Origin of the sequence: Streptomyces niger, from assembly GCF_000718305.1 — a bacterium.
Taxonomy (GTDB): domain Bacteria; phylum Actinomycetota; class Actinomycetes; order Streptomycetales; family Streptomycetaceae; genus Streptomyces; species Streptomyces niger.
The window spans coordinates 56,783-112,420 of record NZ_JOFQ01000010.1 but is presented as its reverse complement, the minus strand read 5'-3'; the positions used below and the strand labels follow the sequence as shown (position 1 = coordinate 112,420).

The 55,638-nt window shown below is 73.0% G+C and carries 52 protein-coding genes and 1 tRNA gene (1 of these 53 running past the window's edge); 23 read left to right on the top strand and 30 right to left on the bottom strand.

The annotated features are described in order from the left end of the window. Positions 1 to 108 precede the first annotated feature (108 nt). Positions 109 to 182: transfer RNA gene (locus tag IF20_RS20720), tRNA-Met, on the bottom strand. A 78-nt stretch (positions 183 to 260) separates the two neighbouring features. Continuing rightward, positions 261 to 1,352, bottom strand: a complete 1,092-nt coding sequence (locus IF20_RS20715) for an Lrp/AsnC family transcriptional regulator (protein ID WP_052866820.1) — start codon at positions 1,350 to 1,352, stop codon at positions 261 to 263. Between the two features lie 55 nt (positions 1,353 to 1,407). Here IF20_RS20715 and IF20_RS20710 point away from each other — a divergent pair, with 55 nt between their 5' ends. Further along, positions 1,408 to 2,673, top strand: a complete 1,266-nt coding sequence (locus IF20_RS20710) for an MFS transporter (RefSeq protein ID WP_234426753.1) — start codon at positions 1,408 to 1,410, stop codon at positions 2,671 to 2,673. Positions 2,674 to 2,675: 2 nt separating this feature from the next. After that, positions 2,676 to 3,956 (top strand): amidohydrolase, encoded by a 1,281-nt coding sequence (locus tag IF20_RS20705; protein WP_199896685.1) that lies wholly within the window; start codon positions 2,676 to 2,678, stop codon positions 3,954 to 3,956. A 4-nt stretch (positions 3,957 to 3,960) separates the two neighbouring features. Here IF20_RS20705 and IF20_RS20700 read toward each other — a convergent pair whose 3' ends face one another. Beyond that, positions 3,961 to 4,839, bottom strand: coding sequence for a DUF72 domain-containing protein (locus IF20_RS20700; protein ID WP_052866750.1), 879 nt, complete (start codon positions 4,837 to 4,839; stop codon positions 3,961 to 3,963). Positions 4,840 to 5,010: 171 nt separating this feature from the next. Then, positions 5,011 to 5,955: a CPBP family glutamic-type intramembrane protease gene (locus tag IF20_RS20695; protein WP_052866749.1), complete on the bottom strand. Its 945-nt coding sequence runs from the start codon at positions 5,953 to 5,955 to the stop codon at positions 5,011 to 5,013. Positions 5,956 to 6,241: 286 nt separating this feature from the next. On the opposite strand from IF20_RS20695, the gene IF20_RS20690 reads away from it, so the two are divergent. After that, on the top strand, positions 6,242 to 7,321 hold the full coding sequence (locus IF20_RS20690) for a tetratricopeptide repeat protein (protein WP_052866748.1): 1,080 nt from the start codon (positions 6,242 to 6,244) through the stop codon (positions 7,319 to 7,321). Here the strand turns inward: IF20_RS20690 and IF20_RS20685 are convergent. After that, positions 7,224 to 8,657 carry a lipase maturation factor family protein gene (locus IF20_RS20685; protein ID WP_052866747.1) on the bottom strand — a complete coding sequence of 478 codons (1,434 nt, stop codon included), beginning with the start codon at positions 8,655 to 8,657 and terminating at the stop codon, positions 7,224 to 7,226. The genes IF20_RS20690 and IF20_RS20685 overlap by 98 nt on opposite strands. Positions 8,658 to 9,001: 344 nt before the next feature. Here IF20_RS20685 and IF20_RS39280 point away from each other — a divergent pair, with 344 nt between their 5' ends. Continuing rightward, positions 9,002 to 9,175, top strand: coding sequence for a hypothetical protein (locus tag IF20_RS39280; protein WP_199896694.1), 174 nt, complete (start codon positions 9,002 to 9,004; stop codon positions 9,173 to 9,175). A gap of 49 nt (positions 9,176 to 9,224) precedes the next feature. Here IF20_RS39280 and IF20_RS20680 read toward each other — a convergent pair whose 3' ends face one another. Beyond that, positions 9,225 to 9,800: a TIGR03086 family metal-binding protein gene (locus IF20_RS20680; RefSeq protein ID WP_052866746.1), complete on the bottom strand. Its 576-nt coding sequence runs from the start codon at positions 9,798 to 9,800 to the stop codon at positions 9,225 to 9,227. Between the two features lie 150 nt (positions 9,801 to 9,950). Between IF20_RS20680 and IF20_RS20675 the strand changes: the two genes are divergently transcribed. Continuing rightward, entirely contained in the window at positions 9,951 to 11,501 is a 1,551-nt protein-coding gene (locus IF20_RS20675; protein ID WP_052866745.1) for an AMP-binding protein, read from the top strand. Between the two features lie 113 nt (positions 11,502 to 11,614). Continuing rightward, on the top strand, positions 11,615 to 12,781 hold the full coding sequence (locus tag IF20_RS20670) for a glycoside hydrolase family 88 protein (protein WP_110944376.1): 1,167 nt from the start codon (positions 11,615 to 11,617) through the stop codon (positions 12,779 to 12,781). Between the two features lie 18 nt (positions 12,782 to 12,799). On the opposite strand, the gene IF20_RS20665 is transcribed toward IF20_RS20670, so the two are convergent. The 4 genes from IF20_RS20665 to IF20_RS20650 all read right to left on the bottom strand — a co-directional run bounded on the left by IF20_RS20665 (position 12,800) and on the right by IF20_RS20650 (position 16,049). After that, entirely contained in the window at positions 12,800 to 13,696 is an 897-nt protein-coding gene (locus IF20_RS20665) for an arginase family protein (RefSeq protein WP_052866743.1), read from the bottom strand. Positions 13,697 to 13,768: 72 nt separating this feature from the next. Beyond that, positions 13,769 to 14,776 (bottom strand): zinc-dependent alcohol dehydrogenase family protein, encoded by a 1,008-nt coding sequence (locus IF20_RS20660; RefSeq protein ID WP_052866742.1) that lies wholly within the window; start codon positions 14,774 to 14,776, stop codon positions 13,769 to 13,771. A gap of 40 nt (positions 14,777 to 14,816) precedes the next feature. Beyond that, on the bottom strand, positions 14,817 to 15,269 hold the full coding sequence (locus tag IF20_RS20655) for an RpiB/LacA/LacB family sugar-phosphate isomerase (protein ID WP_052866741.1): 453 nt from the start codon (positions 15,267 to 15,269) through the stop codon (positions 14,817 to 14,819). Between the two features lie 21 nt (positions 15,270 to 15,290). After that, entirely contained in the window at positions 15,291 to 16,049 is a 759-nt protein-coding gene (locus tag IF20_RS20650; protein WP_234426752.1) for a triose-phosphate isomerase family protein, read from the bottom strand. Positions 16,050 to 16,264: 215 nt separating this feature from the next. On the opposite strand from IF20_RS20650, the gene IF20_RS20645 reads away from it, so the two are divergent. Both IF20_RS20645 and IF20_RS20640 read left to right on the top strand, forming a co-directional pair. Beyond that, complete coding sequence (locus tag IF20_RS20645) at positions 16,265 to 17,365, top strand: LLM class flavin-dependent oxidoreductase (protein WP_052866739.1); 1,101 nt, start codon at positions 16,265 to 16,267, stop codon at positions 17,363 to 17,365. After that, positions 17,362 to 18,003 (top strand): FMN reductase, encoded by a 642-nt coding sequence (locus IF20_RS20640; protein WP_052866738.1) that lies wholly within the window; start codon positions 17,362 to 17,364, stop codon positions 18,001 to 18,003. The genes IF20_RS20645 and IF20_RS20640 overlap by 4 nt, the downstream gene beginning before the upstream one ends. A gap of 17 nt (positions 18,004 to 18,020) precedes the next feature. Here the strand turns inward: IF20_RS20640 and IF20_RS20635 are convergent, their stop codons facing one another. Together IF20_RS20635 and IF20_RS20630 are read right to left on the bottom strand one after the other, a co-directional pair. Continuing rightward, complete coding sequence (locus IF20_RS20635; protein ID WP_110944375.1) at positions 18,021 to 18,629, bottom strand: alpha/beta fold hydrolase; 609 nt, start codon at positions 18,627 to 18,629, stop codon at positions 18,021 to 18,023. Positions 18,630 to 18,821: 192 nt separating this feature from the next. Further along, positions 18,822 to 19,874, bottom strand: a complete 1,053-nt coding sequence (locus IF20_RS20630; protein WP_234426751.1) for an aminoglycoside phosphotransferase family protein — start codon at positions 19,872 to 19,874, stop codon at positions 18,822 to 18,824. A gap of 108 nt (positions 19,875 to 19,982) precedes the next feature. On the opposite strand from IF20_RS20630, the gene IF20_RS20625 reads away from it, so the two are divergent. The 6 genes from IF20_RS20625 (at position 19,983) to IF20_RS20600 (ending at position 26,562) form a co-directional block, all read left to right on the top strand. Further along, on the top strand, positions 19,983 to 20,618 hold the full coding sequence (locus IF20_RS20625; protein WP_052866736.1) for a TetR/AcrR family transcriptional regulator: 636 nt from the start codon (positions 19,983 to 19,985) through the stop codon (positions 20,616 to 20,618). Positions 20,619 to 20,834: 216 nt separating this feature from the next. Further along, complete coding sequence (locus IF20_RS20620; protein WP_052866735.1) at positions 20,835 to 22,055, top strand: cytochrome P450; 1,221 nt, start codon at positions 20,835 to 20,837, stop codon at positions 22,053 to 22,055. Between the two features lie 59 nt (positions 22,056 to 22,114). Further along, on the top strand, positions 22,115 to 22,309 hold the full coding sequence (locus tag IF20_RS20615; protein ID WP_052866734.1) for a ferredoxin: 195 nt from the start codon (positions 22,115 to 22,117) through the stop codon (positions 22,307 to 22,309). After that, positions 22,306 to 23,544 carry an NAD(P)/FAD-dependent oxidoreductase gene (locus IF20_RS20610; RefSeq protein WP_052866733.1) on the top strand — a complete coding sequence of 413 codons (1,239 nt, stop codon included), beginning with the start codon at positions 22,306 to 22,308 and terminating at the stop codon, positions 23,542 to 23,544. Before IF20_RS20615 ends, IF20_RS20610 begins: the two co-directional genes overlap by 4 nt. 177 nt (positions 23,545 to 23,721) lie before the next feature. After that, positions 23,722 to 26,268: an excinuclease ABC subunit UvrA gene (locus IF20_RS20605; RefSeq protein WP_110944374.1), complete on the top strand. Its 2,547-nt coding sequence runs from the start codon at positions 23,722 to 23,724 to the stop codon at positions 26,266 to 26,268. A gap of 78 nt (positions 26,269 to 26,346) precedes the next feature. Beyond that, complete coding sequence (locus IF20_RS20600; RefSeq protein WP_052866731.1) at positions 26,347 to 26,562, top strand: EF-hand domain-containing protein; 216 nt, start codon at positions 26,347 to 26,349, stop codon at positions 26,560 to 26,562. 117 nt (positions 26,563 to 26,679) lie between these two features. Here the strand turns inward: IF20_RS20600 and IF20_RS20595 are convergent, their stop codons facing one another. From IF20_RS20595 to IF20_RS20560, 8 genes are all read right to left on the bottom strand, one after another. Further along, complete coding sequence (locus IF20_RS20595; protein ID WP_234426750.1) at positions 26,680 to 27,063, bottom strand: hypothetical protein; 384 nt, start codon at positions 27,061 to 27,063, stop codon at positions 26,680 to 26,682. Positions 27,064 to 27,240: 177 nt separating this feature from the next. Beyond that, positions 27,241 to 28,692 (bottom strand): amino acid permease, encoded by a 1,452-nt coding sequence (locus IF20_RS20590; protein ID WP_052866729.1) that lies wholly within the window; start codon positions 28,690 to 28,692, stop codon positions 27,241 to 27,243. A gap of 196 nt (positions 28,693 to 28,888) precedes the next feature. Then, a complete protein-coding gene (locus IF20_RS20585; protein WP_052866728.1) occupies positions 28,889 to 29,104 on the bottom strand; it encodes a dodecin in 216 nt (71 codons plus the stop codon). A 137-nt stretch (positions 29,105 to 29,241) separates the two neighbouring features. Beyond that, positions 29,242 to 29,703 (bottom strand): universal stress protein, encoded by a 462-nt coding sequence (locus IF20_RS20580; RefSeq protein ID WP_052866727.1) that lies wholly within the window; start codon positions 29,701 to 29,703, stop codon positions 29,242 to 29,244. A 97-nt stretch (positions 29,704 to 29,800) separates the two neighbouring features. After that, the gene (locus IF20_RS20575; RefSeq protein WP_052866726.1) at positions 29,801 to 30,754 is read right to left on the bottom strand and encodes a patatin-like phospholipase family protein; all 954 of its coding nucleotides are present in this window, start codon (positions 30,752 to 30,754) and stop codon (positions 29,801 to 29,803) included. Between the two features lie 139 nt (positions 30,755 to 30,893). Continuing rightward, entirely contained in the window at positions 30,894 to 31,229 is a 336-nt protein-coding gene (locus IF20_RS20570; protein WP_052866725.1) for an NAD(P)-binding protein, read from the bottom strand. Between the two features lie 157 nt (positions 31,230 to 31,386). Then, entirely contained in the window at positions 31,387 to 34,248 is a 2,862-nt protein-coding gene (locus tag IF20_RS20565; protein ID WP_052866724.1) for a peroxidase family protein, read from the bottom strand. A gap of 328 nt (positions 34,249 to 34,576) precedes the next feature. Beyond that, positions 34,577 to 35,242: a PAS domain-containing protein gene (locus IF20_RS20560; RefSeq protein WP_052866817.1), complete on the bottom strand. Its 666-nt coding sequence runs from the start codon at positions 35,240 to 35,242 to the stop codon at positions 34,577 to 34,579. Between the two features lie 185 nt (positions 35,243 to 35,427). On the opposite strand from IF20_RS20560, the gene IF20_RS20555 reads away from it, so the two are divergent. Continuing rightward, a complete protein-coding gene (locus IF20_RS20555; RefSeq protein ID WP_052866723.1) occupies positions 35,428 to 38,622 on the top strand; it encodes a bifunctional cytochrome P450/NADPH--P450 reductase in 3,195 nt (1,064 codons plus the stop codon). A gap of 235 nt (positions 38,623 to 38,857) precedes the next feature. Beyond that, positions 38,858 to 40,060 carry an FAD-dependent monooxygenase gene (locus IF20_RS20550; RefSeq protein WP_052866722.1) on the top strand — a complete coding sequence of 401 codons (1,203 nt, stop codon included), beginning with the start codon at positions 38,858 to 38,860 and terminating at the stop codon, positions 40,058 to 40,060. A gap of 64 nt (positions 40,061 to 40,124) precedes the next feature. Here the strand turns inward: IF20_RS20550 and IF20_RS20545 are convergent, their stop codons facing one another. Together IF20_RS20545 and IF20_RS20540 are read right to left on the bottom strand one after the other, a co-directional pair. Further along, positions 40,125 to 41,069 (bottom strand): NADP-dependent oxidoreductase, encoded by a 945-nt coding sequence (locus IF20_RS20545; RefSeq protein ID WP_052866721.1) that lies wholly within the window; start codon positions 41,067 to 41,069, stop codon positions 40,125 to 40,127. 28 nt (positions 41,070 to 41,097) lie between these two features. Further along, on the bottom strand, positions 41,098 to 41,625 hold the full coding sequence (locus tag IF20_RS20540) for a DUF2165 domain-containing protein (RefSeq protein WP_052866720.1): 528 nt from the start codon (positions 41,623 to 41,625) through the stop codon (positions 41,098 to 41,100). A 129-nt stretch (positions 41,626 to 41,754) separates the two neighbouring features. Here IF20_RS20540 and IF20_RS20535 point away from each other — a divergent pair, with 129 nt between their 5' ends. The 3 genes from IF20_RS20535 (at position 41,755) to IF20_RS20525 (ending at position 44,002) form a co-directional block, all read left to right on the top strand. Further along, positions 41,755 to 42,804, top strand: a complete 1,050-nt coding sequence (locus IF20_RS20535; protein ID WP_052866719.1) for a phosphatidylinositol-specific phospholipase C domain-containing protein — start codon at positions 41,755 to 41,757, stop codon at positions 42,802 to 42,804. Between the two features lie 129 nt (positions 42,805 to 42,933). Then, a complete protein-coding gene (locus tag IF20_RS20530) occupies positions 42,934 to 43,479 on the top strand; it encodes a DoxX family protein (RefSeq protein ID WP_052866718.1) in 546 nt (181 codons plus the stop codon). 19 nt (positions 43,480 to 43,498) lie between these two features. Then, positions 43,499 to 44,002, top strand: coding sequence for a VOC family protein (locus tag IF20_RS20525; RefSeq protein ID WP_052866717.1), 504 nt, complete (start codon positions 43,499 to 43,501; stop codon positions 44,000 to 44,002). Positions 44,003 to 44,011: 9 nt separating this feature from the next. On the opposite strand, the gene IF20_RS20520 is transcribed toward IF20_RS20525, so the two are convergent. Next, a complete protein-coding gene (locus tag IF20_RS20520) occupies positions 44,012 to 44,776 on the bottom strand; it encodes a bestrophin-like domain (protein ID WP_052866716.1) in 765 nt (254 codons plus the stop codon). 111 nt (positions 44,777 to 44,887) lie between these two features. Here IF20_RS20520 and IF20_RS39275 point away from each other — a divergent pair, with 111 nt between their 5' ends. After that, a complete protein-coding gene (locus tag IF20_RS39275) occupies positions 44,888 to 45,268 on the top strand; it encodes a hypothetical protein (protein WP_199896683.1) in 381 nt (126 codons plus the stop codon). A 187-nt stretch (positions 45,269 to 45,455) separates the two neighbouring features. Continuing rightward, positions 45,456 to 46,733: a cytochrome P450 gene (locus tag IF20_RS20510; RefSeq protein WP_199896682.1), complete on the top strand. Its 1,278-nt coding sequence runs from the start codon at positions 45,456 to 45,458 to the stop codon at positions 46,731 to 46,733. Positions 46,734 to 46,739: 6 nt separating this feature from the next. Here IF20_RS20510 and egtD read toward each other — a convergent pair whose 3' ends face one another. From egtD to IF20_RS20485, 5 genes are all read right to left on the bottom strand, one after another. Beyond that, on the bottom strand, positions 46,740 to 47,702 hold the full coding sequence (gene egtD / locus IF20_RS20505; protein ID WP_052866714.1) for an L-histidine N(alpha)-methyltransferase: 963 nt from the start codon (positions 47,700 to 47,702) through the stop codon (positions 46,740 to 46,742). Continuing rightward, positions 47,699 to 48,460 carry an ergothioneine biosynthesis protein EgtC gene (gene egtC, locus IF20_RS20500; protein ID WP_052866713.1) on the bottom strand — a complete coding sequence of 254 codons (762 nt, stop codon included), beginning with the start codon at positions 48,458 to 48,460 and terminating at the stop codon, positions 47,699 to 47,701. Before egtC ends, egtD begins: the two co-directional genes overlap by 4 nt. A gap of 91 nt (positions 48,461 to 48,551) precedes the next feature. Beyond that, a complete protein-coding gene (gene egtB / locus IF20_RS20495; RefSeq protein ID WP_052866712.1) occupies positions 48,552 to 49,868 on the bottom strand; it encodes an ergothioneine biosynthesis protein EgtB in 1,317 nt (438 codons plus the stop codon). Continuing rightward, complete coding sequence (egtA, locus tag IF20_RS20490; RefSeq protein ID WP_052866711.1) at positions 49,865 to 51,226, bottom strand: ergothioneine biosynthesis glutamate--cysteine ligase EgtA; 1,362 nt, start codon at positions 51,224 to 51,226, stop codon at positions 49,865 to 49,867. The genes egtB and egtA overlap by 4 nt, the downstream gene beginning before the upstream one ends. 162 nt (positions 51,227 to 51,388) lie before the next feature. Next, positions 51,389 to 52,597, bottom strand: coding sequence for a pyridoxal phosphate-dependent aminotransferase (locus IF20_RS20485; protein ID WP_052866710.1), 1,209 nt, complete (start codon positions 52,595 to 52,597; stop codon positions 51,389 to 51,391). Between the two features lie 109 nt (positions 52,598 to 52,706). Here IF20_RS20485 and IF20_RS20480 point away from each other — a divergent pair, with 109 nt between their 5' ends. Both IF20_RS20480 and IF20_RS20475 read left to right on the top strand, forming a co-directional pair. Further along, positions 52,707 to 53,405: a winged helix-turn-helix transcriptional regulator gene (locus IF20_RS20480; protein ID WP_052866815.1), complete on the top strand. Its 699-nt coding sequence runs from the start codon at positions 52,707 to 52,709 to the stop codon at positions 53,403 to 53,405. Positions 53,406 to 53,408: 3 nt separating this feature from the next. Further along, entirely contained in the window at positions 53,409 to 53,891 is a 483-nt protein-coding gene (locus IF20_RS20475) for a phosphatase domain-containing protein (RefSeq protein WP_052866709.1), read from the top strand. Between the two features lie 53 nt (positions 53,892 to 53,944). Here the strand turns inward: IF20_RS20475 and IF20_RS20470 are convergent, their stop codons facing one another. Together IF20_RS20470 and IF20_RS20465 are read right to left on the bottom strand one after the other, a co-directional pair. Beyond that, positions 53,945 to 54,877 carry an amino acid ABC transporter permease gene (locus IF20_RS20470; protein WP_052866708.1) on the bottom strand — a complete coding sequence of 311 codons (933 nt, stop codon included), beginning with the start codon at positions 54,875 to 54,877 and terminating at the stop codon, positions 53,945 to 53,947. After that, a protein-coding gene (locus tag IF20_RS20465) for an ABC transporter substrate-binding protein (RefSeq protein ID WP_052866707.1) crosses the window boundary here: on the bottom strand, positions 54,864 to 55,638 show its 3' portion. It continues 203 nt past the right edge of the window; only the last 775 of its 978 coding nucleotides appear in the window; the start codon falls outside the window, past its right edge; the stop codon is at positions 54,864 to 54,866. The genes IF20_RS20470 and IF20_RS20465 overlap by 14 nt, the downstream gene beginning before the upstream one ends.

Genomic DNA, 55,638 nt, shown 5'->3' with positions numbered 1-55,638 from the left:
CCCGGCAGGCCAGGGCGGGGAGCGGTGGGACGGCTCATACGGGCCGTCGGGGCGATTCCCGCCCGAACGCTTCCGGCCCCTCGACGAGTGTCGAGGGGCCGGAGTCAGTAGCGGGGACAGGATTTGAACCTGCGACCTCTGGGTTATGAGCCCAGCGAGCTACCGAGCTGCTCCACCCCGCGTCGGTGCACACCACCCTACGGCATGCCCCGGCCCAGCACCCAATCGCCACCGCTCACCCCGCCCCGGCGGGGCGCACCTCACCGGGCGACCCGCGCAACCCCCGGCGGTACGTGGCCGATGGCGCGGCCCTGTGGGTCGAGGAGGCGGCCCATGCGTTTGAGGGTGTGGAGGGTCAGTTCGCGTTCGGTCACGCGGAGGTGGGGGAAGCGGCGGCGGATGCGGGTCTCCAGGGCGTGGCACTCGGCCGTCGAGCGGACCCAGGTGGAGAGGAGGAGGTTGGCGGTGCCGGTGACGGCGACGCACAGGCGGGTCTCGCGGAGGGCGGCCAGTGCGGCGCCGGTGGCCGCCAGTTCATCGGCCGGTACCGACAGGCGGTAGGTGGCGATGACGGGCCAGCCGGCGGCGCGTTGGGCGACGTCGCAGCGGAAGTGGACGTCCGGGTGGCGCTGGAGGCGGGCCAGCCGCCGCCGGACGGTGGTCTCGCTCAGCGCGCACTCCCGCGCCAGCTCCGCGCAGGGCCGCCGGCCGTCGCCGCCGAGGGCCCGCAGCAACCGGGCGTCGGCCTCGCCCAGGGGCGGGACGTGCCGGGGGACGTGCCGGGGGGCGGGGTGCTCGTCGCGGGGGGCGAGGCGGCGGCGCTGTTCGCTGTCCAGGGCGTGCACCAGCCAGCCGCTGCCCTCGCGGTAGGTCCGTGACCGGAGGCTCACGCGGACCGCCGAGACGCCGTCCCGTACGCCGTCCGTTCGGCCCAGGCAGTCGGTCACGAAGGCGTCCAGGTCGGTCAGGTCGCGGGCGATGACGTAGAGCAGCAGCTGGTACGGGCCCGCAGTGCGCTCGATGCTGAAGACGTGCGGGGTGGCGCTGAGCCGGGCGCCGACGTCGTGCAGCCGGTCCGGGCGGCAGGCCACGTCGATGTAGGCCACCGGCATGCCCGGCGGCGCCGCGTACGCGGTCATCCAGGCCAGTCCGCCGCGCACGAGCCAGTTCCAGCGGCGGGCCGCCGTGGTGGCGTCGATCCCGACGGCGGCGGCGATCCGCGTCCACGGGGCGCGCGGGGCGACCTGCAGCGCCTCGACGAGCGCCAGGTCCGTCTCGCTCAGGGCGGCGGATTCCGGCGGACGGCGGGGCGCTGTGCCGGAAACCGGCGTGGGGACCACGGAGAACGCCATGGCGTGCATTGTGACCGAACCCGCCGCCCACCCGGTAGAGCAGGAGGATCATGCCGTGCAGCTGCACAGAACCACCCGGATCACCGTGGTGCTGCTCTTCGCCGCCTGGACCGTCGACTACATCGACCGGCTGGTGATCAACCTCGCGCTGCCGTTCATCGGCGAGACGTTCGGGCTCTCGCACGGCGCCCGGGGCCTGATCGTCTCCGCGTTCTTCCTGACCTACGCGCTCTGCCAGATCCCCGGAGGCCTGCTCGCGGACCGTTTCGGCGGCGTACGGATGGCCTCTCTGGCGCTGGTCCTGTGGTCGGTCTGCACCGGACTGACCGCGCTCGCCTGGTCGTTCGCCGCGCTGCTCGTCGTCCGCGCCCTCTTCGGCGCCGCGCAGGGCCTCTTCCCCGGCGCGGCGCTGAACGCGCTGAGCCGGCGCAGCGTGCCCGCGCAGCGCATGACGGCGACCGGCTGGTTGCAGAGCTCCAACGCCGTCGGCGGCCTGCTGGCCTCGGTGCTGGCGTCGGTCCTGCTGTCCGTGTGGAACTGGCGCGCCATGTTCCTGACGGTATGTCTGCTCGGCATCCTGGTGCTGGTGGCGGTGCGGCGCTGGATGCCGGCGCCGCTGCCCGACGCGGACACCGGGGCGGACGCACCGCGGGCGGACGGCGCGGCGCGCGCGGTGCTGCGTTCGCCCGCCATCTGGGGCTTCGCGCTGATGTTCTTCGCGTACGACGTGGTGATCTGGGGACTGAACTCCTGGAGCGGCTCGTACCTGATCGAGGAGCGCGGCCTGGAGGTGGGGGACGCCGGGCTGGTCGTCCTCGGCCCGACCGTCCTGGCGGCGGTCGGCGCGGTGATCGGCGGCAAGCTCTCGGACCGCTTCGAAGGCCGGCCGCGCCGGATCGTCGTCCCCGCCATGGCCGCCGTCGCCGTGCTGCTGTTCCTCCTGCCGCGCACGGCGACCGTCGCCCAGTTCGTGGTCTGCGGCTCCCTGCTGAGCGGGGCCGCCGGCCTGTGCTACCTGCCGTGCTTCTCGGTACCGCTGCGCAGCCTGCCGCCGGGGCTGACCGGGGCCGCCTCCGGCATCGTCCTCTTCGGCGGCCAGCTGTCCGGGATCGTCACCCCGGCCGTCTTCGGCACCGTCGTCGACCACTTCTCCTACGAAGCCGCCTTCACGATGCTCATCGCCGGGCCGGTGCTCGCGCTCGTCGTCGCCCGGTTCGTGCCCCAGACCACGCCGCGTTTCCTCGCGGCGTTCGGCGGCGCGGCCGGCCGGCGGACCGGCGGCCCGGCGTCCGCCCGCCCCGCACCCGACCCGAAGGGATGACCATGACCGCACCCGCCACCGCCGCCGCGACGACGCACCCGAGCCCGCTCGAAGCCGGGCTGGCCGACCACCTGCCGCACTGGCACGAGGTCTACCGCGACCTGCACGCGCACCCCGAACTCGGCTTCGCCGAGCACCGGACGGCCGCCACCGTGGCCGCCGAGCTACGGGGCGCCGGCAGCGGCTGGGAGGTGACCGAAGGCGTCGGCGGGACCGGCGTGGTGGCCGTGCTGCGCAACGGCGAAGGGCCGGTCGTCCTGCTGCGCGCCGACATGGACGCGCTGCCCGTACAGGAGGACACCGGCCTGGACTACGCCTCCACCGAGCCGGGGCGCATGCACTCCTGCGGCCACGACGTCCACGTCACCTGCCTGCTCGGCGCCTGCCGGCAACTCGCCGCGCACCCGGACGCCTGGCGCGGCACGGTCGTGGCCGTCTTCCAGCCCGCCGAGGAGACCGGGCAGGGGGCGCGAGCCGTGCTGGCCGACGGGCTGCTGGAGCGCTTCCCCCGCCCCGAGGTCTGCCTCGGCCAGCACGTGGGGCCCTTCCCGGCCGGGCTGGTGGTGACGCGGCCGGGCCCGCTGATGGCCGCCGCCGACAGCCTGCGGGTCACCCTGTACGGCGCGGGCGGCCACGCCTCCACCCCGCAGTTCTGCGTCGACCCGCTCGTCCTGGCCGCCACGGTCGTGCTGCGGCTCCAGACCTTCGCGGCCCGGCAGGCACCGTACGCGCCCGCGACGATCGTGACCGCCGGGGCGCTGCACTCCGGAACGGCCGCCAACATCATCCCGCACACCGCCGAACTCCTGCTCAGCCTGCGCACCTTCGATCCGGAGGCGCGCGAGGAGGCGTTCGAGGCGATCGGGCGGATCATCCGGACCGAGGCCGAGGGCTTCGGCACCCCGCGGCCGCCGGAGATCACCGCGTACGACCCCTTCCCGCTCACCGTCAACGACCCGGCCGCGACCGGCCGCGTGGTGGCCGCGGCGGAGGCGGCCGGCGCCCCCACCCACCTGCTGCCCGCCCCGTTCGCCGCCAGCGAGGACTTCGGTGCGCTGGGCGCGGCGGCCGGCTGCCCCTCGGTCTTCTGGCACCTCGGCGGCGCCGCGCACGAGCGGTTCGCGGCCGACGACATCGATGCGCTGCGCCGGGGCGTCCTGCCGCCCGGCCTCTCCGCCAACCACTCCCCGCACTACGCTCCCGACCCGGCCCCCACCCTGCCGGCCGGCATCCGTACCCTCCTCGCCGCGGCGGGGGAGTGGCTCGTGCCCGGCGGCGCCTGAGCCGTCAGCCGGCACGGCCGGCCAGGAGCTCCCGCATGCGCTCGGCAGCGCGGACCGCCGCGTCCCCGCAGCAGTTGTTGAAGAGGACGTGGACCTGCTCGGCCCGGTCCGCCATGCGCCGGATGCGGGGCACCCACTCCGCCAGCTCCGACGCCTCGTACGCGTACCGAAAACGGTCCTCCTTGCTGCCGTGGCCCCATGAGGCGCTGCGGCCGTGGAAGCGCACCACCGCCGTGCGCGGCGAGGTGACCGGGGTGACCGGCGGGACGGAGCGGGGCAGCGTCTGCGTCATGTCCACGGCCACGGCCGCCATGCCCAGCTCCGCGAGGAGCGCCGCCGTGCGCTCCGCCCGGTCCCCCTGCCACCAGCCCGGGTGCCGGAACTCGACGGCCACCGGCCACCCTTGGGTGCGCTCCCGACACCGGGCGAGGAACGCCTCCCACCGGGATCCGGGCGCGCACCACGGCGGGAACTGGAACAGCAGCGTGCCGAGCCGGCCGGCCCGCCGCAGCGGCTCCAGGGCCTGCCCGAACCGCGCCCACACCTCGTCGAGCAGTCCCGGATCGGTGTCCCGTACGCCGCCCGGCCGTTCCTGTGCGGGGCGCAGGTCGGGCGGCAGCGACCTCGGCGGCGTGGGGTGCCCGGTCAGCAGCGAGAACGCCTTCACGTCGAAGCGGAAGCCGTCCGGGGTGCGCTCCGCCCACAGTGCGCTGTTCCGCGCGCTGGGCAGTGCGTAGTACGTGGCGTCGACCTCCACGACGGGGAACTGCTCGGCGTAGTACCGCAGTCTGCCCTCCGGGCCCCGCCGGCCCGGCGGATACCACCCGCTGCGCACCAGAGCCCGATCCGTCCACGAACACGTACCGACGGCGATCCCACTCATGCCGCCCGCGTACCCCGTCTCCGGGCGAGCAGCCGTGCGATCGGCCGGCCGGCGGCCCCCGTGACGTGTGCGGCGTCAGCTCCGGATTCGCAGCGATTCCCTGACCCATACACGTGCAGATGCATATGCAAGGTACGGCTGGCCCCGGCCGGCTACCACAGGCCCGTACGGTCATCGCACCGACGGTTGCCGCGGCCGTCCGGCCTCGGTCCGCCGGCCGGCGCCGCCTGCCGCGCGCTGCCGCGTGAACCGCTTGCACACCATGAATCCGGCGGCGGCGACCAGCAGGTACGCCGGTACCAGCAGGACGGCGTCCGCCGTCATGAGCTCGCCGGACCAGCCCGCGCCCCGTGCGTCCCCCTCCAGCAGGATCCGATTGACCGTCAGGAACGTCAGGTGGGCGCCGACGGCGGCCCACAGCGGGGCCCGGTCCATGGCCGTACGGGCCGCGACGAGGGTCAGCCCGAACACCGTGAGCAGGATCAGGTAGTCGGCAGCGGGCTGCCCGCCGGGCGCGAGCCCGACCGGCTGCGGCTCGTCACCGAGCAGCCGGGCGACCCCGGCGCCCACGACGGTCGACGCCCCGGGGACCAGCAGGAAGACGGCCGTGGTGGCAAGTGCGGAGACCGTGCCGCCGAACCGCTCGCGCAGCGCGGTCCAGGCGTAGCCGCGCAGGGCCGTCTCCTCCGGCAGCGCCTCCAGCAGCAGGGCGACCACCGCGTTGGCGGCGAGGAAGCCGGCGAGGGTGCCGAGGTCGGGGCGCGACCAGCGCACCAGCCCGGCGGCCGTGGCGGCGCCCAGCACGAGTGCCGCCGCCGCTGCCGTCACCCCCACGCCCGTCACGAAGGCACGTAGGCCGGCGCGTGGGCCGCCGAACCCGAGCGGGCGTCCGGCGCGGCGCCGCTGCGCGAGCACGAGCAGCGGTACGGCGAGGGCGCTGACCAGTGCGGCCGGCAGCAGCCGGGCCGGCAGCCCGGCGAGTCCGAGGCGGTCGGCGGCGGCCGGCCCGAGAGCGGTGCCGACCCCCAGCGCCGTGGCCATGACGAGCCCGCCGAGGAGTGCCCGTCCCACGGCCCTCGCCGCCGTGCTCGTCGTTGTGTCGCGGTGATCCGTCATGCGTGTTCCCCCAGGTGTGCGTGTGGCGCCCGGCGCCTCTGGCATCCTCACCGCCGTCCCCGGCCACCGGCCTCCTGCGCAGGGCGGATCGTGCCGTACATCCTTCGTCGCCCCCGCCCCGCGGCTCCTCCCCCTAGGGGACGCCCCGTACATCTCCAGGGTGATCGACGGCTCGGCCGTACATCCCGAGAGCGACCGAGATAACCGCAGGTGGAGGGACGTGTGGCCGCTGATCCTGCACATAGCGTCGGTGCTTGACCGACGCAGGTGACCAGGAGGACTCGCGATGTACGGGAAGGCATTCGCTCCGGAGTATCAGGGGGAGCTGGGGGCGGAGTTGAGTGTCAACTCCTCGTACGAGGACGTGCTCGTCGCCGCCCGGCGCGCACGGGGCGCGGCCGACGGGCCGCGGGAGGCGGCCCGCGCCGCGCTCGCGGAGGCGGAGGCCGGCCGGCGGCTCGGACGGGTGGCGGAGGCCGAGACCGCGTGGCGGGCCAGCTACCGCAGCGCGCGGGCCGCGGGGGAGCCCGGCGGCATGGCCTGGGCACTGTGGAGCGGCGGCACGCTCGCCCGCCAGTGCGGCCGGCTCGCGCTCGCGCGCCGGCTGCTCGCGGCCGCCGTCGCGTTCGCGGAGCCGAGCGGCGACCGCCTCGCGCACGGGTACGCGCTGGCCGGGCTCGCCGAGACCGGCCGGATACAGGGGGACTACGAGGCCGTCGCCGAGCTGCACGAGGAGCTGCTCGCGCAGGCCAGGGCGCACGGCGAGGCGCGGCACATGGTGTGGGCGATGTCGGGGATCGCGCAGATGCACCGCAACACCGGCGGCTACGCGAAGGCCCTGGAGCTGTTCGAGGAGTCGGCCGAGGTCGCCGAGCGGGCCGAGGACTGGCGGGGGCTCGCCTGGTCGCTGCGGGGCGTGGCCGACGTGCGGTCCGTGCTGGGGGAGACGGCGGAGGCGCTGCGGCTGCTGAGCCGGGGCGAGGCGCTCTGCCGGGAGCTGGACCTCGCGGGTGCGCTGGCCTACAACCACAAGATGCGCGGCAACGTGCTCTACCGGGCCGGGCGGTACGAGGAGGCGGCCGAGGTCTACGGCGGCGCGCTGACGGAGTTCCGGTCCATGTCCGAGCCGCGGGGCACGGCGCTCTCCCGGCTGGGGCTGGTGAAGTCCCGGGCGCACCTGGGCTGGCCGCGGGACGAGGTGGCCGCCGAGCTGGACGACGTCGAGCGCGAGGTCACCCGGATCGGGCTGCGGCACGCCCGGGACATGGTCAGGTCCTTCCGCGCAGAGCTGTCGGCGGGAAGAACTGCCGTACCGGCTCCCGGTGCCACCACGCACCGGTCTCCCGCAGTTCCCGCCAGGTCGTGAAGCGGTAGCGGTAGAAGAGGGCACGCACGTGGCGGGGCGGCGCGTCCGGGAAGGGGTTGCGGCGCAGCAGGCGCACCGTGTCCCGGTCGTTCTCCAGCAGCCGTTCGAGGAAGGCACCGAACCAGCGGCTCGCGTAGCCCGGTGACAGCGCCGCGAACCACATCAGCCAGTCCAGCCGCAGGTGGTACGGGGCGAACGGGCGCGGCATCCGGCGCACGTCCCCCGGCTTGCCCTTGAAGTCGTACTCCCGCCACTCCGTGGCGTCGGTGAGCACCTCGTCAGCCGTGCCCTCGATGACCACCTCGTGCCGCACGCGGGTGATGGACCCGAAGGCTCCGTACGCGTTGACCAGGTGCAGCGTTTCGAAGGAGGTGTTCATCCGCTGCTTGCGGGAGAGCAGGTTGCGGGCCGGGCGGTAGCTGAGCCAGAGGACGGCCACGGTGAGGGCGAGGACCAGGACCTCGTACCAGAGCGGGGGCGGGGCGAGGTGCGCCGGCTGCCCCGCGAGACCGCCGAGGCCGAGCGCCGAGGCGTCCACGACGGAGACGGCGATCACGATCGTCAGCCAGTTCAGCCAGGCGAAATTGCCCGAGAGGACCAGCCACAGCTGGGTGACGATCATCGCCAGCGCCGCCCAGGTGGCGACCGGCTGCGGCGTGAAGAGGAGCACCGGCGCGAGCAGCTGCGCCACGTGGTTCGCGGCCGTCTCCACCCGGTGCACCGGCTTCGGCAGCCGGTGGAAGAACCAGCTCAGCGGGCCCGGCATCGGCTGCGTCTCGTGGTGGTAGTACAGGCAGGTCAGGTCCCGCCAGCACGGGTCGCCGCGCATCTTGATCAGTCCGGCGCCGAACTCCAGCCGGAACAGCAGCCAGCGCAGCAGCCACAGCACCAGGACGGGCGGCGCGGTGCGCGCGTTGCCCAGGAAGACCGCCAGCGCGCCCGTTTCCAGGAGCAGGGTCTCCCAGCCGAAGCCGTACCAGGTCTGGCCCACGTTGACGATCGAGAGATACATCGCCCACAGCACGGCCCACCACACCATCGACGCCCACAGCGGCACGGCGTCCGCGGCGCCGGCCAGCACGGCCGCCGACAGCAGCGCGCCCGCCCACGCCCAGCCCGCGAAGAACCGGTCCGAGAAGCGCCAGTGGAAGACCGAGGGGGCCTTGCGGAACGGCACCCGGCGCACGAAGTCCGGCACCGGCGTCATCCCGCGTTCCCCGATCAGCGCCCTGAACTGCAACGCCGCCGCGACGAACGCGAGCACGTACAGCGCGGCCAGGGCCCGCTGGAAGACCAGCCGGCCCAGCCAGTACTCCGGTGCCGGGAACCACTCCACACGCCTATCCGTAGCATCGGCGCGCGCCTGCTGCCCACCGTGCGGCGCCCGTGTCGCCGAGCGGGCGGAGCCCCGGGCTCCGCGGCACGGGCGCGGGCACCCGGCCGCGTGGCTGAAACGGGCCGTACGGGGGCGGTTTCTCCGTCCTGTGACCCTATCGACGGTAATTGCCGCGCGGCGGGGCACTCGTGTCGTTAGGCTGGGCGACGACGGACTACCTGTCTGGGGAGATGCCGACATCCTCGGCCCGTCGCGGGATGCGCCACGAACCATGGCCGAACTCCCGGTTGTGACACACGGCGCCACCGCGTCAGTACCTCATCCCGTTGGCTAAGGAGTGCGTGGTGGCACCGGAACAAACGATCAGCAAGCAGCCCCGACCGAAGCAGGGCGAGCGCCAAGGGCGCATCCGGGAGGTCCGCAACCTGGAGGTCTGGAGCCGCTGCGCCCCGGTCCACCTGGCCGGCTGCGACGACGAGTCCGCGACCGAGCAGCACATCTTCCGCGGCATCGACTGACGCGTACGGCCGGCCGGGTGACCCGGCCGGCACCCCTTCGGGCCGTCGCCTACGGACGACGGCCCAGCAGGCAGAGCAGCCGGGTCTGGTCATCGGCACCCGGCGGCGGCTCGATCGCCGGAGCGAACATCCCCGACTTGCTCAGCTCCGCCGCGTACGGCTCGACCTCGCGCAGCGCCTGGCTCACCAGCTCGCCCGGCAGCTCCTCCGACGCGCCGATCGCCCGTGACAGGTCCCAGGCGTGCACCACCGCGTCCATCGTCATCTGACTGCAGTACGGGGCGGCGCCGCTCGTGCCGTACGAGAGGTGGACCTGCCGGTCCAGGGCGCCGGGCTCGCTGAACGCCGCGACCGCGGCGACCGCCGCGCGGTCCCAGGTCCCCACCGGATCCTCGCCCAGCACATCGCCGTCGAACTGGTCGCCGACCTCCTCCATGGTGGCCCCGTCCCGTACCAGCCGCGGCACCCACAGCTGCTCGGCGGTGAGGTGGTTCACCAGGTCGCGGACCGTCCAGTCGGTGTCCGGCGTCGGCGCGTCCCACTGGTCGTCGCGCACGGCGTGGACGCGGTCCCCGAACAGGTCGATGGCCTCGCCGTGCCGGCGCAGAATGTTGTCGGTCTCCATGCCTCCTCAGCATAGGAGCGATGCTCCCCCGGCGGCCCTCCGACGCGCGCCCGTCCTGGCCGGGCGCCTCACTGACGTGCCGTCAGCACTCTGGTCAATCTTCCGTACGGCCGGTTTGATGTGCGCGAGCCGAACATCATTGGAGGCTGCATGGATCTCGCGTCTGCACCCGCCGCCATCCGCTCCGCCGGCCACGAACGCCCCTATCCGCTCTTCCAGGACCGGGCCGCCCGCATCGCCACGGGACTGCGCGCCCTCGGACTCGCGCCGGGTGACCGGATCGCGGTGGTAATGCGCAACGAACCGGCCTATCTCGAAGTCACCACGGGTGCCGCCCAGGCGGGCGTCTCCGCGGTCCCCGTCAACTGGCATTTCCGCCACGACGACCTGGCGCACGTCCTCTCCGACAGCGGCAGCCGCGCCGTCTTCGTCCACTCCGACATGCTGCCCGCCGTCACCGCCCACCTGCCGGCCGGCGTGCGGGTCATCGAGGCGCCCGTCCCCGCGGGCACCGCCGCCGCCTGCGGCTTCGACGCGCCCCCGGTCAGCGGGGCGTACCCGGTCCTGGACGACTGGCTGGCCGGGTACCCGCCGCTGGCCGATCCGGTGCCCGACCGCCCCTCCACCGTGATCTACAGCTCCGGCACCACGGGGCGCCCCAAGGGCGTGCTGCGCGAGCCCGTTCCGGCCGCCGCGCTGCCCGAGGCGGTGGCGAGCTTCCTCTCCTACTTCGCCGTCCGGCCCGGCGGCCGCACCATGATCCCGGCACCGCTGTACCACGCCTCACCCAGTCAGCACGCGGTCCTCGCGGTCGCCTGCGGCCTGGACATCACGCTCATGCCGCGCTTCGACGCCGAGGAGTTCCTGCGCCTGATCGAGGCCCACCGCGTCGAGAACGTCCAGGTCGTACCGACCATGCTGGTGCGCCTGCTGCGGCTGCCGAAGGAGGTGCGCGAGCGGTACGACCTGTCCTCGCTGACCTCGGTCGTGCACGCGGCCGCGCCGTGCCCGCCGCACGTCAAGCACGCGATGATCGACTGGCTCGGGCCGATCCTCCGCGAGTACTACGGAGGCAGCGAGACCGGCGCCGTGACCTGGTGCGACAGCGAACAGTGGCTGGCCCACCCCGGCACGGTCGGGCACCCGGAGGGCACCTGCGGGGTGGCCGTGCTCGGGCCCGACGGCCGGGTGCTGCCACCCGGCGAGACCGGCGAGATCTATCTCAGACCGGCCGACACCTGGCCGCGCTTCACCTACCTCGGCGACCCCGCCAAGCGCACCGCGATGGAGTCCGCGGCGCTCCCCGGCTACGTCACCATCGGCGACATCGGCCACCTCGACGAGGACGGCTACCTCTACCTCAGCGACCGCCTCAACGACATGGTCATCTCCGGCGGGGTCAACATCTACCCGGCCGAGATCGAGGGGTGCCTGCTGTCGCTCGACGGCGTCCGGGACGCCGCGGTGTTCGGCATACCGGACGCCGAGTACGGGGAGGCGCTGGCAGCCCACGTGCAGGCCGATCCCGGCGCGGGGCTCACCGCCGACGACGTGCGTGCCCACGTGGCGGCCCGGCTGGCCAAGTACAAGGTCCCCGGGACCGTCGTCTTCGAGGCGGCGCTGCCCCGCGACCCGTCCGGGAAGCTCTTCAAGCGCCGGCTGCGGGAGCCCTACTGGGAGGGTCGCGACACCAAGATCTGAGCGCAATTGCCCTTCCGCCGACGGGAGTTGGCGTGCCATTCTGTGCGCCACATCAGTGAACACCGTTCACATGCGTGACTCGCGTGGCTTCCGTCGGCGGAAAGGGCGTAGGCATGACACACCTCGGGCACTCCGGACGACACGTGGGACGGCGCCGCCTGCTCGCCGCCGGCGCCGCACTCGCCGCCGTACCGGCGCTCCCCGCCACCGCCCGCGCCGCGGCGCCCGGCACCCCGCCCGGGCGGCTGCCTTCCGGAGCCGAGATCGTCGCCGTGCTGCGCCGGGTCGCCGACCACTGGATCGGCGCGCACGCCGACCCCGGCGACAACCAGTGGGCCCGCGCCACGTTCTTCAGCGGGCTGCTGGACCTGTACCGGCTCACCCGCGAATCGCGCTACCTCGACTACGCGCGCGGCTGGGCCGAGGGCCACGACTACGCACTGCACAGCGGAGTCACCACCCGCCACGCCGACGACCACTGCGCAGGCCAGGCCTACCTCGACCTGTACGAACTGGAGCCGGAGCAGGCGAAGATCGCCGCCATCGAGGACTCCCTGCACCGCATGGTCTTCACCGACCGGCCGGAGAAGAACGACGACTGGTGGTGGGACGACGCGCTCCACATGGCCATGCCGCCGTTCGCCCGAATAGGCGGGCTGCGTGCCGAACCCGCCTACTGGGACAAGCTGCACGCGCTCTACACGCACACCAAGTCGGCGGAGGGCGGCCCCGGGCTGTACGACCCGCGGACCGGCCTCTGGTACCGCGACAAGCGTTTCCTGCCGGGTGGGATCCTCTCGCCGGACGGCAAGCCGGTCGTGTGGTCGCGCGGCAACGGCTGGGTGGCCGGCGGCCACGCCAAGATCCTCAAGACGCTGCCGGCCGGGGCGCGCCACGTACCGGAGTACCGCGCCGCGCTGGTGCGGGAGTTGGCCGCACTCCGCGGTGTCCAGCGCGCCGACGGGTTCTGGAACGTGAACCTGGCCGACCCCGCGCACCTCCCGGGCCCCGAGACCAGCGGCACCTCCTTCTTCGTGTACGCCACCGCCTACGCGCTCCGCGCCCGGCTCGTCCCGCGCGACCGGTACCTCCCGGTGGCGGCCCGCGCCTGGCACGGCCTGGTCACCACGGCGGTTCATCCCGACGGTTTCCTCGGCTACGTCCAGGGCGTCGGCGACCGCCCCGAGTCGAGCCAGCCGGTCGGCCCGGACACCACGGCCGACTTCGGCGTGGGCGCCTTCCTGCACGCGGGCTGCGCACTGGCGGCACTGGCCGGCTGAGCGGCGGCCCGCTCCCGGTCAGCGCGGGGCGAGGGCGTCTTCGAGGAGGTCGGCGAGCAGCGCGGCGCCGGAGCCGGCCGGGTCGAGGTCCGGGTCGTAGATGGTGAGGTTGAGGCCGACGCACCGCTCCGACCGCACGAAGGTGCGCAGCAGGGTGGCGAGTTCGTCGGGCAGCAGGCCGCCGGGGTCGGGGCTGTCGACGGCGGGCATGACGGACGGGTCCAGCACGTCCGCGTCCAGGTGCACCCAGAAGCCCTCGGTCACGGGCGCTTCGAGGGTCCGCAGGACCGCGCCCGCCAGCTCCTCGGCGCCCCACTCGCGGATCTCGCCCACCGTCGCGTTCATAATCTTCAACTCGGCGAGCTCGGCCCGCTCGGTGTCGTAGTCCCGGATGCCGAGCACCCGTACGTCCTCGTCCTTGAGGTACGGCCGCAGCCCTTCGAGGTCCGTCAGGTCCCGCTGGCCGCGGCCGGTCGCGAGGGCCAGCTCCTCGCCGCCGGCCGCGCCGACGTGGTCGGCGTTGCCCGGATGCCGGAAGTCCGCGGAGCCGTCGAGGACAGCGATGCCGTACCGGCCGATGCGGCGCAGCGCGAGCGAGGCGCCGAGCTGGATGGAGCAGTCGCCGCCCAGCACGACCGGGAAGTCCCCGGCCCGGACGTGGTGTTCGATGCGGTCCGCGAGCTTGCGGGTGTACGCGGCGAGGGCAGCGGCGTGGAACACGCCGTCGCCCGGCCGCCAGCCGCCGCGGTCGTAACGGGGCGGCACGACGACGCCGCCCTCGTACGCGCCGAGCCGCTGCACCAGCCGCTGTTCGCGCAGCGCGCCCGCGAGCTTGTAGCACCCGGGCACGGTGCCTTCGGCGGGCGGCCGGAGGCCGAGGTTGGACGGGGCGTCGAGGACCACGATGCGGCGCATCCGGTCATTGTGGCCGGGCGGGGCGGCGGGGGCCACCTGTTTCGCCCCGCCCGGGGCCTCGCCGCCGGCGCGTCAGGCGGCCTTGTCCGGGACGATCTGCAGCTTGCGGCCCGTGCCACGCTTGAAGGTCTCCAGCGCCTCGGCGTACTCGTCCAGCGCGAACCGGTGGGTGATCATCGTCTCGGAGTCGATGACGCCCTTGCCGAGCAGCTCCACCGCGCGCCCGTAGCTGTGCAGGATCGCCATGGAGCCGACGATGCGGATCTCGTCGTTGTAGATCCGGAACGGCGAGAACTGCGCCATCTCCTGGTCGGGCGCGCAGCCGAACTGCTGGAACGTGCCGCCGCGGATCGGCCGGGTCAGCCCGTCCTCGATCGCCTTGACGTTGCCGGTGCAGTCCGTGACGACCTGCCAGCCCAGCCGGGGGCCCGCCAGATCGTCGGCGCTGGTGGCCACCTGGTCGGCGCCCAGTTTCTTCGCCACCTCCAGCCGGTCGGCGTTGATGTCCACGACGGACACCGAACCGGCCCCGGCGCGCCGGGCGACCTGCATGTAGAGCAGGCCCATGGTGCCCGCGCCGTAGATCAGGAAGTGGTCGCCGAGCTTGGGGTCGACGATGTCGAAGCCGCGCACGATCGTCGACAGCGGTTCGATGAGCGGGGCGTGCCGCAGCTCGACGGTCTCGGGGAGCCGGTAGCAGTTCCGGGCGGGGACCTTCACGTACTCGGCGGCGGCGCCGTCCACGGTGATGCCGATCGTGCCCCACTGCTCGCATAGGTTGCCCCGGCCGATGGCGCAGAAGTGACAGGCCCCGCAGTAGATCGCCGGGTCGGCGGCGATCTTGTCACCCGCCGCGAAGTCGGTGACGCCCTCGCCCACGGCGACGACCTCGCCGGAGAACTCGTGCCCCGGAATCACCGGGTACTTGGTCGGCCCGAACTCGCCCGCCAGCATGTGTACGTCCGTACCGCACAGCCCGGCGGCCGTGACCTTGACGACGACCTCGCCGCTGCCGGGCGTCGGGTCCGGCACGGTGGTCACGGACAGCTTGTTCGGTTCCTCGATGACTACTGCGCGCATGGTGCTGTCACCTTTCGGCTCAGGGTCGGTGCGGGACGGTTCAGGCGACCAGGTTGCGGGTCTCGACCTGCTTGATCTTCTCCACCTTGGGCGCCGAGCCGCCGCCGGCGAAGTCGGAGACCAGCCAGTGGTCCAGGCAGACCAGCGCGGCGTGCACGCCCATGGTGCGGCTGCCGAAGCAGGCGATCTGCGCGTCGTTGGACTTGCGGGCCCGCTCGGCGCTGTAGCTGTCCGGGATCTGGGCCGCGCGGATGCCGGGCACCTTGTTGGCGGCGATGGCCATGCCGATGCCGGTGCCGCAGACCAGGACGGCGCGCTCGTGCTCCCCGTCGGCGACGCTGCGCGCGACCCGCTCGGCCACGTCCGGGTAGTCCTCGCCGGGCGTCGCGCTGAGGTCGGTGACCGGGTAGCCGAGGTCCTTGAGGTGCGCGATCATCGCGTCCTTCATCTCGAACGCGGCGTCGTCGCAGCCGATGGCGATGCGGTAGGTCATGGCGGTCTCCCTGGAAGTGGATCAGACGGGTGCGATCTCGTCGAGGACGCGGCGCAGGCCCTCGGTGTCGTGGGCGAGCCGGCCGAGGAAGAGGCCGTCGACCGGGCCGGCGGAGAGCTGCTCGTACGTGCCGGGCCCGGCCGTCCCGCCGTAGATCAGCCGGCCGCGTACGTCGTGGTCGTCCAGGCAGGCGCGGATCGCGGCGGCCACGGCCAGGACGTGCGCGGCGGGCGCGGGGTCGGCGGCGCCGATCGCCCAGACCGGCTCGTAGGCGATGACGACCTCGCTGCCGGGCACGGCGCCCGCGAGCGCCGCCCGGACCTGCCCGACCGTCTCCTCGACGGCCGCCGCGAGGTCGGCGCCGTCCCGCTCGCCCGCGCAGACGACGGGGACCAGCCCCGCGGCGGTGGCGGCGCGGGTCTTGGCGCGTACGACGTCGTCGGTCTCGCCGAAGTGCGCCCGCCGCTCGGCGTGCCCCACCTCCACGTACGCGGCACCGGCCTCGGTGAGCATCCCCGCGGAGACCTCGCCGGTCCACGGCCCGGACTCGGCCCAGTGCACGTCCTGCGCGCCGAACGCCACGCCGGTACCGGCCAGCAGCTCCCGGGCGTCGGCCAGCGCCGGGAAGGAGGGGAGGACGAAGAGGTCGACGGCGCGTGCGCCGAGCGCGGCGGTACCGGCCAGCGCGGCGACGTCCGCGAGCCACTTCCGGGTCTCGGCGAGACCGAAGTAGAGCTTCAGCGAGACACCGACCACGGGGCGGCGGAGGTCAGGAATCACGTCGTTCATGATGCTTAGAACAAAAGCACATGTGAACTTCTCAAATCAAGACGTGAACTTCACGAGATCGGTGTTATTTCGGCCGGTCGCGTGTTCCGGGCCGAGGGATGTCCCGAGGTGTGGAATAGGTGCGAGGCCGGTACGGTTGGGCGGGTATAGTTCATTATTCAACTACCACGGTCCAGTGACCGCAGGAACGTACGGAGGCGGGCACCATGCAGTTCGGGATCTTCACCGTCGGCGACGTCACCACCGACCCCACGACGGGCCGGACGCCGACCGAGCACGAGCGGATCAAGGCGATGCTCGCCATCGCGCTGAAGGCCGAGGAGGTCGGCCTGGACGTCTTCGCCACCGGCGAGCACCACAACCCGCCCTTCGTGCCGTCCTCGCCGACCACCATGCTCGGCTACATCGCCGCGCGGACCGAGCGGCTGATCCTCTCCACCTCCACCACGCTGATCACCACCAACGACCCGGTGAAGATCGCCGAGGACTTCGCGATGCTCCAGCACATCGCCGACGGCCGGGTGGACGTGATGATGGGCCGCGGCAACACCGGCCCGGTCTACCCCTGGTTCGGCCAGGACATCCGCCAGGGCATCCCGCTCGCCATCGAGAACTACGCCCTGCTGCACAAGCTGTGGCGCGAGGACGTGGTCGACTGGGAGGGCAAGTTCCGCACCCCGCTGCAGGGCTTCACCGCCACGCCCCGCCCGCTGGACGGCGTGCCGCCCTTCGTGTGGCACGGCTCCATCCGCAGCCCCGAGATCGCCGAGCAGGCCGCGTACTACGGTGACGGCTTCTTCGCCAACAACATCTTCTGGCCCAAGCACCACTTCCAGCGGCTGATCCGGCTCTACCGGCACCGCTACGCGCAGTACGGGCACGGCACCCCCGAGCAGGCGATGGTCGGCCTCGGCGGCCAGGTGTTCATGCGGAAGAACTCCCAGGACGCGGTCCGCGAGTTCCGCCCGTACTTCGACAACGCGCCGGTCTACGGGCACGGCCCCTCCCTGGAGGAGTTCACCGAGCAGACCCCGCTGACCGTCGGCAGCCCGCAGCAGGTCATCGAGAAGACCCTCGAATTCCGCGACTACTTCGGCGACTACCAGCGCCAGCTGTTCCTGATGGACCACGCGGGCCTGCCCCTGAAGACCGTCCTGGAGCAGCTCGACATGCTCGGCGAAGAGGTCGTCCCCGTACTCCGCAAGGAGTTCGCGAAGAACCGCCCGGCCGAAGTGCCGGAGGGTCCCACGCACGCAGCCCGCGTCGCCGCGCGCGACGCCGCGGCCCTGGAGGAGGTGGCGGAATGAAGCCCCTGACGATCGTGGCCGTCTCGGCCGGCCTGGGTGTGCCCTCGTCCACCCGCCTGCTCGCCGACCGGCTGGCCGAGGCCACCCGGCAGCGCGCGGCGGACGGCACGGCCCGGCCGGTGGAGGTCCGCGTGATCGAACTGCGCGACCTGGCCACCGACATCGCGCACAACATGGTGACCGGCTTCCCCTCGCCCGCGCTGGGCGAGGCGATCGAAGCGGTGACGGCGGCGGACGGGCTCATCGCCGTCACGCCGATCTTCACCGCCTCCTACAGCGGCCTGTTCAAGTCCTTCTTCGACGTCATCGACCACACCGCACTCACCGGCAAGCCCGTACTGATCGCAGCCACCGGCGGCACCGCACGGCACTCGCTCGCCCTGGAGCACGCGCTGCGCCCGCTCTTCGCGTACCTGCGCGCGATGGTCGTACCGACCGCGGTGTACGCCGCGTCCGAGGACTGGGGCACGGGCGGCAGCGGCCCCGGCGGCGCGCTCACGGAACGCGTCGAACGGGCGGCGGAGGAACTGGCCGGCCTGGTGCGCGGCAGCACGGGCACCCCGGCGACGCACGGGGCCGATGACCTCGATGACGTCGTGCCGTTCGCTGAGCAGCTGGCCGCCCTGCGGGCGGGCTGAGCCCGGCGCTGGGCCGGTCACCCCTGCCAGAGACGCCGCAGTGCCGCATTCACCGGCCCGGGCCGGTCGCGCTGCGGGGCGTGGCCCGCGTCGTCCACCCGCAGGTGACGCGCGCCGAGCGCGTCGGCCAGCTGTTCGCCGTAGCCGGGCGGGGTCGGGTGGACGCAGCCGCGGCGCGCGTCGTACGGGCCGCCGGGCGCACCGTTGACGACCAGCTTGGGCCAGGCGGCGGTGAGCAGTGTGGCGGGGCGGACGCGCGGGTCCAGGGGCGCGGACCGAGGGGGCGCGCCGTGGAGTCCGCCCGGGGTGGCCCGCACGGCGCAGGGCTCGATCAGGGTGAGCGAGCGTACGGCGTGCGGGGCCGTCGCCGCCGCGTACAGGGCAGCCGTCGCACCCGTGCAATGACCCACCAAGTGGGCCCCGTAGCCGAGGAGTTCGGCGATACGGGGCCCGTCCCCGGTGCCGGTCGCGGGCCCTGCCGCCTCCAGCCGGAAGAGCTCGGCCAGCGCTCGCTGCCCCGCGAAAACCTCCGCCCCCGAGGCGAGCGGCCCGTACACGAGGACGACACGCGGCGCACCGGGCATCGCCTCGTCCCAGACCGTGACCACCGGGAGCTTGCGTCTCATGCGCGGTCAGCATACAAGTGCCCACGGGGGCCAGGGCAGCTTCGCGGCCTTGAGTGCGGCCGGTCCTACGGCGAAGATCAGCACAGCGAACAGTGGGCCTGCCAGCGCGGCCCAGAGGCGTACGCCTTGCCAACGCATGCCCCCAATATCCTGCAGGGCCTCGGTCGGGTCGAGAGGCGGGGAGCCCGGTAGTCACACTCCCGCGACCTCCGCCAGTACTCGGGCCTCCGTCAGTTCTTCGGTGCCGCCCTCGATGTCGTCGTGTGCGGCGGCGTACAGGGCGCTCTCCACGGAGCGGGCCGCGCCCCAGGCCGCCATCCGCTCGGGCGGCTCGCCCAGGCGGTCGGCGAGTCGGTGCAGGCGGTCGCGGAGCACCGCGCGCGGCGACGGGTGCGCGAAGGGGTCGTCCAGCTGCGTCACCAGCGGCCACAGGTCGTACCCCGGATCGCCGGTCATCGGCTTGGGATCGATGGCGAGCCAGCCACGGGTGCCGCCGGCGGCCAGCACGTTGCCGGGGTTGAGGTCGCCGTGCACGACGACCTCGCGGCGGGCGGTCGTGGGCAGTTCCCGGAGCAGCGACGCGCCGAGCGCCACCAGACCGGGGTCGTACGGCGGCCGGAGCCGGTCCGCGCGTTCGCGCACCAGGTCCGACCACTCGGCACAGACCGCCGCCACGGTCTCCAGCTCGCCGTCCGGGGGCCGGGGCGCGCGCCACAGTGCGTCGAGCACCTCGGCGGCACGGTCGAGCCCGTCTTCGGGGGTGAGCGCGGTGTCCGGGGGAGTGCCGTGCCGGTCGGCTTCCGGTATCGCGTCCCGCAGCGGCGTGCCCGGGATGCAGCGTTCGAGGAGCAGTGCGTGGCGGGTCGGGTCGTGGTCGAGCAGCCGTACCGCGCCGTGGCCGTCCCAGGCGCGCAGCGCGGCGGCCTCGCCCGCGGCTTCACGGTGCGGCCAGGTCACCTTCAGGACCGCCCGGCCGCCGTCCGGCCGCCGCACCGGGGCCACCCAGGAGCAGGTGCCGCCGTCGAACGGTGCCGACAGGCGCAGCCCCCAGTGGTCCGCCGCCTCGCCGACCAGCCGCGGCAGCCGGGCCAGCCAGGCGCGGCCGGACGCGTGCCGCGCCATGGTCTCGGCCACGAGAGAGCCGGGCGGGAAGAGGTCGGGCGGGAAGAGGTCGGGAGGGGAGGGGGCGGGCCGCCGGGCCATGGTGGGCCCGGTGTCGGCGGCGGTGTGCGGGGGCTCGGGCATGGGCGCACGGTAGCGGGTCCCGATGGCGGCGGGTGGCCGCGCGGCGGGTTCCGGCGTGCGGGTGTGAAACTCTTGAGGCCCGCCAGGACGAGGAAGAGGCGCACGGCGATGACGGAGAGCGCGGCCGCACGGCCCAGGAACCCGCGCGGCCAGGGTGACCGGCTGCGTGCGGAACTGCTGACCGCCACGGAGCGGCTGCTGGAGCAGGTCGGCAGCGAGGACGCCCTGTCCCTGCGCGCCGTGGCCCGCGAGGCGGGCGTCGCGGCCCCCAGCATCTATCGGCACTTCGCCGACAAGACCGCGCTGGTCTGGGCGACGATGCAGGTCAGCTACGAGCGGCTGGTCGAGGACATGGCAGCGGCCGGCGCACTGGTCCCGGAGGGCGACCCGGTGGCGCGGCTGCGGGCCCGGCTGCGGGCCTACTGCGGGTACGCCATCGACCACCCGGCGAAGTACCGGCTGCTCTACGAGACCCGGCAGTCCCCGGTCGGCCCCGAGCGGCTGGCCCAGCACCCGGCGGGCCTCCTGGTGCGCGGCCTGCACGACGCGCTGGCGGCCTGCGAGGAAGCCGGCTGGCGGGTGCGCTGCTCGCGGGACGAGGCGCCGTACGTCCTGTGGTCGGCGGTCCACGGCCGGGTCATGCTCTGGCAGGTGCTGCCGGCGGAGAAGAACCCCGAGCGCCTGCACCGCTTCGTGGACGAGATCCTCGGCCTGCTGCTGGAGCGGGTGGAGGCCGGCGACTGAGGGCTCGACGGCCCCCGTATGACCTCGTATGTCCGATAACGGGGTGAAGTGCGGTCGACGAGTTGTAATGGGCAACCATTGCCACCCTATCCGCTGCCCGGAAGGGAGTTGAGGGTGCCCCCGGTTCGTTTGCTCGCCTTTTACGGGTGTAAGTTTACGAGTGTTAGGCGAGCGTCCGAGTGCGGCGCCACCGTCCGCGTGTCCGCAAGGAGCGACATGACCGTCACTTCCCCCCATGCCCCGCTGCCCGTGGAGCCCCCCACCGGCTGCCCCTTCGACCCGCCCGCCGAGTTCGGCCGGATGCGGATCGAGGAGCCGATCAAGAAGATCTCGCTGCCCGACGGCACCTGGGCCTGGCTCGTCACCCGGTACGCGGACATCCGCGCGATCCTCGGCGACACCCGGTTCAGCTCCGACACGACCACCCCGGGCTACCCGCTCAGCGGCATGACCGGCGGCGCCAACCAGCAGAACCGCGGCTTCATCCGCATGGACCCGCCGGAGCACACCCGGCTGCGCCGGATGGTCACCCGCGAGTTCATGGTCAAGAAGGTCGAGGCGCTGCGCCCGGAGATCCAGCGGATCACCGACGAGCTCTGCGACGCGATGCAGTCCGCAAAGCTCAACGGCGCCGAGTCGGTGGACCTCGTCGAGGCCCTCGCGCTCCCCGTCCCCTCCCTCGTCATCAGCCTGCTGCTCGGCGTCCCCTACGAGGATCACGCCCTCTTCCAGGGCCTGACCGGCAAGCTGCTCTCCCGCACCATCGCCAAGGAGGAGGCCGACGCCGCCCGCAGCGAGCTGCGCGACTACCTGGACCGCCTGGTCACCGCCAAGGAGGCGAACCCGGGCGACGACATCCTCAGCCGCCTCATCGTCGAGCAGCAGCACGCCGGGGAGATCACCCACGACGACGTGATCGGCTTCGCCGCGCTGCTGCTGGTCGCCGGGCACGAGACCACCGCCAACATGATCGGCCTCACCGCGCTGAGCATGATGGGCGAGCCGAAGACCGCGCAGCAGCTGCGCGAGGACCCCTCGCTGATCCGCGGCGCCGTCGAGGAGCTGCTGCGCTTCCACAGCATCATCCGCAACGGCCCGCGCCGCGCCGCCACCGCGGACATCGAGATCGGCGGGCAGCTCATCCGCGCCGGTGAGGGCGTCGTGGTCGCGGTGCCGTCCGCCAACCGCGACCCGGAGATCTTCGAGAACCCCGACGCGCTCGACGTCTGCCGCCCCAACGCGCAGCACCACGTCGCGTTCGGCTACGGCATCCACCAGTGCCTCGGCCAGGCCCTGGCCCGCGTCGAGCTCCAGGTCGTCCTCGCGACCCTGCTCCGCCGCTTCCCGACGATGCGGCCCGCCGTACCGATCGAGACCATCCCGTTCCGCACGGACATGGCGATCTACGGCTGTCACGAGCTGCCCGTCACCTGGTAGACCCGACCCGCACCACCCCACCGGAATTCCGGCCGGAACCCCCACAGGAGCAAGAAGCCATGAACATCACCCTCGACGAAGACAAGTGCTGCGCCGCCGGTCAGTGCGTCCTGGTCGCCCCCGAGGTCTTCGACCAGCGTGACGAGGACGGCATCGTCGTCCTGCTGGACGCCCAGCCGCCCGCCGAGCAGCACGCCGCGGTCCACGAGGCCGCCGCCATCTGCCCGGCCGCCGCCATCCAGGTCCACGCATGACCGACGGACGGATAGCCGTCGTCGGTGCCTCGGCGGCCGGCCTCGCCGCCGTCGAGGCCCTGCGCCGGGGCGGCTGGACCGGCGCACTGACCCTGATCGGCGACGAGCCGCACCTCCCCTACGACCGGCCCCCGCTGTCCAAGCAGCTGCTCTCCGGCGACTGGCAGGCCGACCGGCTGGGGCTGCGCACCACGGACCAGCTCGACGCGCTGGACCTGGACCTCCGGCTCGGCACCCGGGCCACGGCCCTGGACGCCGGGACGCGCACCGTCACCCTCGCGGACGGCGAGCGGCTGGCGTGCGACGGCGTGATCGTCGCCACCGGCGTCCGGGCCCGGACGCTGCCGGGCGTGGCCGGCACGGCCGGCATCCACACGCTGCGCACGCTCGACGACGCCCTCGGGCTGCAGACCTGGCTGTCCGGCGCGGAGCGGCGGCTCGTCGTCGCGGGCAACGGCGTACTGGGCTGCGAGGCCGCCGCGGTCGCCCGCGAACTGGGCCACAAGGTCACGCTCGTCGGGCGCGACCCGCTGCCCATGCGCCGACTCGTCGGCGACGGTACGGGCACGCTGCTCGCGACCGAGCACGAGCGGCACGGCGTACGGATGCTGACCGGCGTCCTGGACGGCGTGGAGACCGCCGACGGGCACGTCACCGGGGTCCGGCTCACCGACGGCAGCACGCTGCCGGCCGACACCGTCCTGGTCGCCATCGGCTCCGAGCCGGCGGTCGACTGGCTGCGGGCGGACGCGGCGCTGGACACCACCGACGGGCTGCGCTGCGACGAGTTCTGCGCCGCGGCGCCCGGGATCTACGCGGCCGGCGACGTGGCCCGCTGGTACCACCCGGGGCACGGCCGCCACCTGCGGATCGAGCACCGCATGAACGCCACCGAGCAGGCCATGACGGCCGCCCGCAACCTGCTCGCCGAGCTGGGCGTGACCGAGGACGAGCGCCGCCCGTTCACGCCGGTCCCGTACTTCTGGTCCGACCAGTACGGGATGAAGCTCCAGGCGTACGGGGTGCTCGCGGGCGCGGACCGGGCCGAGACCGTCCTCCTGGACGCCGGCGAGCGCCGGGTGGCCGCGCTCTACGGCCGGGACGGGCTGGCCACCGGCGTGCTCGCCGCCGGGCTGCCGCCCCGGCAGATCCGCGGACTGCGCGCGGTGATCGCCACCCCCGGGCCGTGGGACGAGGCGCACGCACGCCTCCTCGCGGCCGTCGGCGGGGAGTGAACGGGGGACGTCGGCCGGCCACCTCCCCGCCGGCCGGCCGGCGTCCCCGATCGACCGATCCCTGCGGGAAGGCACGGTCCGATCCCTACAGGAAGGGCACACGGCCCGAGCTCTGCGGGACGGCCACGGCCCGAGCCCTGCAGGGTGGCCACGGCCCGGTCAGGGATCATGGAAGGCATGACCGATGCCTACGTACGGGTGCGCGGCGCCCGTGAGCACAACCTCCGCGCCGTCGACGTGGCCATCCCGCGCGACGCCTTCTGCGTCTTCACCGGCGTCTCCGGCAGCGGCAAGTCCTCGCTCGCCTTCGGCACCCTCTACGCCGAGGCCCAGCGCCGGTACTTCGAATCGGTCGCGCCCTACGCCCGGCGGCTGATCCACCAGGTCGGCGCGCCCCGGGTCGAGGAGATCACCGGCCTGCCGCCTGCCGTGGCCCTGGAACAGCGCCGGTCCGCCCCCACCTCCCGCTCCTCCGTCGGCACCGTCACCACGCTCTCCAACTCCCTGCGCATGCTCTTCTCGCGCGCGGGCGACTACCCGGCGGACAGCACCGGACGCCTCGACTCCGACGCCTTCTCGCCCAACACCGCGGCGGGCGCCTGCCCCGAATGCCACGGGCTGGGCCGCGTCCACCGGGTCACCGAGGACTCCCTCGTACCCGACCCGGCGCTCTCCGTCCGCGAGGGCGCCATCGCCGCCTGGCCCGGCGCCTGGCTCGGCAAGAACCTCCGCGACATCGTCGCCACGCTCGGATACGACATCGACCGGCCCTGGCGCGACCTGCCGCAGCAGGACCGGGACTGGATCCTGTTCACCGAGGAGCGGCCGGTCGTCACCGTGCACCCGGAACGCGAGGCCGGGCGCATCCAACGGCCGTACAAGGGCCAGTACCAGAGCGCGCGCCACTACGTACTGCACACCTTCTCCGACTCGCAGAGCGAGACGCAGCGCCGACGCGTCGAGCGCTTCCTGGTCTCCGAGGCCTGCCCGGCGTGCGACGGCCGGCGGCTGCGACCGGAGGCGCTGGCGGTCACCTTCGCCGGGCACGACATCGCCGCGCTGGCCGGGATGCCGCTCGCGGCGCTCGCCGCGCTGCTGCGGCCGACGGCCGAGGGCACCGGCGAGGAGAGCGTGGCGGGCACCCTCGCGCGCGACCTCGTCGCCCGCATCGAGGTCCTCACCGAACTGGGCCTCGGCTACCTCAGCATGGACCGCCCCGCGCCCACCCTCTCCGCCGGCGAACTCCAGCGGCTGCGCTTGGCAACCCAGCTCCGCTCCGGCCTCTTCGGCGTGGTCTACGTCCTGGACGAGCCCTCCGCGGGCCTGCACCCGGCCGACACCGAAAGCCTGCTGACCGTCCTCACCCGCCTGAAGGAGGCGGGCAACTCCCTCTTCGTCGTCGAGCACGACATGGACGTCGTCCGCCGGGCCGACTGGCTCGTGGACGTCGGCCCGCGCGCCGGTGAGCACGGCGGCCGGGTCCTGCACAGCGGCCCCGTCGACGGCCTCGCGGCGGTGGACGAATCCCTCACCCGCCGCTTCCTCTTCGACGGACGGGGCGGTTCCGTGCGGAGTGGTTCCGTGCGGAGTGGTTCCGTGCGGGGTGGTTCCGACGGGCCGAACGGCGCAACCGGTGGGCCGGGTGGCGACGGCGCGCGCGAGCCGCGCAAGCCTTCGGGCACCGTGCGCCTCTCCGGCATCCACCTCCACAATCTCCGGGGGCTGGACGCGGAGTTCCCCCTCGGGGTGTTCACGGCCGTCACCGGCGTCTCCGGCTCCGGCAAGTCCACCCTCGTCACCCGGGTGCTCGCGGACGCGGTACGGGAGCGGCTGGGCGGGGACGCGGCGGGGGACCGGCCGGAAGCGGGCGCCGAGGAGAGCGGCGACGAGGCCCGCCCCACGGCCGAACTGGCCGCCGCCGAGGGGCTGGGCGCGATCGACCGGCTGGTGCGCGTCGACCAGAAGCCCATCGGGCGCACCCCGCGCTCCAACCTCGCCACGTACACGGGCCTGTTCGACGCCGTACGGAAGGTCTTCGCCGCCACCGACGAGGCGCGGGCCCGGGGGTACAAGGCGGGCCGCTTCTCCTTCAACGTGGCCGCCGGGCGGTGCGAGACCTGCCAGGGCGAGGGCTTCGTCGCCGTAGAGCTGCTCTTCCTCCCCGGTACGTACGCGCCGTGCACGGCCTGCCACGGCGCCCGCTACAACCCGGACACCCTGGAAATCACCTACCGGGACCGCAACATCGCCGAGGTCCTGGAGATGACCGTGGACGCCGCGGCGGACTTCCTCGCCGAGGTCCCCGCCGCGGCCCGCAGCCTGCGCACGCTCCAGGAGGTGGGCCTCGGCTACCTCCGCCTCGGCCAGCCCGCGACGGAACTCTCCGGCGGCGAGGCCCAGCGCATCAAGCTCGCCACCGAACTCCAGCGCACCCGTCGCGGCCACACCCTCTACCTCCTCGACGAGCCCACCACCGGGCTGCACCCGGCCGACACCGAGGTACTGCTGCGCCAGTTGCACGGCCTGGTCGACGCGGGCAACACCGTGGTCGTCGTCGAGCACGACATGGGCGTGGTCGCGGGCGCCGACCACGTCATCGACCTGGGGCCGGGCGGCGGCGCCGACGGCGGGCGCGTGGTCGCGGCCGGCCCGCCGGCGGAGGTCGCGGCGGCGGAGGGCAGCCGCACGTCCCCTTACCTCGCCCGGGCGCTCGGCCTCGCATGACGGTCGGTTAATGTACCCGGGTCGGCCGGGGCGGCCCCGGACGGCACGACGACAGCACCGCACGAAGGGGGCACACCCGTGGCAGACATCGAGCAGGCCAAGGCGACGTTCGCACGATTCGACCAGAACGGCGACGGAATGGTCACGGCCGAGGAGTTCAAGCACGCGATGGCCGAGATGGGTGACCCCTACGTCACCGGCCCGGTCGCCGAGGCCGTCATCAAGGCCCGCGACACCAACAACGACGGCCTGATGTCCTTCGAAGAATTCTGGACCGCCCTCCAGAAGGCCTGAACCGTTCGGCGTGCCGAAGGGCCGCCGCCCCCGCACGCGTACGCCCGCCGGATCCGTGTCCGGCGGGCGTACGCGTTTCTTGTCCCGCTCTCGCTTCCGGCTGCGGTTTTCGGGACCTTACCTGTGCACCGTGATGCACGACTTGTAGTGCGAATTGACGCTCCACACATTGCACAACCGCGTGCCGTTCCGGAATTTCCGCGGGAGCTTGCCCGGGAAATTCGCCGCCAGCCGCTTGGGCGCCCCGGTGTACTTCTTCACGGTGTGCACCCGCTTCCCGTTGACATAGAAGCGGGCGTACACGTGCTGTCCGCCGAGCGACGAGTACGCCGAGGTCTGCCACAGCTTGACCCGCAACCCCGTTCCCTCGACCGTCGTGCACGTCTGGTACGAGTCCCCCGACCCGTTCCCGCCCACGCAGTCCACCGCGCTGGCGTACGACGGAGTGGAGAGCGTGGCGACAAAACCCACGGCGAGAGTTGCCGCCAGGGTCGAACGCATTGCCTTGCGCATAAGTGTTTCGTCTTTCGTCCGCTGTTCCGTGCAGCGGCACGTCCACAACAGCACCGGACGGCTCTGCTCGATTGCTGCGGACATTAGTGGTAGCGGCGCCGGGCAGTCCAATTACCACATCAACCAGCTCACCGTACCGTTATTTCGGACGGGCGAATTTCGAACTCACAGGCGCCCTTCGCGGTCCTCCAGGTCGCTGATTTCCCGGTTCGCCTTCGCCAATTCCGAGCGCCGGTAGGAGTAGGCGAAGTAGATGACCAGACCGATCGCGAACCACACGACGAACCGGACCCAGGTCTGCCACTCCAGGAACGTGATCAGCCAGATGGAGAAGACGACTCCTATGGCCGGCACGAGCGGGACGGCCGGGCACCTGAAGGCGCGGGGCAGTTCGGGTCGTTTGTAGCGGAGCACGATGACCGCGATGCACACCACGACGAAGGCCAGCAGAATCCCGATATTGGTGAGTTCCGCCGCTTCGCGAATCGGCAGGAACCCCGCGATCAACGCAGACGCGCCGCCCACGATCCAGGTGACGCGGGTCGGGACGTGACGGGTGGGGTGGGTTTTGGCGAACCACTTGGGGAGGAGGCCGTCGCGGCTCATGGAGAACCAGACGCGGGTCACGCCGAGCATGAACGTGAACATCACGGTGAGGATGCCGATGATCGCGCCGACGGCGATCACGTCGGCCAGGCTGCTCAGGCCCACCGACTTGAACGCCGTGGAGAAGCCGCTCTCCGGGTCGATGTCCTTGTAGTTCTGCATGCCGGTCAGCACCAGGCAGGCGAGCACGTACAGCACCATCGAGATCAGCAGCGAGTACAGGATCGCCTTGGGCATGTGGCGCTGGGCGTCCTTCGATTCCTCGGCCGCGGTCGACATCGCGTCGTACCCGAAGACGGCGAAGAAGACCGTGGCCGCGCCCGCGAACGCGCCGCTGATCCCGTGCGGGAAGAACGGCGAGTAGTTGCCGGTCTTGATGTGGAAGAAGCCGACGAGGATGACGACCAGGACGACCAGGACCTTCAGCCCGACGACGATCGTCTCGAACCGCGCGGCGTTCTTGATGCCGAGGGTGAGGAGGTAGGCGATGAGCAGGCAGAGGATCGCAGCGAAGAGGTCGACCCGGTGCCCCTCACCCGTACCCGGCGCGCCCAGCATCCAGGCGGGCAGGTGTACGCCCATCTCGCCCAGCAGGAAGCTGAAGTAGCCGGAGATGCCGATGGCCACCACGGCGACGATCGCGGTGTACTCCAGCAGCAGGTCCCAGCCGATGAACCAGCCCGCCAGCTCGCCGAGGACCGCGTATCCGTAGGTGTACGCGGAGCCCGCCTTCGGGATCATCCCGGCGAACTCCGCGTAGGAGAAGGCGGCCGCCGCGCTCGCGATGCCCGCGATGAGGAACGACAGCAGGACGGCGGGGCCGGCCTTCTCGTTCGCGACGGTGCCGGCCAGTGTGAAGATGCCGGCGCCGATGATGCCGCCGACGCCGATGGCCGTCAGCTGCCAGAGGCCGAGTGAGCGGGTGAGTTGCTCGCCCTTGCCGCCCTCGGTCTCCTGGATCATTTCGATCGGTTTGCGGCGTAGTACGCCCTGTCCCGCACGCAGGCCCATGCGATGTCCTCTCGTCGGTCCGACGGCGGATCATCATGGCCCTTGTCGGACGCTTACGGAAGGCGACTCGGTAGGCGACTCCCCATACGGGGGGCGGTGACCCGAAACCGGTCCCCGGGGCCGGGGACTCGAAATCGGTCCCTGGGACCGCTCACGGAAACCCGGCCCGCTGTCGACCCGGCGCCGGCCGCCCGGATCAGTCGGCGTCCTCCAGGCGGAAGCCGACTTTCAGGCCGACCTGGTAGTGCTCGATCTCGCCGTCGACGATGTGACCGCGCACTTGAGTCACCTCGAACCAGTCCATATTGCGCAGCGTTCGGGACGCGCGCCGTACGCCGTTGCGAATGGCGGCGTCCACGGTTTCGTGGGACGTTCCCACGATCTCGGTCACACGGTAGGTCCGGTCGGTCACGGCAGACTCCCTCGTCGGCGTGTCGGTTCCCGGCGGCAGCTGGGTGGCAGCGCAGTGGCTCTTCGAGTGGGCGTGTCGGGGATCATTCCTCTTACAGTGCACCCGCCCGTCGCGGTCCGCCTCCCGAGCGGCCGGTGCTACGGGACGACCGTGACCGGCCAGCGGCCCGCCTTGACCAGGCGTACCGCGACCGAGCCCATGAACCGGTGTCCGGTGGACTCCGACGCGCCGACCACCACCGCGTCGGCCTTCAGATCGTCAGCCATCCGGAGCATCCCGCCGTACGGATCGCCGCGCACGATGTGGAACTCCCAGCGCAGGTCGTAGATGCCCTGGAGACGCTCGGTGGAGGCGCGGATCTCGGCCATCAGCTCTTCGGCTATCTCGTCGGTCGTGGGCGCCACCGGGGCGCCGAGCGCGGCGCCGGCCGCCAGCACCGGCTGGACGTAGACCAGTACCAGCTTCGAGCCCTGCCGGCGGGCCAGTCCGGCCGCGTACGAGGCGGCCCGCCACGACGACTGCGTGCCGTCGATGCCGACGACGATGACCTTGGGGCCGTCCGTACCGCGCTCGAAGGGCGCGGGCGTGTTCTCCTCCACAGGGAGGAGGTTAACCGCCCGTGTGCGCCGGCGAGCCGGTGGGCCACGCGTCGCGGCGGCCCACCGGGCCCGGCCGGCACGGAGCCGGGTGGCGCTGTCACTGCCTTGCCAGGAAGCCGGCCGCGGCCCGCTCGCCCCTCTCCAGCAGCTCGGCCCGGCCCGCCCGGTCCAGGGTGAACTCGGTGATGCCCACGTTCGAGCAGTCGGCGGTGATGCAGCGGTCGCGCACCCCGGGACGCTCCAGGTGGGTCTGGTCGTTGCCCACCAACGCCGTGGCCACCACCTGCTGGAGCAGCAGCAGCGGCGGCGCCATCACGACCGCCAGCGCGGGGAACAGCTGAGTGATGCCCGCGGGCAGGTCGGGCAGGATGCGCACGCCGATGGTCGGCCAGCGGGCCGGCACCCCGTCGGTACGGTCGAAGATCTCGATGGGGAAGTTGGACAGCACACCCCCGTCGACGAGCACCGACGTGGCGCCCCGTGTCGGGTCGGTGAGCGCGCACGGGCGGAAGTAGAAGGGGATGGAGAGGGAGGCCCGTACCGCGTCGGCCACCAGCTGTTCGTCCGGGTCGAGGTGGAACCGGTGGTAGTCCCACGGCAGCCGCAGCAGCCGGCCGTACGTGACGTCCGACGTCATCACCACGAGCTTGTAGCAGTGTTCCGGTGGGGTGTTGGGGTCGGCGCCGCTGTCCTCGCGCCGGAGGTCCCGGAACGTCTCGACCCCGACGTTCGCCAGCTCCCGGTGGATCCAGTCGCGGATCCAGTCGCCCCGGTAGGCACCGCGCATCCTCGACAGGGCCAGGGCCTCGCTCACGTACGGGATGCCGGGCGGGAACCGGTCCGGCACGCGGTGCAGCTCCATGCGCTCGATGACGTCCCGGAGGCCGGGGGCGCCCATCCCGGCGGCGGCGAACGCCGCCACCACGGCGCCCACGGAGGTGCCGGCGATCCGCTCGAAGGCGTAGCCCTCCTCCAGGAGCCGGATCACCGCGCCGGCAGCGCCGAAGCCGCGTACGCCGCCGCCCTCCAACACCAGGTCTGCGTTCGGCATGACCCCTCGCCCTCCGTGCGCCCTGCCCGGCGAGGTCGGCCGCCGGGCGGCGCACCATGTCAGTGGCTTCAGTGGCTTCAGTGGCTTCAGTGGCGTGCGCTCGCGTCGGCCAGGAGCACGTCGCTCGCCTTTTCGCTGATCATGTAGATCGGCGTCGCGATGAAGAATCCGGGAATCCGCGGGAAGACCGAGGCGTCCACGATGACACCAGCTTGCTGTCACGCCGCTGACGCTCCTCGTCGGCGTAGTGCCGCACGAAGTAGTCCCAGCGCACGGCCGGGTCCTCGGAGGCGTCACCGTGGAAGGCGGGCACGCGGTAGGCGTCGCCGACCTGCGCGATGCCCGCCTCCAGGAGCAGTACCCGCATCCCGGCGAGGGCGAGGTTGGCGGCCAGCGGTGCGCCGCCGGCTCCCGCGCCCACGATGACGTAGTCGAAGCCCCTTTCGCGGGCAGGCGGTGCGGCCGGTTCGCTCATGTCCCCTCTTCCCAGTCTTCCCAGACTTGCCGGTCTTCCCAGCTCGGACGGGCGGTGGCGGGGCCCGGGTGCGGACATCGGTGCCGGCGGGCGCGGTGTGGCCGTCGTACGGCCGGACGGGTGTCAGGCCGTACGACGGGCGGCAGGGGCGTGTCCCTCACGACCCCGCGCCGCTGCCGCGCACCGGGAGGACCGGTCGCCAGGGCGCGAAGGCACTGGCGTCGCGGGGGAGCATCGCCGCGAGCTCGGGGCAATGCCGCAGGATGACGGAGTTCATCCCGTTGCGCGCCACCCAGTCCATGCCCAGCGGCGTGTAGATCTCGGGGCGGAAGTCCACGGTCAGGAAGCGGTCGGACTGGATGCGGCGGCTCGCCATCAGGATGAAGATCCGGAAGGCGGTGTCGCTGAACCCGAAGCCCTGCGGCGGGGTCTCCGCGAACAGGCCGACCACGGTGTCGATCTCGTCGACGTCCCGGTACACGTCCTTCAGCAGCGCGGCCGTGTCCGGGTCGGCGCTGACCTCGGCGAAGCGGGTCAGCCGAGGCTTGTGCAGCCCGGCCAGGAAGTCGTTGTACCGCGGCACCCCGCGCCGCCGCGACCGCACGAGGTCCACCACGGACAGGTCGATGATCTCGCCGTCCCGCTCGAAGCGGGTCAGCGCGCGCGGGTAGTTGTGCAGCGTGACCGCGCCCGGGTGCGCGATGCCGAGCGAGTACAGCGTGTCCGTCAGGCCCGTCTTGCGGGCCAGCGCCTCCGCGGCGCCGCCCTGCAGGTCGTTGAAGGACAGGGCCTCCAGGCGCTGCCCGAAGTGGTGCTCGCGCAGCTCGTAGTCGTCCGGGAGCAGCGGGTGCATCCGGTAGACGGTGACGAAGTCCTCGGTCAGCGAGAAGGGCACGTTGTGGTGGTCGGGCAGGGTTTTGGGGATGCCGGTCAGCGAGTGCGACTCGACGAGCCACAGGCCCAGCTTGTGCAGCCAGTTGTTCGGCGGGCCCTCCCAGTTGGTGTGCAGGCTGATGTCGATGGCCTTCGTCGCGAGGATCGCCGGGGTCCACTCCACCGTGTGGATCTTGGCGATCAGAGCGGAGACGACCAGCCGGGCCGTCTGGTAGACCTGCTCCGCGCTCATCTTCGGGTATTCCTTGTGCAGCGCGTCGCAGACCGCGTTGTGCTCGCGGGCGAAGAGGGTGTGGATGACCGACAGGCCCAGCCACCAGTTCTCGTTGAACCCGGTCAGCGGTATGCCGTTGGAACCCATCGGCAGGTGGCCGTCCTCCAGGCGCAGCTTCGCGCCGTCCGGCTCGCGCAGGCTGCGCGCGGTGGGCTCGTCGCCGCCGTACACCTCCGAGCCGTCCCACCAGGGCGAGGTGGTGTTGGTGAAGAGGATGGGCGGCTTGCCCGGGCGCTCCAGGCCGCGGTTCTCGGCGATCCGCATCACGTTCTCGGCCGGGCCGCCGGGCGTGTTGTACCAGGTGCTGCCGGGCGGCAGCGGCACCTCGACCGAGCGCTCGGCGAGCGAGTACCGCTGGTGGTTGACCCAGTCGTGCACCTGGAACTGGATCCACGCGGCGGCCAGGATGTTCAGCGAGGTCGCGGGCTGGAACGCGCGGCGGTGCAGCAGTTCGCGGGCGACCGTGACGGGGTTCGGGGTGTCGAAGAGGTCCGGCCGGTAGACCGGCTTGAGGTTGCGCCCGAAGGTCGCGCCGATCGCGCCCATCCGGGGCGCCGACAGGTCGGTGTTCGAGCCGTCGTACGAGCGGGCCGTGCGGGCGCGCTCGTCCACCGTCTCCGGTACCGGTACGGCCTTCGGCGGCGCCTCGGGGATCTCGGTGTCGATGAGGTTGTGGCGGCGCAGCACCTGGCGCAGCGCGACCAGGTTGAGCAGGCCGGCGTTCAGGGGCAGCCGGTGCCAGGGCACGTAGCGGTTCAGGGCGGTGAACACCGCCCGCAGGGGCGCCCCGAGCACGGTGTTGCGCAGCGGTTCCTCGGCCCGGAAGCGGGTGCCGAGGCGGTGTGCCGCACTCGCCTGGTAGGCGACCTTCCTGGCCCGGTTCAGGTTGCCCAGCGGGCGGAAGTCCTCCGTGGTGTGCCAGGGGTTGAACGCCTGCTGCTCGATGCGGCGGGCGGCGGAGGCGGCCTCGGCCGTGGTGATGTCCTGGCGCGGGATGGTCAGCCGGGCCACCGGGACGACGGGCGCGTCCGACTCCCGCCATTCCGTGGCGCCGTCCTCGACGGGGGTGCGCTTCTCGTCCACGAACCGCTGTACGCACAGGTCGAATTCGACGTCCGCCGCGGCCAGCCGCTCGGCCAGCTCGTGCCGCAGGTGGTCGGGGTCGTGCCGGTCCGGGCGCGGCGCGGGCGCCCCGCCGGGCGCGGGCCGCAGCTGGTAACGCACCGGCCCGGCGTCGCCCCACAGGCACGCGCCGCGGCTCCAGTACGTCTCGCGGGCCAGCGAGCCGACCGTGTGCCGCGCCGCGGCCTGCACGTTGCGGCGCATCCGGGTGGCGGTGGCCCAGCCGACCGCCAGCGGCAACTTCACCAGCAGCCCGAACGCCTTCTGCCACGGCGTCCTGGCGCCTGCCATGGCCTTGGCGAAGGCCACGAACTCACGGGCGTTGCGCGCATGGCTCACCGGGAAGTTGGCCGCCAGCAGGTCGTGGGTCTCCTCCGAGGACACCTCCACCCGCACGGCGATGCCACGCATGTCGGGCGAGACGTCGGAGCCCGGTATGCCGCTGGCGTTGGACAGCCGTACCAGCGCCGCGTATTCGGCCCCCGGTTGGGCGTAGCCCTGGGTCAGCGCGGGTGGCAGGTCGTCGTTGAAGCGCAGCCGGGCGTTCTCCACGCCGAGGACGCGCTTGGCATGGAAGGCGCGCTGCACGCGCTGCGCTCCGCCGCTGCTCTTGTTGCGCAGCTGCACGCGCATCAGGTCGCGCGCCAGCTTCTCGAAGACCAGTCGCTCCGCCTCTGGACTGCCGCCTTCGTACGTCTCGTACTGCACGTAACTCACGGTGTCGGCCATGGGTCCGCACCCTCCGTACGGGAAGAAGGGCGCCCGACGCTACTCGCCCGCACGCGACCCGGCAGGGGCCGATTCGGGCCGATTGTGCCGCGCTCGGGGCGGCCGGCGGGCCGGCCACGGCGCCGTCCCGGACCGCCCGCCCGGCCGCCGCTGGACAGCGGGGTGCGGTGCGCGAGGTGCCCGGGCCGGCTCGGCGGGAGGGCCGATCCGGGGGTGGACGCGGCGGCCGGACGGCGGTGCCACTGCGGTCACCGGCGTCCAGCCCGGCGTCCGGCAACCGTACGGGGAGCGGACGCCGCGGTCGTCGTACCGGCCCGCCCGGCGGCTCTCAGCCGTCCTCGTCGTCCGCCGGGGCCGGGGGCCAGGCGGTGGGGGAGAGGAGGCCGAGGGTGTAGGCGCGGGCGATCAGGGCGGTGCGGTTGGGGACGCGGTAGCGGCGGGTCAGCCGGGTCAGGTGGTAGTTGACGCCGTCGACGGTGAGGCCGAGGTCCTTGCCGATGGCGGCCGTGGTCGCGCCGGCGGCGGCGAGCGCGAGGATGCGCGACTCGACGGGGCTGACCTGCGCGGCGGGTGGCGGTGCCGGGCGGGACTCGTGGACGCGGAGGATGGCGAGCAGGGCCGGCGGCTCGTCTGAGGGATCGCCCACCGGATCCAGGGTGAGCATGCCCTCGCGCTCGGGCCCGGCCGCGCCCTCGCGCCATCGGACCTCGACGGGGTAGCGGGAGCGGCGGCCCATCCGTACGGCCTCCACGAGCCGGCCGACCTGCGAGATCGCCCGGGGGCGGAAGTGGTCCAGGAGGTTGCGGCCGCGCAGCTGGCCCCGGGTGGTACCCCAGACCGAGGCCATCGCCGGGTTGGCGATCAGGACCTCGCCGTCGGCGCGGCAGACCGCCACCGGCAGCGGCATCCGGTCCAGCAGGATGAGGAAGTAGTTGTGCCAGGGCGCGGCCGCCGGGCCGGGCACCCCCGGGTGCGCGAAGAGGTCGTCACCCATCGACCGGCGGCACCCGTTCTTCTCGTCCCCTGCGTCCATCGCACCCTTCCGCTCGGCGGCCGGCCCGGCGCCGCGCCGCAATGATCATCTTCGGCCGGACCGCAAGGCCCGTACGGAAGAAAACACTGCACAATCATGCAGTTACCGCGGGGAGCGCGGCACACCGGGCCGGTCACTGTGGAGTCATGAGCGACACGCAGCTGCAGAGCGCCGACACCGTCACCCTCGGCGACGACGGCATCCCCGTGGTGGACATCACGGCCGCCGGTCTCTCCCGTACCCCCCTCCAGCGGGCCATGGGCATCGCCCGCGACCACGGCCCGATCTTCCGACGCCGGCTGCACGGCCGGGACGCCACCTTCGTCACCTCCGTCGACCTGGTCACCGAGCTGGCCGACGAGACGCGCTTCGAGAAGGCCATCGGGCCGGCGCTGGAGAACGTCCGGGAGTTCGCCGCCGACGGGCTCTTCACCGCCTACAACGACGAGCCCAACTGGGCCAAGGCGCACGACATCCTGATGCCCGCCTTCGCGCTGGGCTCGATGCGCACCTACCACCCGGCGATGCTCGCGGTCGCCCGCCGGCTGATGGCGAGCTGGGACCGGCGGATCGCCGACGGCGCGCCGGTGGACGTGCCCGAGGACATGACCCGGATGACGCTGGACACCATCGGGCTCGCCGGATTCGGCTTCGACTTCGAGTCCTTCGGGCGGGAGCAGCCGCACCCCTTCGTGGACGCGATGGTGCGCTGCCTCGAATGGAGCATGACCCGGCTGGCACGTAAGCCGGGCGTGGATTACTCCGAGAAGGACGAGGCGTTCCGCGCCGACGCCGACTACCTCGCGTCGGTGGTGGACGAGGTGATCAGTGCGCGCACCGCCTCCGGAGACACTTCCCCTGGCTCCGCCGGGGAGACCCCTACGGCCGACGACCTGCTGGGGCTGATGCTCGACGCGCCGCACCCGGTGGACGGTACGACGCTGGACACGGCGAACATCCGCAACCAGGTCATCACGTTCCTGATCGCCGGTCACGAGACCACCTCCGGTGCGCTCTCCTTCGCGCTGTACCACCTGCTCAAGGACCCCGTCGCGCTGCGGCTGGCGCGCCGTGAGGCCGACGAGCTGTTCGGTGACGCGACCGACCCCGACCCGTCCTTCGAGGACATCGGCAAGCTGGCCTTCACCCGGCAGGTGCTCAACGAGGCGCTGCGGCTGTGGCCCACCGCGGCCGCGTTCAGCCGGCGCGCGAAGACGGACACGGTGCTCGGCGGCCGGTACGCGGTCAAGGCCGGGGAGATCTTCACGGTCCTCACCCCGATGCTCCACCGCGACCCGGTGTGGGGCGACAACCCCGAGCTGTTCGACCCGGCGCGGTTCTCGCCCGAGGCGGAGGCGGCCCGCTCCCCGCACGCGTACAAGCCCTTCGGCACCGGTGAACGCGCCTGCATCGGGCGGCAGTTCGCGCTGCACGAGGCGACCATGCTGCTGGCCCTCCTGGTGCACCGCTACCGCTTCGAGGACCACGGCGACTACGCGCTGAGCATCAAGGAGACGCTGACGCTGAAGCCGGACGGCTTCACGGTCCGGCTCGCCGAGCGGTCCGCCGCCCATCGTGCGGCCGACCGCGCGGCGCTCGCCGTGCTGCCCGGCACGGGCGCGGCGGAGGAAGGGCCCGCCGTGGACGACGGGCTGCCCACCCGCGTCCACCAGGACACCGGCCTGCTGCTCCTGCACGGCACCAACTACGGCACCTGCAAGGACTTCGCCGAGCGGCTGGCCGACGAGGCGGCCTCGCTGGGCTGCGCCACCGAGGTCGCGCCGCTGGACACGTATGCGGGCGGGCTGCCCGCCGACCGTCCGGTGGTGCTCGTGGCCGCGTCCTACAACGGCCGCCCCACCGACGACGCGGCCGCCTTCGTGGCCTGGCTGGAGGAGGCGCCCGAAGGGGCCGCGCACGGCGTGCCGTTCGCCGTGCTCGGCGTCGGCGACCGCAACTGGGCCGCCACCTACCAGCGCGTCCCCACCCTGCTGGACGACCGGCTGGCCGCGCTCGGCGGCGACCGGCTGCTGCCGCGCGCCGAGGCCGACGCCTCCGGCGACATGGCCGGCACCGTCAAGGACTTCACGACCGCGCTCCGCACCGAGCTGCTGACCCGGTACGGCGACCCGGCGAGCATCGGCGCCACCGCTGCGCCTGAAGAGGCCGCGTGCACCGTCACCGAGATCACCGGCGGCCCGCTGGACGCCCTCGCCGCCCGGCACGGCCTCACCGAAATGACCGTCACCGAGGCGTACGACCTGACCGCCGAGGGCTACCCGCGCAAGAAGCGGTTCCTGCGGCTCGCCCTGCCCGAGGGCGTCACCTACCGCACCGCCGACCACCTGAGCGTGCTGCCCGCCAACACACCGGAGCGGGTCGCCCGCGCCACGCAGGCGCTCGGCGTCGACCCGGCGGCCGTGCTGAGCATTCGGCAGCCGGGCGCCGGCCGCACCGCGCTGCCCGTCGACCGCCCGCTGACCGTGCGCGAACTCCTCACCCACCACCTGGAGTTGAACGCCCGGCCCACGGCCGATCAGCGGGCCCTGCTGGCCGCGCACAACCCCTGCCCGCCCGAGCGCGCGGCCCTCGAAGCACCCGCCGGGGACGACACCCGTACGACGCTGGAGCTGATCGAGGCGTACCCCGCGCTGCGCGGCGCGCTGCCCTGGCCGGTGGTGCTGGACCTGCTGCCGCCGATGCGGACCCGGCACTACTCCGTCTCGTCCTCCCCGGCGGCCGACGGCCGCCACGCCGACCTGATGGTCTCGCTGCTGCCCGGTGGCACCGGTTCGAGCCATCTGCACACCCTGAAGGCGGGGGACACCGTGCTCGCCCGCGTGCAGCCGTGCCGGGACGCCTTCCGCATCGATCCGGCCGATCCCACCCCGGTGATCATGGTGGCGGCCGGCACCGGCCTGGCGCCCTTCCGCGGCGCCGTCGCCGACCGCACGGCGGCCACCGGACCGCTCGCCCCGGCGCTGCTCTTCTTCGGCTGCGACGCGCCCGACGCGGACTTCCTGCACGCCGAGGAGTTGCGCGCCGCCGAGGCCGCCGGTGTCGTCGGGGTGCGCCCGGCCTTCAGCGAACGGCCCGAGGACGGCCGCCGGTTCGTCCAGCACCGCATCGCCGCCGACGGCGAAGAGGTCTGGCAACTGCTGGAGTCGGGGGCCCGGGTGTACGTCTGCGGCGACGGCAGCCGTATGGCACCGGGCGTACGCGACGCCTTCCGGGAGCTGTACGTCCGGTACGGGGGCGGCACCGCCGAGGACGCCGAGGCCTGGCTCACCGGGCTGACCACGGAGGGCCGTTACATCGAGGACGTGTACGCGGCGAGCTGATCCACGGGGGCGCGCGGGGGCTGACGCGGCCGGCGGGGACCGGAACTCGTACGACGAGAAGTGCGGCCGTGCGGCCGACATGCCCGTTCCTGCTCTGGCCCCCGCGCGCCCGGCGCGCCAAGGTGGACCCGTGCGACGGGTGCGGCTCCCTCGGACACAGGCGCCGAGGGGCCGCACCCGCCGCCGGGGCGCAGGCCACGCGCCCCGGAGACCGGCCGTCCGACCTTGGAGCGTCATGACCCACGCCCTGATCATCGGTGGTGGCATCGCGGGAGCGGTGTCCGCGATGGCCCTGCAGAAAGCCGGCATCGATTCGGAGGTCTTCGAGGCGTACGCGAGCGGTGCCGACGACGTCGGGGCCTTCCTCGTCCTCTTCGAGAACGGCCTGGCGGCGCTGCGCGTCATCGACGCCGACGGGCCCGTCGTCGAGAACTCCTTCCCGGCCGGCCGGGTGGAGTTCCTCAGCAACACGGGCAAGCGGCTCGGCGAGCGCCCGATGGCCGGGGTCGACGGCCGGCACGCCGAAGCGGAGGGCGGCGCGCCGGACGGGCCCGGCCCTCGCACGATGCGCCGCGCCACGCTGTACCGGGTGCTGCACGACGAGGCGACCCGCCGCGGCATCGCCGTCCAGCACGGGAAGCGGCTGGTGGCCGCCGAGACCGTGGAGAACGGCCGGATCGTCGCCACCTTCTCCGACGGCACCCGCGCCGAGGGCGACCTGCTCATCGGCGCCGACGGCATCCACTCCGTCACCCGCAAGCTCATCGACCCGGCCGCGGCCCGGCCCCGGTACACCGGCCAGAACACCGTCTGCGGCTACACCCGCGACGCGAAGAACGCCCCGGAACACGGCACGTACAGCATGATCTTCGGCAAGAAGGCGTTCTTCGGCTGCACCCGCGCGCCGGACGGCGAGACCTGGTGGTTCGCCAACGCGCCGGGCCCCGAACTCTCCCGCGAGGACCTGGCGGGGACCGCCGCCGACCAGTGGCGGCACCGGCTGGCCGCGCTCTTCGAGGAGGACAACACCCCGGCCGCCGACATCATCAGGTCCACCGGCGAGACCATCGTCGGCTCCAACGCCTACGACATCGCCTCCACCCCGCGCTGGTGGACCGACACCATGGTGATCATCGGGGACGCCGCGCACGCCGCGGCGCCGAACGCGGCGCAGGGCGCCTCCATGGCCATCGAGGACGCCATCGTGCTGGCCAAGTCGCTGCGCGACCAGGCCGGCAACCGCCGCGCCTTCAAGGCGTACGAGGAGCTGCGCCGCGAGCGCGTGGAGAAGGTCGTGGCGGCCAGCGCGCAGATGGTCCGGCGGACCACGGTGGGCCCCGTACGCCGTGTCGTCCGCGACACCGTGCTGCCGCACCGCGCCCGCCGCAGCGAGGCCGGCGCGGCGAACTGGCTGACGTCCTACCGCATCGAGTGGTGACCGGGGCCCCGCCCGCACGGCACGGCGGGCGGGGCCTGACGGTGGGTCAGCCGTGCAGTGGCCGTCAGGAGAAGTCGATCACCGGGCGGCCGCGCACCCCGCCGGCCTCCAGCAGCCGGTGCGCGTCGGCCGCCCGCTCCGCCGGGAAGACCTCCGCGACCCGCAGCGTGAGCACGCCCTCCTCGGCCTGGCGGGCCAGCCGGTCCAGGCGCGCGGTGTCGGTGGCGAAGTCCGAGACCAGCACGGGGCGTACCTCGATGCCCCGCTCCGTACCGCCCGACCAGCCACGGAACACCGTCATCCGGCCGCCGTCGGCGAGCGCGCCGAACAGCTTCTCGCCCTGCAGCGTCGAGTCCACGAGCCCGGGCACGCCGTCCGGCACCAGCTCCCGGATCCGCTGCGCGACGTCGTCGCCGCGCTCCACGACCTCGTCGGCGCCCAGCTCGCGGACCAGCTTCTCGTCGGCCGGCTTGGCGTCCGCGATCACCCGCAGCCCGTCGGCCTTCGCCAGCTGGATCGCGTACCCGCCGAGGGCGCCCGCGGCGCCGATCACGGCGAGCGTGTCACCTGCTGAGAGGCCCAGCTCGTCCAGCGCGAGCCGGGCGGTCAGCGCGTTCATCAGCAGGGTCGAGGCCGCGGTGAAGGCCACGTCCTCCGGGGCCGGCACCACCGAGGCGGCCGGCACCACGATCTTGTCCGCGTACGTGCCGCCGCGCGGCCCGGTGGGCACGACCACGGCGACCACCCGCTGCCCGACAGTGAGCCGGCCGTCGCTGTCCGGCCCGAGCCGGTCGATCACACCGGCCGCGTCCATGCCCGGCACGTAGGGCGGCTCGCGGTCGGCGAGCCGCTGCGCGTGCGCGCCGGCCCGCAGCAGGGTGTCCGTGGGGTTCACCGCCACGGCGTGCACCCGGATGCGCACCTCGCCGGAGCCGGGCTGCGGCTCCGGCACGTCCAGGACCCGCAGTGCGTCGGGTCCGCCGTATTCTTCCACTCCGATTGCTCGCATACCCGGGGCAACGGACGCGTCGGAGTGGCTATTCCACGCGGGGGTCCGATCGGGTCGCCGCCGTGCGTGCGGCCGCCGGCGGGGTCAGCTGGACGACCAGGAGGGCGAGGCCGGCGAGCACGATGTTGCGGGTGGCGGCCTCCAGGCCGTTCCAGTCCTTGGACTGCCACATCGCGAACCACTCGCCGCCTATCGCGAGGAAGCCGGCGCCGAAGAGCAGCAGCACCATCAGCAGGCCGAGGGCGCTGAGCCGGCGGGCCCGGTCCCGGCGCAGCGCCCACAGGACGCTGGCCGCGACGAGCACGAGGGCGGCGGCGGTCTCCCAGACGATGATTGCGATGTAGGCGCCGTCCTGCAGCGAGCGGGAGGTGACGGCCCGCCACATCAGGTCCGGGTCCTTGAAGGTGGTGTCCATCGCGAGAACGTGCTGAACGAACGCGCGGTTGGTGTCGAAGTCGGTGATGTTGCCGAAGGCGACGAGGGCCATGTACAGCGCGACCGTCGCGGTGAGGGCGCCGGCGGCGAGGGTGGACGCCGCCGCTCTTCTGCCGGCCATGGCGTCATCGTAGACGCGCCCGGAACTCCTGGGAACGGGGCGACGGACGTTTGTTCGGGGCGTCACCTCTGTATCCCAAGTCCCGTACGCTGCCGCCTGATCGACTGACCAACGAGAAAGCAGGGGCACATGGGCGCACATCGGCGTACGGGGACGATGGTGGCGGGTGTGGCAGGAGCGGCACTGGTGGCGACGGCGGTGATCTGGCCGGCCGGCACGGGCACCGCGGAAGCGGCGAACACGACGTACGACACGACCACGGCGGTGGGCGTGCACAACGCGTACGAGAAGGACAAGTACCCCTACTTCGCGGACGCGTTGGACTCCGGCGCCGGCCTGCTGGAGCTGGACGTGTGGACCAACGGGCTGGGCAAGTCCTGGCGGGTCTCGCACAGCAACCCACTGGGGAACAACAACAACTGCGAGAACGCCACCACCCCCGCCGAGCTGCGCACCAAGTCCCGCAACCAGGACCTCGCCGGCTGCCTCGCCGACCTGCGGGCCTGGCACGACGCGCACCCCGGGCACCGCCCCGTGCTGCTCAAGATGGAGCTGAAGGACGGCTTCAACGACAAGGGCGGCCGGGGCCCGGACGAGTTCGACACGATGGTGCGTGGGAAGCTGGGGGACGCCGTCTTCGGGCCCGGCGATCTGATCGGCGACCACGCGACGCTGGACGAGGCGGTACGGGCCGACGGCTGGCCGGAGCGGTCGGCGCTCGCCGGCAAGTTCCTGATCGAGCTGATACCCGGCACGGTCGAGGAGGGCAATCCGGCCGACAAGCTCTGGACGGACCGCGAGTACGCCACGCACCTGCGCACCCTGGCCGGGCAGGGGAAGCTGGCCGACTCCACCGCCTTCCCCGCCGTGCACGGCGCCGAGGCCGGCGACCCGCGCTCCCGCTACACCGACGCCGCGCTCCGCCCCTGGTTCGTGGTCTTCGACGGGGACGCCTCGGCCTACACCGGAGGCATCGACACCGCCTGGTACGACACCCGCCACTACCTCGTGGTCATGACGGACGCGCACAAGGTGGCGCCGGAGATCGACGGGACGAAGCCGACCGAGCAGCAGGCCAAGGACCGGATCGCCCTGCTGGCCAAGGCACACGCCAGCGTGCTCACCGCCGACTGGTACCCGCTGCCGGGCGTGCTCGGCACGGTGGCGCCGCGTGGCTGAGAGGTGACGGGCGGGCGGCCTGGCGGGTGACCGCGCGTTGTACAGGTTTCAAGCACTGTGTATGGTCGGAGTGTGGCTTGAACTTTCAAGTACTTCCCGATCCGACAGTCCGCCAGGGAGATCCCTCGTATGACGTCCCCCGTCACGTCGCCCGTCACGCCCGCGGTCCGCACCGGTGCGGCCACGCCCTCGCCCGCCCACGACCTGGGCCTGCTGGTGCTCCGGCTCGCCGTCGGCCTCACCATGGCGGCCCACGGCGCGCAGAAGCTCTTCGGCTGGTTCGGCGGGCCGGGGCTGGACGGCACCGGGCAGTTCTTCACCATGAGCGGCTACCCCTCCGGCAAGGCCATGGCCGTGGTCGCGGGCCTCAGTGAGACGCTCGGCGGCCTGGGCCTCGCGCTCGGCCTGCTCACCCCGCTCGCCGGCGCCGCCGTCCTCGGCACCATGGTCAACGCGCTCGCCGTGAAGTGGGGCGGCGGCTTCTTCGCCCCGAAGGGCATCGAATACGAGCTGCTGCTCACCGTGGCCGCCGCCGCGCTCACCCTCACCGGCCCCGGCCGCTGGGCCGTCGACCGGCTGCTGCCCGGCCTGCGCCGCGACCGCGCCGCCTACGGCATCGCTGCCGTCGCCCTCGGCCTGATCGTGGCCTTCGTCGTCCTGCTGCTGCGCAAGTGACCCGACAGGGAGGTTTCCCATGCCCGTCCGCCGCCTGAACCACGCGGTCCTCTACGTACGCGAGCTGACCCGCTCCGTCGCGTTCTACACCGACGTCCTCGGCTTCACCGTGGACACCGAGATCCCGGGGCGCGCCGCCTTCCTGCGGGCGCAGGACACCAGCAACGACCACGACCTCGGCCTCTTCGCCGTCGGCGACCAGGCGCCGGGCCCCGAGTCCGGCCGAGCCGGCCTGTACCACCTGGCCTGGGAGGTCGGCACCCTCGGCGAACTGGCCGGGACCGCCGAGCGCCTCAAGGCCGCCGGCGCGCTCGTCGGCGCCAGCGACCATCTCGTCTCCAAGTCCCTGTACGCCAAGGACCCGGACGGCATCGAGTTCGAGGTGATGTGGCGGGTGCCCCGCGAGGACTGGCCGGGCGAGGAGGAGGGCGGCGCGCGCGTTCTCCCGCTCGACCTGGCGGACGCGCTGCGCCGCTGGGGCCCCGACCTGGCGACCGGGGCCGCGGCGGGCTCCGCCACCTGACGCCGCGGATCAGCCCCCGCCCGCCGGGAGCAGATTCTTCAAGGGTTGGATCGCGTCGGCGCTGCGCAGCCAGGGATCGTCGAAGTCCCACACCAGGAAGAGCAGGAAGGCGATCAGGGCGGTGAAGACGCCGGCCATCAGCAGTTCACGCCCCGACCGCCGGATCTGCAGCGTGAACATCAGGCCGACCGTGACCACGGCGCCCGCGAGCAGGCCGAACCACACCACGGGTGGCAGGGTCGGCCCGGCGCCCAGACCCCGGGCCGACCGTGCGCCGTCCGCCACCGCCACCTGGTCCACCAGCGGCTGGTAGGTCTGGTTCTCGAAGTCGTTGCGCGGGTGGTAGTCGGAGACGCTGGCGCGCACCTTCAGCAGCAGCGCGTCCCCGCGGGGCGTCAGCTCGCTCTTCTCGGTCATCACCGGCCATTCCTTGTGCACCACGTACGAGGCGTACGCCTCCACGTCGCCCCGGACCCGGTCACGCACCGGCGCCGGATACGCCCGGGCCCGCGCGCTCACCTCGTGCAGCGCCTGCGCCTCGGTGCGGACCGTGTCCTCCGCGGCGCTGCGCGCCTCCCACACCCCCGCGATGGCCAGGCCCAGCACGATCGCGTAGACCACCCCGACCATCATCGTCATGTACTCCATGACGTCCGGCGTCTCGCTCGGGTCGTCCTCGTCCTCATCGATGCGCCGCTGATGGAGCACGGTGACGAGCAGCACCACACCGCACGTAGCGGCCATGGCGATGCCCAGCACGAGCCAGTCCGACATGAAAACCTCCAAGGAACAACAGCGGGGGAGCGGGCCCGTCGTCAGCTGCGACCGCGGGAGCTCGATGAGCCACGGGGGCGCAGCGCGGCGGCGGCGAGCACGGCCGGCGCGGTGAGCAGCAGCATGTTGGTGACCAGCGAGCGGCCGTTCTCCGGCGGTTTGCTGCTGATCGCGTACGACCGGGGGGTCAGGGACGGCGTGGGCTTCGGCGGCTCGGTCGTCGGCGGGGGAGTGGGCGGAGCCGGCTTCGGCGGCGCCGGCCGCGGCGGTGCGGGGCGCGGTGGCGGCGGCGCGGGCGGCGTGGTGACCGGCGGAGGTGGCGCCGGCTTCGGCGGTGCGGGGCTCGGCGGTGGCGGAGTGGGCTTCGGTGGTTCCGGCGGCGGTTTCGGCGTGGGCGGGCGGGGCGTCGGCGACGTACAGGGCCAGTGCCAGCCGTGGGGCAGGCCGGGCACCCCGGTCGGAGCCGGCACCGGCGGCTTCGTCCCGGCGTAGGAACAGTTGTCGCCGTGCGCTGCCGCCGCCGGCGCCCAGCCCACCCCTGCCACGAACACGGCGGCAGCCAGGGCCAGTCCCGCGCGATGCGATCTGTACACGCCAGGAGGCTGCGCAGCTCACGGCCCCTCAAGCCTGCCGGGCGGGGGATTCCCCTGATAGTGCGAATTACCTTACGGTCAGGTGTGTGAAGGCTGCCGAGGTGTTCACGCCCGCTACCTACGCCACCGGCGTTCCCTACGACCTCTTCCGCGCACTGCGCCTGACCAGCCCGGTCTGCTGGATCGAGGAGCCCGCGACGGGCGGCTGGCCGGCCGGCCCCGGCTACTGGGCGGTGTTCCGGCACGCGGACGTGAAGCACGTGCTGCGTACCCCGGGGGTGTTCTCCTCGTACGCGGGTGCGACGCAGATCCGGGACCCGGACACCGAGCGGGACCTCGCCTTCGTCCGGGCGATGATGCTGAACCAGGACCCGCCCGACCACTCCCGCATCCGCAAGGTGGTCGCCGCGGCCTTCACCCCGCGCGCCGTACGGGAGTTGGAGGCCGTCATCGACGCGCGGGCGGCTCAGCTGGTGGGGCAGGTCGCCGAGGCGGGCGAGGCGGACTTCGTCGAGGTCGCGGCCGACCTGCCGGTGTGGACGCTGGCACACGTCATGGGCGTGCCGGACGAGGACCGGCGGCTGCTCTTCGACTGGTCGAGCCGCGTCATCGGCTACCAGGACAGCGAGTACGCCGGGTTGAGCACCGCCGACCCCGCGACGCTCAGCCCGATGGGGCGCGCCGCGCTCCGCCACCGGCCCGGGACCGCGGTGCGCCCCGACGGCCGGCCGGTCAATCCGCGGTCCCGCGAGGCACTTGCCGACATGTTCGCCTACGCGCACGCGCTCTCCGCGCACCCCCGTCCCGGCACGGTGATGGCCCACATGCGGGACGGCGGCCTCACCCGCGAGGAGTTCGAGAACATGTTCTTCCTCTTCGCGGTGGCCGGGAACGAAACGCTGCGCAACGGCATTCCGGGCGGGCTCTGGACGCTCCTGCACCACCGCGACCAGTTCGAACGGCTACTGAGCGCACGGGAGTTGCTCCCCACCGCCGTGGAGGAGATGCTGCGCCACTGGCCGCCCGTGATGAACTTCCGGCGCACCGCGGTACGGGACGTGGAACTGGGCGGGCAGCACATCAGGGCGGGCGAGAAGGTCGTGGTCTACCACGCCTCCGCCAACCGCGACGAGACCGTCTTCGCCGACCCCGACCGCTTCGACGTCGCCCGCCGCCCCAACGACCACGTCAGCTTCGGTTTCGGCCCGCACTTCTGCCTCGGCTCGCACCTCGCCCGGGTCCAGATGCGGGCCGTGCTGACCCACGTCCTGGACCGGCTGCCCGGCCTCGACCTCGCCGGGCCGCCGGTCCGGCTGGTCTCCAACTTCCAGAACGGGCTCAAGCACCTGCCCGTACGGGCCTGAGCCGGGCTACCGCCGTACGGCGAGGGACAGGGCGAAACGGCCGCCGTCGTCCGTCCACCACTCCCGCAGCTCCAGTCCGGCGGCGGCCAGTTCGGTGCGCACGCCCGCCTCGCGGAACTTCGCCGAGACCTCCGTACGCACCTCCTCGCCCGCATCGAAGTGCACCGCGAGATCCAGCGCAGGGACCTTCACGGTCTGCTCCTTCAGGGACCGCAGCCGCATCTCGATCCACTCCCGCTCGGGGTCCCACACGGCGCGGTGCGCGAACTGCGCCAGGTCGAAGTCGGCGGCCAGTTCGCGGTTGATGACCGCGAGGACGTTCCTGTTGAACTCGGCGGTGACGCCCCGGGCGTCGTCGTACGCGGCCACCAGCGTCGCCGCGTCCTTGACCAGGTCCGTGCCGAGCAGCAGCGCGTCCCCGGGCGCCAGGAGGTCGCGTACGGTGCGCAGGAAGCCGGACCGCTCGGCGGGGAGCAGGTTGCCGATCGTGCCGCCGAGGAAGGCCAGCAGCCGGGGGCCGGGCGTCCCGGGCAGCTCCAGGCCGTGCTGGAAGTCGGCCACGAGGCCGTGCACGGTGAGCCCGGGACGTTCGGCGAGCAGCGCCTCGCCCGCGGCGGCCAGCGCGCTCTCGCTCACGTCGACGGGCACGTACGTGTGCAGCCCGGTCAGCGCGTCCAGCAGGAACCGGGTCTTCTCCGAGGAGCCGGAGCCCAGCTCGATCAGGGTGCGGGCGCCGGTGAGGGTGGCGATGCGGTCGGCGCGGGCGATCAGGATCTCCCGCTCGGCGCGCGTCGGGTAGTACTCGGGCAGCGCGGTGATGTCCTCGAAGAGGTCGCTGCCCCGGGCGTCGTAGAACCACTTGGGCGGCAGCGTCTTGGGGGTGCCGGTCAGGCCGTTGGCGACGTCGGCGCGGAGGGCGGCGGTGGTGGCATCGAGGGGCAGCGTGCGGGTGACGGCGAGGGGACTCACGCGGCGGGCTCCTTGAGCGGGGTGAGCAGGACATCGCTGGCGGTGGCGGCCAGCAGGGTGCGGTCGGGGACCTCGGTCCAGTCGGCCGTGTCGTCGGAGGGTTCGGAGGCGATCAGCATGCCGGGCGCGGTGCCCGGAACGGGGCGGTGGAAGAGCGTGTCGCCCCAGGTGGTGGCGGTGATCGTGGCGCCGTCGGTGAGCAGCAGGTTCAGTCGGGAGCCGGGGGCAGCGGCGGCGACCTCGGTCACCGTCTCCGACAGCGCCTCGGACGCGTCGGCGCCCTCCTCCAGGCGGTGCTTCACCAGCGCCCAGAGAAACGCCGCGTCACAGCGCGCCTCCAGGCCCAGCAGCGCTTCGGAGGGCAACGCGGCGGCCAGTGGCCCCAGGGAGCCGGGCCAGCCGCGCACGGCGCCGTTGTGGCTGAACAGCCAGGGCCCGCCGGCGAACGGCGCGGCGGCGGCCTCGCCGTCCGGGCAGGCGAGCGTGGCGTCCCGCACGGCGGCCAGCACGGCGCCGCTGCGCACGACCCGGGCGAGGTCGGGCAGGCCGGCGTCCGCCCAGATCGGCCCGGCGCGGCGGTACCGGGCCGGTACGGGGTCCCCGGGCGCGTACCAGCCGACGCCGAAGCCGTCCGCGTTGACCGTGCCGTACTTCTGGCGGCGCGGCGCCCAGGACTGCCGGTACAGGCTGTACTCGGGTGCGGTGAGCACGTCACCGAGCGGCACCTCGGGACCGAGATAGGCGAGGTGGCGGCACATCAGGCCCACCTCCGGGCGCGGTCGCGGCGTACGGCCGGGGAGCTCGCGGCCTTCGGGGCCGGCGCTCTCACGGCCTTCGGGGCCCGCGCTGTCACGCCTCCTCCGGGCCCGCGTCGCGGGCGGTGCGGAAGCCGGCGAAGATCTGCCGCCGGACGGGGTGGTCCCAGTTGCGGAACGTGCCGCGGCAGGCCACCGGGTCCACCGCGAACGACCCGCCGCGCAGCACCTTGTAGGCGCCGCCGAAGAACACCTCGGAGTACTCCGGGTAGGGGAAGGCCTGGAAGCCGGGGTACGGCAGGAAGTCCCCGGAGGTCCACTCCCACACGTCCCCGATGAGCTGCCGGACGCCCAGCGGCGACCGGCCCTCGGGGTAGCTGCCGACGGGGGCCGGGCGGAGGTGGCGCTGGCCGAGGTTGGCGTGCTCGGGGCGCGGGTCGTCGTTGCCCCACGGGTAGCGACGGCTGCGTCCGGTACGCGGGTCCCAGCGGGCTGCCTTCTCCCACTCGGCCTCCGAGGGCAACCGCCGCCCGGCCCAGCGCGCGTAGGCGTCGGCCTCGTACCAACTCACGTGCAGAACCGGTTCTTCAGGAGCGACCGGCTCGGTGACGCCGAAGCGACGGGTCAGCCACTCGCCGCCCTCGTGTCGCCAGAACAGCGGCGCCTTGAGGTTGTTCTCGCAGACCATCCGCCAGCCTTCGGGGGCCCACCAGCGCGGCTCCCGATAGCCGCCGTCCTCGACGAACCGGAGATACGCGGCGTTGCTCACCGGCACCGTGTCGATGTGGAAGGCGGGCAGCAGCCGGTGGTGCGCGGGGCGTTCGTTGTCCAGCGCCCACGGCTCGCTGGAGGTGCCCATCGTGAAGTGACCGGCGGGCACCAGCACCTCGGCCTCGACCACGCCGCCCGAGGTGTCCGGCGGCGGGGGAGCGGTGAGGGCCGCGGGGCCCCGCCGGAGCTGGTGGGTGATGAGCATCGTCTCGTCGTGCTGCTGCTCGTGCTGCGCGACCATGCCGAACGCGAACGCCTGCTCCACCAGCCGGTCGCCGCGCAGCGGGGTCTTCTCCAGGACGTCCAGCACCCGGCCGCGCACCTCGGCGACGTAGCTGTGCGCCTCGGCAGGGGGCAGCAGCGGCAGCGAGGGCCGCTCGGCCCGGGGGTGCTCGAACGCGTCGTAGACCGAGTCGATCTCCGGGCGCAGCGCTTCGAGACCACCCACCGCGCGCATCAGCCACTGCTCCTCCTGGTTGCCTATGTGAGCGAGGTCCCACACCAGGGGCGACATCAGGGGCGAGTGCTGGGCGGTGAGGTCGGGCTCGTCAACACAGGTGGTCAGCGTGTGCGTACGGGCGCGCGCGGCGAGCAGTGCCGACGCCGCGCGGTCCCGGAGCGTTTCGGGATCGTGGATCACTGGCTGTCCTTCCCTGGGATGCGCTCGACGGTGCGTGCGTACTCCGCGGCGAGCGCCGCTTCCTGCGCGTCGGCGGCGCGCCGGACCGCCGCGCTCTCCGTGTCCGCCGCGTACTCGGGTGCCGCGTACGCCGCGTCCAGGAGGTCGTCGGCGGGGCAGCGGCCGTGCGCGACGTAGCGCTCGGTGAACTCCTGCACGGCGGCGAGGACGTCGGGCCCGGCGCCGAGCCGGGGCAGCGCCTCACGGGCCGCGGCGAAGCAGGCCGTCGCGGCGGCGGCCAGCTCCGGATCGGTCAGCGCGTGCCGCGCCGCACGCCGCCACAGCGGGTTGCGCGGCGCGGGGCGCTCGCCGGCGGTCTCGGCGAGCGGCTTGACCGCGCGGTACGCGGTCTCGGCGGCCTCCGGGTCGTCGAACAGGGCCGCCGTCACGGCGAGCGGCACGATCCAGCCGTCGCCCGGCTGCGCGTCGATCATCCGGAGTTCGAGGTGGCCGCGCGGCCGGACCGGCGGAAAGAGCGTGGTGACGTGGTAGTCGAAGTCCTCCTGGGTGGCCACCCTGGGCCTGCCGGTGCGCACCCAGTCGCGGAAGGTCAGGTCCTCAGGGGCGTCCCAGGACCTTTCGGGGGAGCGCAGGCACATGACGGGCGCGTCGAGGACGTACGCGGTCCAGGCGGCGCGCGGGTCGGGGCCGTCGGCGGGCGCGAGGGTGCGGGCCGGGTCGAGCTGCGACCAGACGGCCTGGCGGGTGGAGCGGTAGCCGGTCGGGCATCCCTCGCTGGTGGGTGAGTTGGCGAAGGCCGCGGTGAGCACGGCGCCGAGGAGGTGGGCCAGCCGCCAGCGCCGTCCGTGGCCGAGCGGTCCGGGCTCTTCGTAGCCGGCGTCGAGGCAGACCTGTACGGAGGCGGTGTTGCACATCATGGACCGGCCGGCCTGCCCCCAGCGGTCGAAGTACGCCTCCATGGCGTCGTAGCGGGGCTCGTCCAGGATGCGGTGCGGCGGGTGCCAGGGATTGTGGCCGTGGCCCGCCAGGCTCAGGTCCATGGCGCGCAGCGCCGTGCGGACCAGCGCCAGGTCGGCGGAGACGGTGGCGATGCACTCGGTGAGGGAGGCGGCGGGGAGCGAGCTCAGCTCCAGCTGCCCGCCCGGCTCGAAGGTGAGGGCGGAGTGCAGGGGAAGCGCGTGCAGGGCGGTCATCGCGCTGCGGACGCGCTCGCGGGGCAGGGGACATCGGGGGTTGCGGGCGTCGTGGACGAGATATTCGATCTCGACCCCGATGCGCCGCGGCGGTCCGGTCTTGAAACATATGCCGTGCAGCCGGGCCGCCAGCTCCTGTTCCGTGACCGCGCGGTCTGCGGACATGGACCTCACTCCCCTCATGGCCGGACGGCCGGTTACAGGCCTCCCACCTAAGCGGGTGCGAGCGGCGCACTCAAGGGCGCATCAGCGCCCAGGGAGCGCGAGCCGCGCACGGCCCGCCCGCGGTCGCGCCGGTGCACTACGGCGCGCCCGCACGGGAGTCTCTCACTGCCGGTACCCCGCCAGGAAGCGTCCGATGCGGCTGATGGCGGCGTCGAGATCGTCGGCGTACGGGAGTGTCAGGATACGGAAGTGGTCGGGGCGCGGCCAGTTGAAGCCGGTGCCCTGGACGACCTGGATCTTCTCCCGGAGCAGCAGGTCGAGGACGAACTTCTCGTCGTCGTGGATCTTGTGCACGGCCGGGTCCAGGCGGGGGAAGGCGTAGAGCGCACCCTTGGGCTTCACGCACGACACGCCCGGGATCTCGTTCAGCCGCTCCCAGGCGCGATCGCGCTGCTCGCGGAGCCGGCCGCCGGGCAGCACCAAATCGTTGATCGACTGACGGCCGCCGAGCGCCGCCTGGATGGCGTACTGCGCCGGGGCGTTCGGGCACAGCCGCATCGAGGCCAGGGTGCCCAGCCCCTCCAGGTAGTCGGAGGCGTGCTGCTTGGGCCCGGAGACGACCAGCCAGCCGGAGCGGAAGCCGGCCACGCGGTACGCCTTGGAGAGCCCGCTGAAGGTGAGGCACACCAGGTCGGGGGCGAGCGCCGCGGCGTTGTGATGCACCTCGTCGTCGTACAGGATCCGGTCGTAGATCTCGTCGGCGAAGACCATCAGGCCGTGCCGCCGGGCCAGGTCGAGCATGCCCTCCAGCAGCTCACGCGGGTAGACGGCGCCGGTCGGGTTGTTCGGGTTGATGATGACCAGCGCCCGCGTCCGGTCGGTGATCTTCGCGGCCATGTCGTCCAGGTCCGGCAGCCAGTCGGCGGACTCGTCGCACAGGTAGTGCACCGGCTTGCCGCCCGCGAGCGCGGTCACCGCCGTCCACAGCGGGAAGTCCGGGGCCGGGATCAGCACCTCGTCGCCGTCGTCCAGCAGCGCCTGCACGGCCATCGAGACCAGTTCGGAGACGCCGTTGCCGAGGTAGATGTCGTCCACGCCGACATCGATGCCGAGCGACTGGTAGTGCTGGGCGACGGCCCGGCGCGCCGGGAGGATGCCGCGGGACTCCGTGTAGCCGTGCGCGCGGGACAGATTGCGCAGCACATCCTGGAGGATCTCCTCGGGCGCCTCGAAGCCGAACAGCGCGGGGTTGCCGGTGTTGAGCCGCAGCACGCTGTGCCCGGCCTCCTCCAGCGCGTCGGCGTGCTCGATCACCGGCCCGCGGATCTCGTAGCAGACGTCGGCCATCTTGTTCGACTGCTTGAACTCCATGCGGCGGCCTCCCGGTCGTTCGCTCGCCGCGGCGCGGCGCGTCTCTGACGGTCTACTTGGTTTTACCAAGTGGCGACTTGGAAAGTCCAACTTCTTGTCTATGCTGGGGATCATGCCGCGTCGACGTTATGACCAGTACTGCTCCGTCGCCCGCGCCCTGGACGTCGTGGGTGACCGCTGGACCCTGCTGATCGTCCGTGAGCTGCTGGCCGGGGCCCGGCGCTACACCGACCTGCACGCCGACCTGCCGGGCGTCAGCACGGACATGCTCGCAGGGCGTTTGAAGGACATGGAGCGCGACGGCCTGACGGTCCGCCGCAGACTCGACCCGCCCGCCGCCGCCTTCGTGTACGAACTCACCGCACGCGGCCGGGCCCTGCTGCCCGTCCTCACCGCACTGGCCGACTGGGGCGCGCCCGAGCTCGGCGCGCCGCGGCCCACGGACGCGGTACGCGCGCACTGGTTCGCCGTACCACTGATGCCCCGGCTGGCCCGGTACTTCGCCGACCAGCGGGCGGAGGACGGGCCCGTACGGGTCGTGGAGGTGCGGCTGGACGAGGGGACGTTCCACGTCATGCTGGACGACGAGGCGGCGGCACAGGGGCGCGTGCCGGACGCGTACGGCTACGCGGACGGGCCGGCGCCCGCGCCCGACGTCGTCCTGGAGCTGGACACGGCGGCCTGCGCCGAGGTGATCTACGATCGGCTGTCACTCGCCCACGGCATCGACACCGGCCGCATCCGGGCGACGGTCCGCGGCGAGCCTGCCGGCGTCACCGCTGCGGCCGCACGCACGGCGACGGGATGACACATGGGCAAGGCACCCCTGGCGGTCTTCGACCTGGACAACACGCTGGCCGGCACGGCGCACCGGCAGCACTATCTGGAGCAGCGGCCGCGCGACTGGAACGGCTTCTTCGCCGCGGCCCCGGACGACCCGCCGCTGCCCGAGGGCATCGCGCTGGCCCTGGAGAGCGCCGCCGAGTGCGAGATCGTGTACCTCACCGGGCGGCCCGAGAAGTGCCGCGCCGACACCCTCGACTGGCTGGCCCGGCACGGCCTCCCCGAGGGCCGCGTCTGGATGCGCCCCTCCGGTGACCGCCGCCCGGCCCGCCACACCAAGCTGGAGCTGCTCCGCAGGCTCGCCCGCGGCCGCGAGGTCCGGGTGGTCGTGGACGACGACGAACTGGTCTGCGACGCGGTCGAGGCGGCCGGCTTCCCGGTCGTACGCGCCGGCTGGGCCACCCACTCGGCGGCCCTCGAAGACGCCCAGGAACGCGAGGGCCGCACCTGAGGGGCGCCCTGCCGGGAACGGCCGGCTCTCAAGGGCGCTCAGGGACGGGGCTCTCACGGGACGGGCCCCGGCCGGCTCCGGTGGCGGAGCGTGAGCACGTTCGCCCTGACCTTCTGCCACGGGGTGGCCGGGAGCCGGTGCGAGGAGCCGCGCGCGTAGTGGCGCTCCAGGTAGTACTGGCCGACGGAGAGGACCGAGGTCAGGATCAGGTACCAGGCGGCGGCGAGGAAGAGCATCTCCACCGGGGCGCCGGAGAGCTGCCCGATGTCCTGCGCGTACCGCAGCAACTCGTAGTACTGCACGGCCGCCACCAGGGAGGTGGTCTTCAGCATGGTGATGACCTCGTTGCCCGTGGGCGGCACGATGACGCGCATCGCCTGCGGAATCACGATGCGGCGCAGCGTCCTGCCGTGCCGCATCCCGAGGGCGTGGGCGGCCTCCGTCTGGCCCTCGTCGACCGCGAGCAGGCCCGCGCGGCAGATCTCGGCCATGTAGGCGGCCTCGTTGAGCCCGAGCCCCAGCAGCGCCGTCAGGAACGGCGTCATGAGGCCGGCCCACTCGCCGCTGTAGAGCGGGCCGAGCCGGACGTACTGGAAGACCAGCCCCAGGTTGAACCAGACCATCAGCTGGACGAGCACCGGGGTGCCGCGGAAGAACCAGATGTAGCACCACGCGAGCGACGCGGTCACCGGATTCCTGGACAGCCGCATCACCGCGAGGGTGATGCCGCCGGCGGTCCCGATCGCCATGGACAGGACGGTCAGCAGCAGGGTCTGCCCCACGCCCTCGAGGATCCGCCGGTCGAAGAAGTAGGCGGGGACCGCAGCCCAGTTGATCCGGCCCCGGGCGAAGGCGGTGAAGAGCACGACGAACGCCGCCACGGCGAGTGCGGCGACGATGTAGCGGCCCCAGTGGCGTACCGGCACCGCCGTGCCGACCGCCGGGCCGCCGGCCGGCGCGGTGTCCGACCGGTCAGGAACCGCCATTGATCTCGGCCCTGGGCAGGGCGCCGTCGGTGACGCCCCACTTCTTGAGGATCTTCGTGTACTCGCCGCTGGCCATGACCGCGTCCACGGCGGACTTGAGCGCGTCCCGCAGCCGGGTGTTCCCCTTGGCGACAGCGATGCCGTACGGCGCTGCCCGGATCTGCTCGCCGACGACCCGGAAGTCACGGCCGCCGCCCGAGGTCCGCGCCGCGTACTGGGCGACCGGGTAGTCGGAGATGCCGACGTCGCCGCCCCCGGAGCGCAGCCGGGTCTGGGCCTGCTGGTCGTTGTCGAAGGCCTCCAGGGCGATCGAGGGTTTCCCGGCCGCCACGCACTTCCGGGACAGGGACCTGGCCAGGTCCTCCGAGACGCTGCCGCGCTGGAGGACGGCCTTCTTGCCGCAGAGGTCGTCCCAGCCCTCGGGGGAGCCGTGGGTGCCCTCCCTGACGTACATCGAGACGCCGGCGCTGAAGTAGTCGACGAAGTCCACCCCCTCGCCGACCTTCTTCCCGGTGGCCGGATCGATGCCGTGCTGCCGGTTCTTGTTGTCCGTGAAGGCCGACATGGCGATGTCGTAGCGGTGGGCGCGCAGCCCGGTGAGCAGGCTGTCGAAGGTGCCGATCCGGAAGCGGAACTCCACGCCCAGCTGCCGGCCCATGGCCGCGGCCAGATCGGGGTCGAGGCCGACGGCCCTGCCTCGCGCGTCCTTGAACTCCACCGGCGGGTAGGCGATGTCCGAGCCGACGTCGAGGTACCCCTTG

Excerpts from the sequence above, each read along its gene's own strand:
- IF20_RS20715 (WP_052866820.1), bottom strand. The coding sequence starts at position 1,352 with ATGGCGTTCTCCGTGGTCCCCACGCCGGTTTCCGGCACAGCGCCCCGC.
- IF20_RS20705 (WP_199896685.1), top strand. The coding sequence starts at position 2,676 with ATGACCGCACCCGCCACCGCCGCCGCGACGACGCACCCGAGCCCGCTC.
- IF20_RS20700 (WP_052866750.1), bottom strand. The coding sequence starts at position 4,839 with ATGAGTGGGATCGCCGTCGGTACGTGTTCGTGGACGGATCGGGCTCTG.
- IF20_RS20695 (WP_052866749.1), bottom strand. The coding sequence starts at position 5,955 with ATGACGGATCACCGCGACACAACGACGAGCACGGCGGCGAGGGCCGTG.
- IF20_RS20690 (WP_052866748.1), top strand. The coding sequence starts at position 6,242 with ATGTACGGGAAGGCATTCGCTCCGGAGTATCAGGGGGAGCTGGGGGCG.
- IF20_RS20680 (WP_052866746.1), bottom strand. The coding sequence starts at position 9,800 with ATGGAGACCGACAACATTCTGCGCCGGCACGGCGAGGCCATCGACCTG.
- IF20_RS20675 (WP_052866745.1), top strand. The coding sequence starts at position 9,951 with ATGGATCTCGCGTCTGCACCCGCCGCCATCCGCTCCGCCGGCCACGAA.
- IF20_RS20670 (WP_110944376.1), top strand. The coding sequence starts at position 11,615 with ATGACACACCTCGGGCACTCCGGACGACACGTGGGACGGCGCCGCCTG.
- IF20_RS20665 (WP_052866743.1), bottom strand. The coding sequence starts at position 13,696 with ATGCGCCGCATCGTGGTCCTCGACGCCCCGTCCAACCTCGGCCTCCGG.
- IF20_RS20660 (WP_052866742.1), bottom strand. The coding sequence starts at position 14,776 with ATGCGCGCAGTAGTCATCGAGGAACCGAACAAGCTGTCCGTGACCACC.
- IF20_RS20655 (WP_052866741.1), bottom strand. The coding sequence starts at position 15,269 with ATGACCTACCGCATCGCCATCGGCTGCGACGACGCCGCGTTCGAGATG.
- IF20_RS20645 (WP_052866739.1), top strand. The coding sequence starts at position 16,265 with ATGCAGTTCGGGATCTTCACCGTCGGCGACGTCACCACCGACCCCACG.
- IF20_RS20640 (WP_052866738.1), top strand. The coding sequence starts at position 17,362 with ATGAAGCCCCTGACGATCGTGGCCGTCTCGGCCGGCCTGGGTGTGCCC.
- IF20_RS20635 (WP_110944375.1), bottom strand. The coding sequence starts at position 18,629 with ATGAGACGCAAGCTCCCGGTGGTCACGGTCTGGGACGAGGCGATGCCC.
- IF20_RS20630 (WP_234426751.1), bottom strand. The coding sequence starts at position 19,874 with ATGCCCGAGCCCCCGCACACCGCCGCCGACACCGGGCCCACCATGGCC.
- IF20_RS20625 (WP_052866736.1), top strand. The coding sequence starts at position 19,983 with ATGACGGAGAGCGCGGCCGCACGGCCCAGGAACCCGCGCGGCCAGGGT.
- IF20_RS20620 (WP_052866735.1), top strand. The coding sequence starts at position 20,835 with ATGACCGTCACTTCCCCCCATGCCCCGCTGCCCGTGGAGCCCCCCACC.
- IF20_RS20615 (WP_052866734.1), top strand. The coding sequence starts at position 22,115 with ATGAACATCACCCTCGACGAAGACAAGTGCTGCGCCGCCGGTCAGTGC.
- IF20_RS20610 (WP_052866733.1), top strand. The coding sequence starts at position 22,306 with ATGACCGACGGACGGATAGCCGTCGTCGGTGCCTCGGCGGCCGGCCTC.
- IF20_RS20605 (WP_110944374.1), top strand. The coding sequence starts at position 23,722 with ATGACCGATGCCTACGTACGGGTGCGCGGCGCCCGTGAGCACAACCTC.
- IF20_RS20595 (WP_234426750.1), bottom strand. The coding sequence starts at position 27,063 with ATGCGTTCGACCCTGGCGGCAACTCTCGCCGTGGGTTTTGTCGCCACG.
- IF20_RS20590 (WP_052866729.1), bottom strand. The coding sequence starts at position 28,692 with ATGGGCCTGCGTGCGGGACAGGGCGTACTACGCCGCAAACCGATCGAA.
- IF20_RS20575 (WP_052866726.1), bottom strand. The coding sequence starts at position 30,754 with ATGCCGAACGCAGACCTGGTGTTGGAGGGCGGCGGCGTACGCGGCTTC.
- IF20_RS20570 (WP_052866725.1), bottom strand. The coding sequence starts at position 31,229 with ATGAGCGAACCGGCCGCACCGCCTGCCCGCGAAAGGGGCTTCGACTAC.
- IF20_RS20565 (WP_052866724.1), bottom strand. The coding sequence starts at position 34,248 with ATGGCCGACACCGTGAGTTACGTGCAGTACGAGACGTACGAAGGCGGC.
- IF20_RS20560 (WP_052866817.1), bottom strand. The coding sequence starts at position 35,242 with ATGGGTGACGACCTCTTCGCGCACCCGGGGGTGCCCGGCCCGGCGGCC.
- IF20_RS20555 (WP_052866723.1), top strand. The coding sequence starts at position 35,428 with ATGAGCGACACGCAGCTGCAGAGCGCCGACACCGTCACCCTCGGCGAC.
- IF20_RS20550 (WP_052866722.1), top strand. The coding sequence starts at position 38,858 with ATGACCCACGCCCTGATCATCGGTGGTGGCATCGCGGGAGCGGTGTCC.
- IF20_RS20545 (WP_052866721.1), bottom strand. The coding sequence starts at position 41,069 with ATGCGAGCAATCGGAGTGGAAGAATACGGCGGACCCGACGCACTGCGG.
- IF20_RS20540 (WP_052866720.1), bottom strand. The coding sequence starts at position 41,625 with ATGGCCGGCAGAAGAGCGGCGGCGTCCACCCTCGCCGCCGGCGCCCTC.
- IF20_RS20535 (WP_052866719.1), top strand. The coding sequence starts at position 41,755 with ATGGGCGCACATCGGCGTACGGGGACGATGGTGGCGGGTGTGGCAGGA.
- IF20_RS20530 (WP_052866718.1), top strand. The coding sequence starts at position 42,934 with ATGACGTCCCCCGTCACGTCGCCCGTCACGCCCGCGGTCCGCACCGGT.
- IF20_RS20525 (WP_052866717.1), top strand. The coding sequence starts at position 43,499 with ATGCCCGTCCGCCGCCTGAACCACGCGGTCCTCTACGTACGCGAGCTG.
- IF20_RS20520 (WP_052866716.1), bottom strand. The coding sequence starts at position 44,776 with ATGTCGGACTGGCTCGTGCTGGGCATCGCCATGGCCGCTACGTGCGGT.
- egtC (WP_052866713.1), bottom strand. The coding sequence starts at position 48,460 with ATGTGCCGCCACCTCGCCTATCTCGGTCCCGAGGTGCCGCTCGGTGAC.
- egtA (WP_052866711.1), bottom strand. The coding sequence starts at position 51,226 with ATGTCCGCAGACCGCGCGGTCACGGAACAGGAGCTGGCGGCCCGGCTG.
- IF20_RS20485 (WP_052866710.1), bottom strand. The coding sequence starts at position 52,597 with ATGGAGTTCAAGCAGTCGAACAAGATGGCCGACGTCTGCTACGAGATC.
- IF20_RS20475 (WP_052866709.1), top strand. The coding sequence starts at position 53,409 with ATGGGCAAGGCACCCCTGGCGGTCTTCGACCTGGACAACACGCTGGCC.
- IF20_RS20470 (WP_052866708.1), bottom strand. The coding sequence starts at position 54,877 with ATGGCGGTTCCTGACCGGTCGGACACCGCGCCGGCCGGCGGCCCGGCG.